Raw genomic sequence first — 55,836 nt, 5'->3', positions numbered from 1 at the left:
CGAACCCGTGGTGGAGGCCCTGGCCGATGCCGAGTTCGAGGCGCGCCTGGCCGAGGCCCAGGCCGGCGAGGAGGATGCGCTGCGCATCGAGGGGGTCGTCGACCAGGCCCTGGGGCTGATCCCGCCGGGCACCGACCTGGCCGAGGTCGCCGGCGCGGCGGCGGCGGCGGTGCTGGGCTTCTACCTCCCCGAGACCGGTGAGCTGCTGGTGCGGGGCGATGCGGTCACGCCGTTCGTGCAGACCGTGATCGTCCACGAGCTCACCCACGCCCTCGACGACCAGTACGTCGATCTCGGCCGCCTCGACGCCCTCTCCGAGCAGCCCGACGAGGAGGCGTTCGGCTTCCTCGCCCTGGTCGAGGGCACGGCCCGGTGGGTCGAGACCTCGTTCCGGATGCAGCTGACCGCCGAGGAGCAGGCCGCGGTCGATCTCGAGGAGCTCCAGTTCGGCCTCGACTCGGTCATGGACACCCTCGCCGTGCCCCCGGCCTACATCGTCGCCGCCCAGATCCCCTACGTCGCCGGGCTCGCGCTGGTCTCCGACATCGTCGCCGAGGACGGGTGGCGGTCGATCGACGCCGCCTACCGGGCCCCCCCGACCACCAGCGAGCAGGTCCTCGATCCCGACCTCTACGAGGCCGCCGAACCGGCCGTCGCCGTCAACGCGCCCGAGGCCGACGGCGCGGTCGTCGCCGAGGGAGCGATCGGGGCGGTCGACCTGCGCCTGCTGGAGGTGGCGACCGATCCCACGGGCGCCCTCGTGGGCGGAGGCCAGGTGGAACCCCTCGACGGCTTCGGCGGCGGCCGCTTCGTGAGCTGGGAGGACGGCGAGGAGGCCTGCATCCGCTTTCGGGTCGTCGGCGACGACGCCGCCGGTACCGCGGCCATCGGTGAGGTGCTCGACACGTGGTCGGCCAGCGAGGCCGGCTCCGGGGCCCAGGTCGACGGCGGGACGGCCACCGAGGCCTTCACCGTCACCCGCTGCGCCTGACCGGCCGGTCCGGACCACGGCGCGGCCAGAACGGCGGGAGTGGTGGACGGGGAGCGTCGCTTCTGGGGCCCCGTTCTGCGTGGGGCGTGGATCTGGCCCCCAGAACGGGGCGGGGCCGCTTCTGGGGGCCACGTTCTGCGTGGGGCGTGGATCTGGCCCCCAGAACGGGAGTCTCGAGCGCCGCGATCGGCTCGGACCGGGCCTGCCTAGGGTGCCGCCATGGAGAACGCCCCGACCTCCGCCCGGCCCTCGACCGCACCGCGGGGCGACCCCTTGGCGGCCTTCCGCCTCGACGGTCGCCTCGCCGTGGTCACCGGCGCCTCGGCCGGCCTCGGCGACCACTTCGCTCGCGTGCTGCACGCCGCGGGGGCCACCGTGGTGGTCGCCGCCCGTCGCCTCGCGCGCGTCGACGCCCTGGCCGCGGACCTGGGCGATCGGGTGGTGGCGGTGGCCTGTGACGTGACCTCCGACGCGGACCTGGTGCGCCTGGCCGGCACCGCCGCCGAGGTGGGCGGCGGGGCCGTCGACGTGCTGGTCAACAACGCCGGCATCGGCGCGCCGCAGGCGGCCGAGCGCGAGCCCATCGATGAGTTCCGGGCCGTGGTCGACGTGAACCTCAACGCCCTGTTCCGCCTCACCCAGCTGGTCGCGGTCCCGATGATCGAGGCCGGTCGGGGGACCGTGGTGAACGTGGCGTCGATGCTCGGCCTGGTTGCCGCGGCGCCCGTCAAGCAGGCGTCGTACTGTGCGTCGAAGGGGGCGGTGGTGAACCTCACCCGCGAGCTGGGCTGCCAGTGGGCCCGCAAGGGGGTGCGGGTGAACGCCCTGGCCCCGGGCTGGTTCCCGAGCGAGATGACGGCGCAGATGTGGGACGACGAGGCGTCGTCGCGCTACGTCCGCGATCAGTGCCCGATGGGGCGCCGGGGCGAGCTCGCCGAGCTCGACGGGGCCCTGCTCTTCCTGGCCTCCGACGCGTCGAGCTACGTGACCGGCCAGATCCTCACCGTCGACGGTGGCTGGACCGCCCGCTGAGGGCGGACCGGCGCGACGAAGCTCGTTCTGGCCACCCTCGTGGGACCCAGGGGCACACCAGGGTGGCAGTTTCGGCGTGTCCTCTTCAGTAGCCGGGGGCGGGCTGCAAGAGGTCGAAGCGGAAGCCCTGGTCGTCGACGCACTCGGCGTTGCCGCCCGAGGGGTACTGGTTGCGACTGAGGACCTGGCCCCCGAGCTCGGTGACGCGCGCCGCGTAGGGCTCGATGTCGTCGACCCGGAAGTAGAGCCTCACCGGCCCGGCGCCGCCGTCGCCGTCGCCGTCGGACTCCATGAAGCCCATGGGGAAGTGAGTGTTGGCGATGTGGCCTCCGCCCTCCTGGGAGCCGGGCTCCACGTCCCAGGCGAACAGCTCGCCGAAGAAGGCCCGAGCCCGGGTCAGGTCCCCGGTCCGCATGGTGAGGTAGCCGGGCTCGACCGGTCGGCGGCCTCTGATGGTGAAGCCCCTGGTGGCACCGCCGTCCTCGCGGCCCGACGCCTCTTCGGCCCGAGAAGCGTCGATGGCCTGCGACAGCATCCACCGGTGGCCGAACGGATCCCGGATGGTGGCGTTGCGGTTGCCGTGGCCCTGGTCGGCCGGCGGTCGCTCGCCCTCTGCCCCCGCCCCCAGGGCCCGGTCGAAGGTGTGGTCGACATCGACCCCCTCGAGGTGGAGGGTGACCGGCGTGCCGCCGTAGTGGACCGGGCCGTGGTGGCCGGCGTCGGGGTACTCGTCGGCCAGCAGCAGCCGGGCCCCGCCGATGTTCACCTCGGCGTGGCCGACGCGCCCGTCGTCGCCGACGAAGCGGGTGGTCTCGATGGCGCCCAGCACGTCGCGGTACCAGTCGAGGGCGGCCGCTGCGTCGCGCACCGCCAGGTAGGGGCTGAGGGTGGCGGTGGTGTCGGGTTCGGTGGTGCTCACGGTGTCTCCTCCTCGGAGGCTGATGGTGGGGACGGCGTCGGGATCGGGCGGCTCGGGGACCAGGGCCTCGACGAGGCGGGCGCGGAGCGACGCCGCGAAGCCGGGGTCGGGGGCGACCGGCCGAGGCGGCAGGTGCAGGGCGTCGAACGGGTCAGCCATGGTCGCCGCCTCCTTCGGAGCGGTCATCGGCACCCACGGCCCGCCGGAAGGCGCCCCGGGCCCGCACCAGCAGGGCCTCGGTGGCGTGCACGGTGCGGTCGAGGTGGCGGGCCACCTCGGGCACGCTCAGCCCGTCGAGGTAGCGGAGGGTCAGCGCCGAGCGGTGGTGCGGACCCAGGTCGGCGAGCACGGCGTGGGCGGTGACGGCGTCGAGGTGGGCGTCCCACGGGTCGTCGTCCTGCGGGGGCTCCGCCGCCACCCGGTGGAGGCGGCGCTCCTCGCGCTCGGTGCGGCGCCAGTGGTCGACCAGCTTGTGGCGGGCGACCCCGATCAGCCAGGCGACGGTGAGGTCGGCCACCGCATCTCGTCGCACCGCGTCGACCGCGGCGAGGAAGGTCTCGGAGGTGACGTCCTCGGCCGTCGTGGCGCTGCCGCAGCGGGCCACGAGGTAGCCGTAGACCTCGGGCAGGGCGCGGTCGTAGAGCGCGAGCAGGGCGTCACCCTGATCCTCTGCGCTCGCCGGTGCGGGGTCCACGTCTCCTCCATCGCCGCCGGGGCGCCTCCTCCGACGGCCTGGTGCCAGGAGGAGGCGAGCGAACGGTACCGGCCCGCCCGAGGCGTCGCCTCGCTACGGTGCGGCCCATGAAGGTGCCCCTCACGTTGCGCGACTTCCTCGACCGGGGTGCGACGGTCTACCCCGATCGCATCGCGGTGGTCGACGAGCCCGATCAGCCCGCCGGGTCCCTGGGGTCGGTCACCTTCTCCCAGCTCGCGGCGCGCGCCCGGGCCCAGGCTGCCGGCCTCGACCGCCTCGGCGTCGGCCCCGGCGAGCGGGTGGCGATCCTGTCGCAGAACTCGGCCCGGCTGCTCGCGGGCTTCTGGGGCGTGGCCGGCTGGGGACGCATCTACGTGCCGATCAACTTCCGCTTGGCCGCCGAGGAGATCTCCTACATCGTCGCCCACTGCAGCGCGTCGGTGCTGCTCTACGACCCCGAGCTGACGAACAGCGTGGCCGGCGTCGATGGCATCCCCACGATCGAGCTGGGCTCCGAGGCCGCCGCCGACCTCGTGGCCGACGACACCGAGCCCATCCCGTGGGAGCCCGACGAGGATGTCACCGCCACCATCAACTACACGTCGGGGACCACGGCGCGACCCAAGGGCGTGCAGCAGACCCATCGGAGCCTCTGGCTCAACGCCACGACCTTCGGCTGGCAGGCCGGCATCACCGACCGCGACACCTACCTGCACACCCTGCCCATGTTCCACTGCAACGGGTGGGGCCTGCCGTTCGCCACCGCGGGCATGGGTGCCACCCAGGTGGTGCTGCGCAAGGTCGACGGGGCCGAGATCCTGCGCCGCGTCGACGAGCACGGTGTCACGGTCATGTGCGGGGCGCCGGCGGTCGTCAACGCCATCCTCGACGCCGCCGGCCACCTCGACGAGGTGCCCGGGCGGGGCCGCACCCGCATCGTCGTGGCCGGGGCCCCGCCGCCCACGCGCACCATCGAACGGGTGGAGGCCGAGCTGGGGTGGGAGTTCATCCAGATCTACGGCCTCACCGAAACCGCGCCGCTGCTCACCATGAACCGCACCCGGGCCGAGTGGGACGGCCTCGACCCGGCCGAGCGGGCCCGTCGGCTGGGCCGCCAAGGTGCCCCGGCGCTGGGCGTGAGGATGGGCCTCACCGACCAGGGTGAGCTCACGACGCGCACCAACCACGTCATGGACGGATACTGGGAGCAGCCCGAGGCCACCGGCGAGGCGATCGTCGACGGGTGGTTCCACACCGGCGACGGCGGCACCATCGACGACGACGGGTACACCGTGATCTCCGACCGCCGCAAGGACGTCATCATCTCCGGCGGCGAGAACGTGTCGTCGATCGAGGTCGAAGACGCCCTGTTCAGCCACCCGGCGGTCGCCGAGGCCGCGGTCATCGGCGTCCCCGACGAGAGGTGGGGCGAGCTGGTGCTCGGGCTGATCGTGTTGGCCGACGGTGCCTCGGCCACCGAGGACGAGCTGCGCGAGCACTGCCGCTCCAAACTGGCCGGCTACAAGGTCCCCAAGCGCATCGAGCTGCGAACCGAGCTGGCCCGCACCGCCACCGGGAAGCTGCAGAAGTTCAAGCTGCGCTCGCCCTACTGGGAGGGCCGGGAACGCCAGGTCAACTAGCCGGCGCCGGCCGTCAGGCGCCGGAGGCGGTCGCCACCCGCACGTCGAGGACGGTCGCCCCACAGCTGGCCCGGGCCCTCGGGCTCCTCGCGCACGCGCGTCTGCTCGATGAGGCGGCCCTCGGCGGCGGGCAGATCCTCGGGCGCGGAGCGCACGATGACGATCGTCTCGCCCTCGGTGCGGGGCCGGGCTCGGTGTTCGCCGTAGCCATCGGCGTGCTCGGCGTCGGCGGCGGGGCGGCGATGGCCCGGCCCGCTCCCCGTAGCCCGAAGTCGGGTCCGAGACGGCGCCTCGACCTGGCCTAGGTCGGGTCGACCCTGCGGGGTTCCTCGGTGTCGTCCTCGGCGGCGGTGATGGGTGTCACCGCCGCGGTCGTGTCGGCCGGGGATGCCGCTGCGGGGGAGGCCGTGTCACCTCCGCTGTCGGCGGAGCGCCGGGCCACGAGGGCGCCGAGGAGCTGGGGCACGTCGAAGCCGGTGAGGTCACCGGCGACCTGCATCCCCTGGGCCACGGTGGAGGTCACCTGGCGGGTGACGTCGGAGGCCCCCTCGGTGCTGATCACGGTGAGCTTGTCGATGTTGCCCATCGGCTCGGCCGCGGCGCTGACGATGTCGGGCAGGGCCCGGGCCATGAGGTCGAGGATGGCGGCATCGCCGTAGGCGGCGTAGGCGTCGGCCTTGCGGGTCATGGCGGTGGCCTCGGCCTCGCCGGCGGCCCGGGTGGCATCGGCGTTGGCCTGGCCCTCGGCCCGGACCGCCTCGGCCAGCTGCTCGCGCTGGGTGCGGACAGCGTCGCCCTGGAGGCGGACCTCCTGGGCTGCGGCCTCGGCCCGGGCGATGGCCGCGCTGCGCTCAGCCTCGGCGTCTTGTTCCACCCCGTAGCGGCGGGCGTCGGCCGGCTTGCGGATCTCGGTGTCGAGCTCGCGGTCCTTCAGCGCAGCCCGCCGGGTGGCCACCTGCTCCTGGGAGGCGAGGACCTCCTGGTCCTTGGACGCCTGGGCCAGCGGCCCGGAGGCGGCCGCCTCGGCGGCGGCTGCGTCGGTCTGGGCCTGGATCTCGGCCCGGCGCAGCTCGAGGGTGCGGTTGGCCACCGCGATCTCCTCCTCGGCCAGGATGCGGGCCTGCTCAGCCTCGCGACGGTTGATGGCCTCGGCCACGGTCGCTTCCTTGGCGGCGCGGGCGGCCTCGGGGCGTCCGAGGTCGGCGAGGTACTCGCCGTCGGCCTGGATGTCCTGGAGCTGGAAGGTGTCGAGCACCAGGCCCTGGTTGGTGAGGCTGGTCTCGGCCTCCTCGGTCACGGCGCCGGCGAAGGTGGCCCGGTCGCGGATGATCTCCTCGACGGTGAGGCGCCCGACGATGGCGCGCAGCGCGCCGGCCAGCACCTCCTTGGTGAAGTGGTCGATCTCCTGCTGCTGGCCGAGGAAGCGTTGGGCCGCGGCGCGCACCGAGTCCTCCTGGCCGCCGACCTTCACCACCGCCACGGCCTCGAGCGAGCAGCGGATGCCGTTCTTGGCGATGGCGGCCGGCACCGTGACGGCCAGCTGGCGGCTGGTCAGGTCCAGGATGGCGAGGCGCTGCACGACGGGCAACACGAACACGCTGGCGCCCATGACCACCTTCTGGCCCGACAGGTCGTGGGTGAGCTCGCCCGTCTCGGGGTTGGTCACCTCCTTGCCCTTGCGGCCGGTGACGACGAAGGCCTCGTTGGGTCCGGCGACCTTGATCCGGGTGACGACGAACAGGACGAGGAAGAGGATGAGGGCGAGCAAGCCGCCGAGGGCGATCAGGGCGGTCATGGGGGAGGGCCTCCGTCAGGCTGGGGGGTGTCGGGGTGGGTGGGGGCGGTGGGTGACCAGAAGCGGTCGTGGGACTCGACGCGGACGAGGGTGGGCGAGACGATCTCGACCACGACGACCGGCTGGCCGACGGTGATGGTCTCGTCGGACCGGGCGGCCATCTTGAGCTGCTGGCCGGCCTGGGAGACGAGGACCTCGCCGGTGCGCTCGGCGGTGAGCGCGGTGACCACCCGTCCGGGGCGGCCCACCAGGTCCGCGGAGCGTAGGGGGGCATCGGTCGCCATGTGCATCAGGCCGCGCGCCAGGCGGAAGGTGGCCGCCGCCAGGGCCAGGCCGGCCGCACCACCGGCCCCGACGGCGAGGACGGTCGGGGCACCCAGGGAGAGCGCAGCGGCCCCGACGAACCCGAAGGCGCCGACGAGGGCGGCCAGCACCGGGAGCGACAGCCAGTCGGGGCCGAGATCGACGTCGACCTCGCCCACGAGGAGCCCCACCACCAGGCTGACGAGCCCGACGACGCCGAGGATGAGGAACAGGGTCACCGGCGAACGTCCGACCTCGTCATCGGAGGGTCATCACGGTGCATCGGGTCACCCTCCCTCACCCGAGGGCCCGTCGCAACTGGGACGAACCCGGAGAGCGGACCGCTCAGACGGTCGGAAAGAGGTCAGCGACGGCGAGGAGTCGGTCGTTCAGGGTGTCGATGTCGTCGGCGGCCGTCTTGCCCTGGCGGAACAGAACGAGGTCGCGCGCCGGGGCCATCATGAGGCGCTGGCCCTCGAACCCGTGGGCCATGAACATGCCGTCGTCGCGCGTCGGTCGGGCCCACCAGTGGGCGCCGTGGTGCAGGGGCGGGTCCTCCGACCGGGGTGTGCGCCCGTGGTCGATCCAGGCGGCGGGCACGACCGGCGTGGCGTCCCACGTCCCGCCCCTTAGGACCAGGAACCCGAGGCGGAGCCAGTCCCGCGCCACCATGTCGACATACGACGAGGCGACCCACGTGCCGGCCTCGTCGTCGCCGAAGGTGGCGGTGGTGACGCCGATCGGATCGAGGATCGCCTCACGCACCCAGTCGCCCATGGCCCCGGGCGCCACTCCGAGCGTCCGCTGGAGGCAGGCAGAGACGATGTTGGACGTGCCCGAGGAGTAGCAGTACGCGGCGGGCGACCCCGGCTCGGCAACGAGGGGGTGATCGGCGGCGTAGGCGGCCATGTCCGCCGCGCCCGATCCGTAGAGCATGGCGACCACGTCGGGCAGTGAGTCGGCGTCGAAGCCGTCGTAGACCTCGGTCCACCGCAGGCCGGGGCGCATGGTGAGCAGATCGTCCCAGGTGATGGCGGCGCGCCGGTCGTCACCGGCCTGCCACTCCGGCACCGGTGCCGGTCGGTCGAGCTCGAGGTGCCCCTGGGCCCCGGCGACGCCGACGGCGAGGTGCAGCAGGCTCTTGGCCATCGACCAGGAACCGAGGCGGTCGTCGGGTCCCAGCGGGCCGGGCGCCACGCCGGCCAGCTCGGCGAGGGGGCCCATCTCCCGGTCGCCGTAGCGCTCGACCACCAGGCGACCGCGGTGGACGACGGCGATGGCGTTGGTGTGGCCGACGGCCACATCTGCGTCCGGGCCGACCAGCGCGTCGAGCATGGCGTCGAGGCCACCGTCGACCACCTCGGGGGGCGGGTCGACCTCCTCCCACTCATGGGTCGGCCACGGCCCCCCGGCGGGCGGGGTTGGGAGGGGCAGCAGGCTCGGCACGGCCGGGAGAGTACCTATCGCCGGATCCGCCCCCGAGCAGCCCCCGAACTGGCGCGCGCCCGGCCCGCAGGGGCGACCGGTTCGCGGCCCGGTTCGGGAGGGTGATCGAAGTGGCGCGCGTCCGAGTCGTGGGGGCGACGGATGCGCGCACCGGTTCGAGGATCGCAGTTGGAGGTGGGGGGCGGGCCTGGCAGCATCGACGGGTGCTGACCGTGACCAACCTCCGCGTCGAGGTCGGCGGCGTCATCCTCCTCGACGATGTCGGGTTCACCGTTCGCGGCGGCGACAAGGTCGGGCTCGTCGGCCGCAACGGCGCCGGCAAGACCACCATGCTCAAGCTGATCGGCGGCGAGACCGAGCCCGCCCGGGGCACCGTGCGCCACGACGGCGGCGTCGGCTACCTGCCTCAGGACCCTCGCCTCGACGACCGGGCCGCGGCCCGCACCGGGCTCGAGCACGTGCTGTCGGGTCGGGGGCTCGACGAGGCCGTCGTCCGCATGGAGAAGCTCCGGGTGGCCATGGAGGAGGATCCCTCGGACCGGGCCGTCTCGCGCTTCTCACGGGCCGAGGAGCGCTACCGCCTCGACGGGGGCTACCAGGCGAACAGCGAGGTCCGCCGCCTGGCCTCGGGCCTGGGCCTGGCCGACGACCGCCTCGACCTGCCGGTGGCGGCGCTCTCCGGCGGTGAGCGGCGCCGGGTCGAGCTGGCCCGCATCCTCTTCGCCGGCAGCGACCTGCTGCTGCTCGACGAGCCGACCAACCACCTCGACTCCGACGCCAAGGAGTGGCTGCTCGAGTACATGCGCCGCTACCGGGGCGGGCTGCTGGTCATCAGCCACGACCTCGACCTCCTCGACGAGGCCATCACCCGGGTGATCCACCTCGACCGGGGCGGTCACGACGAGACCGGCACCATGGACGAGTACAAGGGCACCTACTCCCAGTACCACCGGCAGCGGGCCGCGGACGAGGAACGGCTCCGCAAGGAGGCCGCCGGTCGGGCCAAGGAGGTCGATCGCCTCCAGGGCATCGTCGACCGCTTCGGCGCCAAGGCCACCAAGGCGGCCATGGCCCACAGCCTCGAGAAGCGCATCGCCCGCATCGAGGCCGACGGCACCGAGGGCCCGCGCCGCAAGCAGGTGACGAGGGTGAGGTTCCCGCCTCCGCCCCATGCCGGGCGGACGGTCCTCGAGGTCAGCGGCCTGTCGGTCGCCTACGGCGTCAACGCCGTGTTCGACGACGTCGAGTTCTCCATGGGCCGGGGCGAGCGCATGTTGGTCATGGGCTTCAACGGGGCCGGCAAGACCAGCCTGCTGCGGACCGTGGCCGGCGTCCAGACCCCGACCACGGGCGATGTCCGCCCTGGCCTGCACGTCGAGATCGGCTACTACGCCCAAGAGCACGAGGGCCTCGACCCCCACCGCACCCTCATCGACCAGCTCCGGGACGCGTCGACCGGCCAGGTCGAGTCCGAGCTGCGGTCGCTGCTCGGCATGTTCGGGCTCACCGGTGACAAGGTGTACCAGGCGGCCGGCACCCTCTCGGGTGGCGAGAAGACCAAGCTCGCCCTCACCCAGCTCGTGGCCGGCCGCCACAACCTCCTACTGCTCGACGAGCCGACCAACAACCTCGACCCCGCATCGCGCGACGCGGTGGCCGAGTCACTCGCGGGCTGGCCCGGCAGCATCATCCTCGTCAGCCACGATCCTGACTTCGTGCGCTCGCTGCGCCCCGATCGGGTGCTGCTCATGCCCGACGGCAACGTCGACCACTGGTCGGACGACATGCTCGACATGGTCGCCCTGGCGTAGTCGACTCCGCCCGCCCTCCACCGTTCTGGGTGCCAGGATTCACGCTGTACGGGCACTCCTGCACCCAGAACCGCTCGGCCTCTGACGCGACGGCGCTCGACGCGCCCTGCACGTAGCGGGTGAGCGTCGGCGGGCCGACCCCAACGTCCGCCCGTCGGAGGCGGCGGCGAGCGACGCCCCTCGTCGCGCGCGAGGCCCGTTCCCGCTGAGCCAAGCTCCGACCCAACGTCCGGGGCGCGGTGCCCGTTGCGCACGGGCCCTTGGGTCAGGTGAGCGCGGCGACGAGGCCCACCGTGACGCCGTTGAGGGCGATCATCGCGGTGATCATCGTGAACATGATCCGGGTGGACTCGCCGTGGATCTCGTCCTTGAGCTCGGTGCGGAGGTCGGCCATCTCGCCCTTCAGCTCGGCACGGGTGGTGGACATCTCGAGTCGTGTCAGGGTGGATTCGGCGCGGACGAACTCCTTGGTCGCCGGTTCCTCCACGTCGCGGGCCGGGAAGTACGACAGCATCTCGTCCACGGCGTCCTCCTGTTCGATGATGGTGGTGAGACCTTGGTAGATCGCGGCTCGACTGCGTTCGCTCAGGGACATGAGAGTCCTCCATGACGTGGGTGTCAATGGGGGAAGTCGGCGTCATCGTAGCGATGGGGCGCGACAGTGGGGTCGGCGGGCTCGCGTGACCAGGGCGGCCGCGGGTAGACCGGAGGCCATGGCTGATGACGAGGGTTTCCGGATCGAGCACGACACGATGGGCGAGGTGCGGGTGCCGGCGACGGCCCGGTGGGCGGCCCAGACCCAGCGGGCGGTGGAGAACTTCCCGATCTCGGGGCTGCGGGTGGCCCCGGAGCTGATCCGTGCCCTGGGCGCGATCAAGGCCGCCGCGGCCGAGGTCAACGGCGACATGGGCGTGATCGACACCGACGCGGCCCGCGCCATCTCCGCGGCGGCGACCGAGGTCGCCGAGGGAACCTGGGACGCCGAGTTCCCCGTCGACGTGTTCCAGACCGGGTCGGGCACCTCGACCAACATGAACGCCAACGAGGTCATCACCTCGCTCGCCTCGGAGAAGTTGGGCCGCCCGGTGCACCCCAACGACGAGGTCAACGCCTCGCAGTCGTCCAACGACGTGTTCCCCTCGGCGATCCACGTCGCCGCCGCGGTGGGGGTGCGCCACGAGCTGCTGCCCGCCCTCGACCACCTCGCCGCCGCCCTCGGGCAGAAGGCCGATGACACCGCGTCTCTGGTGAAGGCCGGCCGCACCCACCTGATGGACGCCACGCCGGTGACCCTCGGCCAGGAGCTCGCCGGCTACGCCGCCCAGGTGGCCTCGGCCCGCCGGCGCCTGGCGGCCACGTTGCCCCGCGTGGGCGAGCTGCCTCTCGGCGGCACCGCCACCGGCACGGGGCTGAACGCCCCGGTGGGCTTCGCCACCGCGGCGGTCGCCCTGCTCTCGGCCCGCCTCGACGTGGAGCTGGTCGAGGCCCCCGACCACTTCGCGGCCCAGGGGGCGCGCGACGAGCTCGTCAGCCTGTCGGGTGAGCTGCGGGCCCTCGGCGCCGCACTGTTGAAGATCGCCAACGACCTGCGGTGGATGGCGTCGGGGCCCCGCACCGGCCTGGCCGAGATCCGCCTGCCCGATCTGCAGCCCGGGTCGTCGATCATGCCCGGCAAGGTCAACCCGGTGATCCCCGAGGCGGTCAGCCAGGTGGTCGCCCAGGTCTACGGCAACGATGCGGCGGTGGCCTTCGCCGGTAGCCAGGGCAACTTCGAGCTCAACGTCTACCTCCCGGTGATCGCCCGCAACCTGCTCGAGTCGATCGGCCTCCTGGCCGCGGTGAGCCGTCTCTTCGCCGATCGCACGATCGTCGGCATCGAGCCCGACATCCCGCGGATGCAGGCCTACGCCGAGGCCACCCCGCAGGCGGCCACCGCCCTCAACCCGGTCCTCGGCTACGAGAAGGTGGCCGGGCTGGTGAAGGAGAGCGCCCGGACCGGCAAGACCATCCGCGAGGTCGTGCTCGACGCCGGGCTGCTGGACGAGGCCGAGCTCGACCGGGCCCTGGACCTGCTCTCGCTCACCCGGGGCGGCCGCCCCGACTGACCGGGACCGGCCCTCGCTGCCAGTGGGTGACGCCGTCGCAACGGCGACCGACCATCGACGGGCGTCAGAGCGCGGGGCTGCCGGCGAAGGCGGCGGGCGAGCCGGGGGGAGGCACGTCGACCTTCGACCACGACATCATCCGCGTGAGCCCGGCGATGGCGACGTCCCACTCGGCCGGGTCCCAGCCCTCGGCCGTGCTCACCACGACGCGATCCTGGCGCACGTGCACGAACGCCGGGAGGTGCGACAGGCCGACGGCGCGCACGAAGGAGCGGTCCCCGTCGCAGAACGTCAGCAGCTCGTCAGCCCAGGGACCGAGGAACGTGCGGGCGTCGGCCGCATCGGAGGTGACGACCCACGCCACCCGGCAATCCGCGCCGCGGAACTCGGTGAGCAGCCGGCCCGCGGTGTCGAGCAGCCAGGCGCTCTCGGAGGTGAAGGGGTCGATGACCACCAACGCGAGCTGGAAGGTGGTGAGCCAGTCGTCGAGGGTCGCGACATCGCCGGTGAGGGCGGTGAGGGAGACGTTCTCGGGAACCTGCTCGGCCACGGGCACGGGGAGAAGGTAGCAATGCGCCCCTGTGGGCCCGAAACCCTGCCCACCGGCTCCGGGCGACGCTCCAACCCGGGGGCCTGGGTAGATTGCGGTCCTCTCCCCGGCGCCCTCGGAGGCCCCCTGTGCTCGCTGATGTCGGCTCGTTCCCCTACAACGTGGTGCTGTTGCTCCACCTCTTCTCCGTCTTCGTCGCCTTCGCCCCGGCGTTCGTGTGGCCGATCCTCCGGGTCACCATGCGCAAGCAGGGCGGGGCTGTCCTCCCTGAGCAGGTGGCCCGCCACATCGCCCCCAACAACCTCGTCGTCCACGGTCCGGCCCTGGTCTTGACAGGCCTCTTCGGCGTGCTGATGGTGCTGCTCTCGGGTGAGGCGTTCGCGTTCTCCCAGACCTGGATATCCACCGCCTTCCTCCTGTGGTTCCTCATGCTGGGGGTTCTCCTCCTCGGCGTGGTGCCGGCCGAGCGCAAGGCCGCGGCCGAGGGCGAGACCCCGGGCCCCGATGCTCGCGTCAACATGTTCGGCGGCATGCTCCACCTCCTGCTGGTGCTCATGTTGATCGTGATGATCTGGAAGCCGGGGCTGTAGGTCGGGTGCACCCGATTGAGCGGCTGCGCTACGTGGCCCGCGCCGGCGGTGCCGACCCCGTCCCGCTGGTGACCGAGGCGGCCCAGGCCCTGGGGGCCTTCGACGGTGACCCCGCCGGTCTGGTGGCCGCCGCCCGTCGCCTCGTGGCCCTCCACCCGACGGTCGGGCCGATGTGGTGGATGTGCAGCCGGGTGCTGGTCGCGTCCCACCCTCGCACCGAGGCCCGTGCCGCCTCTGGCGAGCTGGAGGGCGATCCGACGGCACCACTGCTCGCCGAGGCCCTGCCCGACGAGGCCCGGGTGCTCGTCGTGGGGTGGCCGTCCACGGTGGTGCCGGCCCTGGCCCGCCGGGGCGACGTTCTGGTGCTCGCCGCCGATGACGGCACCGGCGTCGATGTGGGCCGGCTGCTCAGCCGGGTCGACGTGACGGTGCTCGACGTGCCCGCCGAGGGCGTGGGCGAGGCGGCGGCGACGGCCGACGTGGTGCTGCTCGAGGCCGTCGCGCTGGGCCCCGACGCCGCCCTGGCGGCGCCCGGCAGTCGCGCCGCGGCGGCGGTGGCGAGGGCGGCTGGTCGCACCGTGTGGCTCGTCGCGCCGGTCGGCACCGTGCTCCCCGCCCCCGTGTTCGCGACGTGCACCGAGGCTGCGATCGACCCCGACGAGCCGTGGGGGTCCGGCCACGATCTGGTGCCGCTCGCCCTGGTCGACCGGGTGGTCGGGCCCTCCGGCGTCGTCGAGGTCGCCGTCGGCACCACGACCGCCGTGGCCCCCGTCGCCCCCGAGCTGCTGCGGGCGGCCCGGACGCCCGGATCTCATCACGGGGGCTGATCTCGGGTCCCCACTCCCCGTCCCCTCATCCCGCGAACCCCAGGAGCGCCCGTGTACCGACGTGAGATGATCCGCATGACCACCGACGAGGTCGACGGGTTCCTGGCGGGCCGCCACACCATGAACCTGGGCACCCAGAACCACGATGGGACGATCCACCTGGTGGCCATGTGGTACGGCTTCACGCCCGACGGCGCCATCGGCTTCGAGACCTTCGCCAAGTCCCAGAAGGTGCTCAACCTGCGCCGCGACGACCGGGTCACGGCGCTGGTCGAGGCGGGCGACAGCTACCCGACGCTCCGGGGCGTCGAGCTGGTCGGGCGGATGGAGCTCACCGACGACCACGAGACCCTCATGGGCATCGCCGAGAGCGTCCTCGCCCGGTACCACCCCGAGATCGCCGAGGCCGATCGGCGGCCGGCGGCGGAGCTGATGGTGCAGAAGCGCATCGCCATGGTCCTCCGCGTTGAGCGCACCGTGAGCTGGGACCACCGCAAGCTCGACGGCGGCTACTGACGCGGGCTCTGAACGCCGGCGCCCCACTGGGCCGAGGGGGTCGATAGGGTCATCGTCCATGGGTGAGATGGTCGATTTCGCGAACGGTGACGAGCGGGCCTGGGGCTACCTGGCGGTGCCCGATGGGGGTTCGGGGCCCGGGCTCCTGGTGATCCAGGAGTACTGGGGCCTCGTCGACCACATCCGCGACGTGTGCGACCGCTTCGCGGCCGAGGGCTTCGTCGCCCTGGCCCCGGACCTCTTCCACGGCGAGACGACCACCGAGCCCGACGAGGCCGGCAAGCTGATGATGGCGCTCAACCTCGACGTCGCGGTGGCCGACCTGTCCGGCGCCATCGCGCACCTGCAGGAGTCCGAGGCCACCACCTCCACCCACCTGGGGGTCACCGGGTTCTGCATGGGCGGGGGCCTGGCGCTGGTCGTGGCGGCCGAGCGACCGGCGGCGTTCAGCGCGTGCGTCCCCTGGTACGGCCTCATCCCCTGGGAGCACAGCGCACCGGACTGGTCGAACGTGCAGGCCAAGGTCCTGGGCCACTTCGCCGAGGACGACGAGTTCTTCGGGCCCGACAAGGCCGAGCGGCTGCGCAGCTCGCTGGCCGAGGAGGGTGTCGAGGTCGAGCTGATCATCTGGCCCGGCGTCGGCCACGCCTTCTTCAACGACACCCGCCCGGAGGTGCACGACGCCGAGGTGTCGGCCGAGGCGTGGGCGAGGACCATCACGTTCCTCCACGCCGAGCTGGGCTGACCGTCGCCGCCGTGGCGCCCGCCGACCCGGTGCCCGATGGGGGCGTGGTCGAGCGTTACCTGCGCCTCGGCCTGGCCCTCGGCCGTCACCTCGACGGCCTGGTCGACGCGTACTACGGCCCTCCGAGCTGGAAGGACGAGGCCGTTGCCGGTGTCCCGGTCGCGCTACCGGCGCTCGTGGCCGCCGCCGCCCGCCTCGTGGCCGACATCGATGGCGGGGCCGAACCCAACCTCGAGGGTCGCCGTCGAAGGTGGATCCGCGCCCAGGTCGTCGGCCTCCACACCGTCGGGCGCAGCCTGGCGGGTGAGCCGCTGGGGTACCTCGACGAGGTCGAGGCGAGCTACGGCGTGCGCCCGTCGCCGGTGCCCACCGACGCCCTCGACGCTGCGCACCGGCGCCTCGACGCGGTGCTGCCCGGCTCGGGGCCCGTGCGGGAGCGGATGATCGCCTGGCGCGAGGGCCAGGTGGTGCCGCCGGACCGCCTCGAGGGCCTGGTGCGCGACCTGGCCGACGACCTCCGCGAGCGCACCGATCGGGCCTTCGGGCTGCCCGCCGGCGAGCAGGTCGAGTGGGTGCTCGAGGCCAACAAGCCGTGGTCGGGCTTCAACTACTACCTGGGCGACCTGCGCAGCCGGGTGGCGATCAACGTGGACCTGCCGGTGCCGTCGCTCGTGGTGCCCCACCTCGTTGCCCACGAGGCCTACCCGGGCCACCACACCGAGCACGTCCGCAAGGAGGTGGGCCTGGTCCGGAGCCGGGGCCACCTCGAGGAGGCCATCTTCCTCGTCGGCACCCCCCAGTGCCTGCTGGCCGAGGGCCTCGCCGACCTGGCCCTCGAGAGCCTCGTCGGCCCTGACCCCGAGGCGGCCATGGCGCCGCACTTCGCCGCGGCCCGCATCCCGTTCGACGCCGAGGTCGCGGCCGAGGTGCGCGATGCGCTGGGCACCGTCCAAGCCGCTCGGGGCAACCTGGCCCTGATGCTCCACGACGAGGGCCGGACCGCCACCGACGTGGTGGCCTGGGCCGAGCGCTGGCTGCTGTTGCCCACACCCCGAGCCGAGAAGCAGGTCGCCTTCGTCTCCGACCCCACCTGGCGGGCCTACATCTTCTGCTACACCGAGGGCGTCGAGCTCTGCCGCCGCTTTGTCGCCGGCGACCCCGCCCGCTTCGAGCGCCTGCTCACCGAGCAGCTCGTCCCCGCCGACCTCGTCGCCCCTGCGGCCTGACCGCCGGGCCCCGCCGGCCGGGCGCGCCTAGCGTTCGGCCCACGGCCGAGAACGATCCCGACGCCGCCTCCGAGGGTCCACGAGCGCATCGGCCGGGCTCGAGCCCCGACGCGGCGGGCGTCGGGTCAGGCGGTGGCGTCGGCGACGAGCTTGCGGGCGATGACCTTGATGCAGAGCGTCTCGTCCGCGCCTTCGAAGATCGACAGCACGCGGGCGTCGACGAAGTAGCGGCTGACGTCGTACTCCTCGGCGTAGCCCATGCCGCCGTGGATCTGCATGGCCTCGCGGGTGACCCACTCGGCCGCTTTGCAGACGTACGCCTTGATGAGGGTGGCCTCCATGGCCCCCTCACCCTTGGCCATGAGCTTGGCCACGACGTAGGAGAACTGTCGGCTGGCCTGGATGACCGTGGCCATGCGCCCGAGCTTGGCCTGGGTGAGCTGGAACTCGCCGATCGGCTGGCCGAACACCTTGCGGTCCGCGGCGTACTGGCGGGCCGCCTCGTAGGCCGCCTGCATGAGGCCGATGGCCCGGGCCGCGGTCTGGATGCGGCCGTTCTCGAACCCGGCCATCTGGTAGTAGAAGCCGCGGCCCTCGCCGCCCTCGAGGCCGATCAGGTTCTCGGCCGGCACGAACCAGCTGTCGAGGGCGATCTCATAGGAGTGCATGCCCCGGTACCCGATGGTGTCGATGGGGCGGCCCTCCATCGTGCCGCCGCCGGGGGCGCCATCGCCGGCCTCCTGGACGATCTCGAAGCCATGGCCCTCACCCCGCGGCTTGGGCGCGATGAACATCGAGAGCCCACGGTGGCCCTTGCTGCGGTCGGGGTCGGTGCGGGCCAGCAGCAACAGCACGTCGGCCCGGGCGCCGAAGGTGCACCAGGTCTTGACGCCGGTGATCAGCCAGCCCCCGTCGGTGGGAGTGGCGGTGACCTTCACGCCGGCCACGTCCGAGCCGTAGTCGGGCTCGGTGACGGCCACCGCGTTCATGACCTCGGCCGACGCCAGGCGGGGCAACCACTCCTGCTTCTGCTCCTCGGTGCCGCCGGCCAGCAGGGCCCGGGCCAGGATCTCGGGGCGGGTGATGAGCGAGCCGCCGGCGCCGAGCGAGCCCCGCGAGAGCTCCTCGGTGGCCACCACCATGCCGATGTACTCCCCCTCGCCGCCCTCGCCGTAGCCGCCGTACTCAACGGGGATCGAGAGCCCGAAGGCGCCCAGCTCGGCCAGCCCGGAGATGATCTCCTCGGGGATGTCGCCGTTCTCGCGGTGGATGTGCTCGGCGATGGGCGCCAGCTCCTTGTCCGCGAAGCGCCGGAAGGTGTCGGCCACCAGCTCGAAGTCGCCGTTCAGGTGGCGGGGGCCGTCGGTGGTGATCGAGGCGAGGAACTCCGGGGCCCGGAACGCCGCCAGGAAGGGGCGCGTGGCGTCGAGGGCATCGGGGGCAACGCCCCACTCGGCCTCCCGGCCGAACAGCTTCCCGGCCAGCTCTCCCACCGCGTCGGCGATGAAGGCGCAGGTGATGGCGCCCTCGACGTCGCCCTTGCCGCCGTAGTCGAGCAGGCCCCGCCCCGTGGCGATGGCGGCCGCAACGTGGGCGACCTCGTAGGCCAGCACCTGGCGGACGTCGATCCCGTCCCGGGCGAGCACCGCCACCGCGGCGTCGACGGTGGCCTGGGCGTCGTCGAGGGCCGAGGCGGCAGCGGCGAGATCAGGGGCGGCGGTCATGGCGACAAGGTACCGATCGCAGGAGAGGGTGCCCATATCGCACGTGCCGGCGCCTGCTCAGCAGCGGGGCACCTCGGGCCCCGGGGGAGCCCCACCCTGACTGGCGGTCGGGGGTGGGCGGCGGGTGCCGGAGCGGGTAGACGTGGGGCTGGCGCGGTCGCCGGCCGCGCCGATGTCCCCGAGGTGACACCCGTGCCCCAACGCAGCTGCCCATCGTGCGGACTGGAGGTGGCGGCGCACCAGACGCTGTGCCCGACCTGTCGCACCCCGGTGCCATCGGAGGCCGGCCCCGTCGCCGCGTCGGCCGAGAGCAGCGCGTTCACCTTCTCGGACCCGCCGCCCCGCCAGGCTCCTCGGCCCCCGACGACCGTGCCTCCGACGACCGTGCCTCCGACGACCGTGCCGTCGGAGCCCGAGCCGGAACAGGACCTTGGCCCGGATCCTGATGCCGAAGCGACCGATGTCGTGGCCGCCGTCGAGCCCGAGCCGACCGCACTGGTCGAGCCCGACGAGCCCACTGCGGTGGTGAGCTCTGACCGAGCGGCCGACGCGGCCGACCGGCCGGGACCCGTTCCCGTGGCCGCGCCAGCACCGGAGAGCGATCCGACCGCGGTCGTGGGCGCCCGGGGCCCGGCACCCGGCGGCGCGCCGCCACCCTGGACGTCGGCTGGGCCGGCATGGCCGCCGGACTCGGCGCCACGACCGGCCTGGGGTGGTCACCAACCCCCCGTTCACCAGCCCTCTGGTCACCACCCCTCCGGTCCCTGGTCGTCCGGCGCCATGGAGCCGGCCGCCACCGCCCCCGCCGGGTCGCGATCGGCCGGCACCCTGGGCGTGCCCGGGGCGGCTGCCCTCGATGAGCGCGGGAACCTTCCCGGTGGCCTGCTGGGGCTGCTAGCCGCCGCCCTCGTCGTCATCGGCGTGTTCCTGCCCTGGGTGGAGGTGGGGGGTGAGACCGTGTCGGGGTGGAGCGCCAGCGCCGATGCCAAGATCCTCCTCGGGGTCGCCGGCGTGGCCACCGTGGCCGCCGCTCTGCTCATCGGGGGGGCCCGCTCGCTCGTGCTGCGCCTGCTGCTCGTGGTCCTCGGCGTCGCTGCCGTCGGCCTCGGCGGCTTCGAGGTCACCAGCGTCAACGGTGTCGAGGGCCTCGAACCGACCGTCGGCACCGGGATCTTCATCGGGATCGGCGGAGGGGTCGCCCTGGCCCTCGCCGGGGCCCTCACCCGCCACCGTCGCTTCCGGTAGCGGTTCCCGACGTCAGAGAGCCACGCGACCGTCGTCAGAGCGAGGCCACCGCCGTCAGCGCGGCGTCGACCTCGGCGGTGGTGTTCCAGGCGTGCGGTGAGAACCGGACGCCCGGCCCCCGGGCCGCGACCACGACCCCGAGGCGCTCCAGCCGGGCCTCCGCGTCGAGGGGGTCGAGGCCGGGCAGCACGGCGGTGACGATGCCGGAGCGCTCCTCGTCGCCGCGCGCCGAGACGACCTCGAGACCCTGGGCACCGAGGCCGTCGGTCAGGCGGGTCGCCAGGTGGTCGACCCATGCCCACACCGCATCGGGCCCGGCGTCGGCCAACAGGTCGAGCCCGGCGCCGAGGCCGGCGATGCCCGTGTGGTTGTGGGTGCCGCTCTCGAAGCGTCGGGCCGAGGTGCGATAGGTGAGCTCGGACCCGATCGCCCCGATGACCGACGACGCCCCCGGGGCGAGCACCCGCAGCCGGTCGCGCAGGTGCGGGGCCACGTAGGCAACTCCGATGCCGTGAGGGCCGAGCATCCACTTCTGGGCTCCGGCGGCCGTTGCGTCGACCCCCCAGGCCGCCAAGGCGCACGGCACCACACCCAGGCCCTGGATGGCGTCGACGCAGAGCAGGGCGCCGTGGGCGTGGGCCAGCCGGGCGAGGGCGGCCAGGTCAGCGCGCCACCCCGTGTCGGCCTGCACCCACGACACGGCCACGACCCGGACCCGGCCGCGCCCCGCGTCGAGGGCGGCGGCGAAGGCGTCGAGGGGCAGAGCCCCGGTCGGACCGAGCCGGTCGACGGCGATCACCTGGACGCCGGCATCGGACCGGGCGCGCCAGGGCAGGACGGTGTTCGGGTGGTCCCGAGACGCGACCACGACGGCGTCATCCGTGCGCCAGTCGAGGCCGGCGGCGACGAGGCCGAGGCCCTCGGTCGTGTTGCGCACGAAGGCCACGTCGTCGACCCCGACGCCCATGAGGGTGGCCGCCGCGTCGCGCACCACCTCGACCTCACCCATGCGGGAGTCGTAGGCGGCCGAGGCCTGCGCTGCGGCCCGGCGGGCATCGGCGACCATGGCGGTGACGGCGCGCTGGGGCAGCGGGCTCATCACCGCACTGTTGAGATAGACGACACCGTCGGCCAGGGAGAACTCGTCGCGAGGGAGGGGAGGGCCGACCGGCCCCGGGGCGAGCGTCACGTGGTTACCATGCCACCCGTCCTGGGCGGACCCCCACAGCAAAGGTCCGGTCGGAGGCATGGCCCTCGGATGCCTCTGCTCACGTCCCGAATGGCAAGGTTGAGGCTGTGGAACACCTCGACGTGCTCGTGGTCGGCGCCGGGATATCCGGCATCGGCGCCGGCTACCACCTCCAGACGCTCAGCTCGGACCGCTCCTACGCCATCCTCGAGGGGCGGAACGACCTCGGTGGCACGTGGGACCTGTTCCGCTACCCCGGTGTCCGCTCCGACAGCGACATGCACACCCTCGGCTACGCCTTCCAGCCGTGGACCGAGGCCAAGTCCATCGCCGACGGCCCGTCGATCCTGGCCTACCTCCGCGCCACCGCCGCCGAGCACGGCATCGATCGCCGCATCCGGTTCGGGCACCAGGTGACCCAGGCCGAGTGGTCGAGCGAGGACGCGACCTGGACCGTCACCGCCGAACGGACCGACCTCGGCGAGACCGTCACCCTCACCTGCAGCTACCTGTTCATGTGCTCGGGGTACTACAGCTACAAGGGCGGCTACACGCCCGAGCTCCCCGGCCGGGACCGCTTCGCGGGAGAGGTCGTCCACCCCCAGGGGTGGCCCGAGGACCTCGACCACGAAGACGCGCGCGTGGTCGTCATCGGATCGGGCGCCACCGCGATGACCCTCGTTCCGGCCCTGGCCGAGACGGCTCGGCACGTGACCATGCTCCAGCGCTCACCGACGTACGTGGCCTCCCGTCCTGACCACGACGCCGTCGCCAACCGGCTCCGCAGGGTGCTGCCGGACCGGTGGGCCTACGCCATCACCCGCTGGAAGAACGTCCGGCTCCAGGAGCTCATCTACCGCAAGACGCGCACCGAGCCGGGGAAGGTGAAGGAGAAGCTGCTGGGCATGGTGCGGACCGAGCTCGGCGACGACTACGACGTCGACACCCACTTCACGCCGACCTACGACCCTTGGGACCAGCGGCTCTGCCTCGTGCCCAACAGCGACCTGTTCGCCGCGATCCGGTCCGGGCGGGCCTCGGTGGTCACCGACCAGATCGAGACCTTCACCGAGGATGGCATCGCGCTGCGCTCGGGCGAGGAGCTGGAGGCCGACATCATCGTCACCGCCACCGGCCTGCAGCTCGTCACCCTGGGCGAGATGGACTTCGTGCTCGACGGCGAACCCGTCGACTTCTCCCGGACCTGGACCTACAAGGGCCTGGCCTACTCCGACGTGCCCAACCTGGCCTCGTCGTTCGGCTACGTGAACGCCTCGTGGACCCTGCGTGCCGATCTCACCTGCACCTACGTGTGCCGGCTGCTCAACCACATGGCGGCGACGGGCACCGACCAGTGCACCCCGCGCCTGCGCCCGGCCGACCGGTCCATGCCCGAGCGGCCCTGGATCGACGACTTCTCCGCCGGCTACATGCAGCGCATGATGCCCCTGCTACCGAAGCAGGGCGATCGCGTCCCCTGGGTCAGCACCCAGAGCTACACGCAGGACAAGAAGCTGCTGCGCCGGTCACCGGTCGACGACGGCGTCATGCAGTTCACCTCGTCCCGGGTGTCGGCCACGGCCTCGTAGGTCGACGGGCGGACGGTGGTGCTCCGAGGCGCCAGCCGAGGCAATCCTGCCATCGACCCCGATCTTCGACCCCGATCCATTCTGAGGTGTCAGACGGACACCGGTGTCCGCTGGAGGTCTCAGAACTGAGGCGCCGCCATTCTGAGGTGCGAGGCGGACATGGGTGTCCGCTGGAGGTCTCAGAAGCCGGCGGCCGGGCGGATCGGACGCTCGCCGGTGCCGGCCGCGGGCAAGGCGGCGGCCACCGTCGTCGTGACCCACGTCGGGTCTCGGACGGAGATGGAGCGCTCGCCGAGCTGCTCGACGAGGGGAAGGACCTACTGGTGGCCGAGCTGCTCGACGAGGGGCAGGACGCGGAAGGGGATCTGCTCGGTGAGCGCGATGTGGGTGGCGGTGCGCTCGATGCCCGTCACCTCGAGCACGAGGTTCAGCACCTCCTGGAGGTGCTGGTTGGTGCGGGCCACGATCCGGCAGTGCAGGTCGCCGGGGCCGCTCATGGTGTGGGCCTCGATCACCTCGGGCACGTCGCGCAGGTGGGAGATCACGTCGCTCAGGCGCCCCTGGGCGATGTCGAGGGTGACGAAGGCCAGCACCTCGTAGCCGAGGGAGGGGAGGTCGAGGTCGGGGTCGAAGCCGGTGACGACGCCTCGGGCCTGCAGCTTGTCGAGCCGAGCCTGTACCGTCCCCCGGGCCACCGCGAGCTGCCGGGCCAGCTCCATCACCCCGGCGCGGGGCGTGGCGGCGAGGGCGGCGATGAGCTTGGCGTCGAGAGGGTCGATGCTCATGGGCAGATCGTACAACTACAAGCGGTGTTTGACGGCAATCCGTCCATCATCGGCGATGACCATTGACGGGTTCGTAGGTCTCCGGCCCACCATGGCGGTCAGGCCGCCTCGCCCCTGGAGTCACCCACCACCATGGTCGCACCCTCGCCCGCCCCCACCGTCGCCCCGCCCTGTCTGAGCGGCGTCGATCACCTCGAGTGGTGGGTCGGCAACGCCCGCACCTTCGCCGGGTTCCTGAGCGCGGCGGTCGGCTTCACGCCGGTGGCCTACGCGGGGCCCGAGACCGGTCGGCGCGACAGGGTGTCGTACCTGCTGCGCCAGGGGGAGGTGCGACTCCTGATCTCCGGCGCCCTCGACCCCGAGTCGCCCATTGCCGAGCACGTGCGGCTCCACGGCGACGGCGTGCGCGACGTCGCCTTCGGTGTCGACGACGTCGACGCCGCCCATGCCGCCGCCCTCGCCCGCGGGGCCCGATCGCTCCGCGACCCGGCCGACGACACCGACGAGCACGGCACGATCCGCCACGCCGCGGTCACCACCTACGGCGACACGGTGCACACCCTGCTCGACCGCCGTCGCTACGCCGGCCCCTTCGCGCCCGGGTTCGTCCCCACCGACCTGCACGCCGCGCCCGGCCCGGAGGTCGGCCTCCGCCGCATCGACCACGTCGTCGGCAACGTCGAGAAGGGCACGCTCGGCCAGTGGGTCGCGTTCTACGAGGATGTGTTCGGCTTCGAGCAGATGACCCACTTCGACGACGACCAGATCTCGACGGAGTTCTCGGCCCTGATGTCGACCGTGGTCTGGGACGGCCACCGCGTGGTCATGCCGCTCAACGAGCCCGCCGACGGGCGCCGCAAGAGCCAGATCGAGGAGTACCTCGACTTCTACCGCAGCCCCGGCGTGCAGCACATCGCGCTGTCGACCGCCGACATCGTGGACACCGTCCGCGCCCTGCGCGAGCGCGGGGTGCGCTGCATGACGGTGCCCCCCGACTACTACCTCGGGGCGCGAGAGCGGATGGCGGACCTCGACCTGCCGTGGGCCGAGCTCGAGCGCCTCGGCATCCTGGTCGACCGCGACGAGCACGGCCACCTGCTGCAGATCTTCACCGAGACCGTCACCGACCGCCCCACGGTGTTCTTCGAGATCATCCAGCGCGAGGGCGCCCGTGGCTTCGGCGAGGGCAACTTCAAGGCCCTCTTCGAGGCCATCGAACGGGCCCAGGCCGAGCGCGGGAACCTGTAGGCCGTGACCGACGTGCCGCCGCAGTGGGCCCGGGGGACCGCCAGCCGCCAGGCCCACGTCGCGCTCCCACCAGGTGCCGTCGAGGAGGAGCACGGGCGCGACGGGTTCTACGGCCCGGCGTCGCACCTGTACCGGCTCCACGCCCCGACGGCCTGGACGGCGGTCGACGGCTCCGCCGCGCACCGCGCCTATGACACCAACGGCCTGGAGCCGGCCGACGACCTGTGGCCCACGCCACTGGTCGGCAACCACCAGGTGTCGGTCGGGGTGCACCGCATGGTCGAGGGGCGCTCCGAGCTCCTCCGCGACGCGGACGGCGACCAGTGCGTGTTCGTGCACGCGGGCTCCGGGCGGCTCCGCACCGAGTACGGGCCGCTCGCCTACGCACCGGGTGACTACCTGATCGTGCCGCGGGGGACGACCTACCGCTTCGAGCCCTCCGTCCCCACCTCGCTGCTGGTGGTCGAAGCCAACCGGTCACGGTACCGGTTGCCCGATCGGGGCCTGCTCGGCCGTCACGCCCTCTTCGACCCGGCGGTGATCGAGGTGCCCGAGGCCGAGGCCGTCGACGAGGTCGGTGAGTTCACCGTGGTGGTCAAGCGGAACGGCCGCGACACGCGGGTCACCTACCCGTTCCACCCCTGCGACGTGATCGGGTGGAAGGGCGATCTGGCACCGATGCGGTTGCCGGTCGATGCCATCCGCCCGGTCGTCTCGCCCCGGTACCACCTGCCGCCGTCGGCCCACACCACCTGGGTCGCCGACGGCTTCGTGATCGCCACGTTCGCCCCCCGCCCGATGGAGACCGACCCCGAGGCCCTTCGCCTCCCGTTCTTCCACCGCAACGTCGACTACGACGAGGTGATCTTCTACCACCGGGGGGAGTTCTCCTCCCGGGCCGGCATCGGTGAGGGGTTCGTGACGTTCCACCCGACGGGCCTGCACCACGGCCCGCAGCCCGCCGCCCGGGCCCGGGACGCAGCGGCGGTGGCGGATGCCGATGCGGGCACCGGGTCGGCCCCGCGGTTCGCGGACGAGGTGGCGGTGATGATCGACGCCCGAGAGCCGCTGCACCCCGGGCCGGCGGCCGAGGGCATCGAGGTCGCGGGCTACGTCGACTCGTGGACCGAGACGTGAGGGCCCGAGGCGTGAGGGCCCGAGCCCGGGGTCGTCGATGAGGCTGGTGCGGGCCCGCCACCAGGGGTCGGTCGCCGCCGGGTGGCTGGCCGGCGACCTCGTCCACCCGTTCGCGATCGAGGGCGTCGACGGCGTGGCGGCGGGTGGAGCCCAGGCGGCATTGCTGGCCGCGGCCATGTCCCGCCGACCGCCGGCCGTGACCGCTCCGCCCTTTGCGCTCGTCGAGGCCGACCTGCTCGCCCCGGTGGCGGAGCCTCCGTCGGTGCGCGACTTCTACGCGTTCGAGGCCCACGTCGCCACCGCCCGTGGGGGCCGGGGCCTGGAGGTCGACCCTGATTGGTACGAGCTGCCCGTCTTCTACTTCACCAACCCTGCGGCGGTCATCGGTCCCGGAGCACCCGTCGCCGCGCCGGTCGGGTGCGTGGAGCTCGACTTCGAGCTCGAGGTGGCCGCCGTGATCGGGGTCGACGCCGGGGACGTGGCCGGGGAGCGGTGGCTCGACGTGGTGGCCGGGTTCTGCGTGATGAACGACTGGTCGGCCCGCGACCTCCAGCGCCGGGAGGTGCGCCAGGGCCTCGGGCCGGCCAAGGGGAAGGACTTCGCCCTCTCGCTCGGGCCGTGGCTCGTCACCCCCGACGAGCTGCCCGGGGTGGTCTCCGGCCGTCCGACCGGCGCCATGGTGGCTCGCGTGAACGGCGTCGAGCGCAGCCGGGGCCAGCTCGGGGAGATCCACCACCCGTGGGGCGCGCTGGTCGCCCACGCCTCGCGATCGACGGTGCTACGCCCGGGTGATGTGCTCGGCTCGGGCACCGTCGGCACCGGGTGCATCCTCGAGCTCTCGCTGACCCACGGCACCGAGTTCGAGCCGTGGCTGCGCGCCGGCGACTGCGTCGAGCTCGAGGTCGAGGGCCTCGGGGTGCTGGTCAACCCGATCGTGAGCAGAGGACTACGCTGAGCGTTCCTCCACGGTGGGGGTGGAGAGGCCAGGAGGCCACGATGAGCCCCGACGATGCGCAGCCCGCCGTCGGCGGCGAGGTCGTGGTCCAGGTGATCCGTCGACCCGGCCGCGGCGGGCATGGGCATCACCGAGCTGCTCTACCGCTCGGTCTACTGCTTCGCCCGCCGCCACGGGTCCGCCAGCCTGGTGACCTCCCTCGACGCCGTGACCGTCGAGCTCTTCCGGGAGGACTACGGGGTGAGCTTCCGGCCGCTGGGCCCCGTCTCGACCCGGTTCGGCTACGAGCTGATGCCGGTGGGCGAAGAGCTCGTCGTGCTCGAGGCTGAGGTGCGGCGCCGTCGGCCCGAGTTCCTCGAGTTCCTCATCGAGCCCTTCACCCCCGGCGAACGCTCCCGCTTCGGCCTCTGAGGCCTGTCACCGGCCGCCGGGCTCGGGCGGGCCGAGGGGTGCGAGGCGGACCTCGTCGAGGACGAAGAACGTCTGGGCCGAGCGCACCTCGGGGATCTCGTGCAGCTTCACCAACACGACATCGCGGAGGGTCTCGAGGTCAGGGCAGCGCACCAGCAGCACCGCGTCGTGGGTCCCGCTGGTGAGGGTCAGGTGCACCAGGCCGGGCAGCTGGACGAGGGCGGCCTTGGCGTGGGTCCACCGTTGCTGCTCGACATCGACGAACACGTAGGCGGCCAGCGGGTTGCCGGCCGCCGCGGGGTCGACCTCGGCCCGGAACCCGGTGATGACGCCGCGCTGCTGCAGACCCTCGATGCGGGTGTAGGCCGTCGCCCGGCCGATGCCGGCCCGGCGGGCGAGGTCGTTGACCGACATGCGGGCATCGTCCAACAGGAGGCGCACGATCCGCCGGTCGACGTCGTCGAGGGGCGCATGGTGTCCGGGCACGGCGGTCCTCCAGGCGTGAGGTCAAGACGATCGTACTCAGGTCCGTCGTTGTCGCGCCTGATCGTCTCCGGAAGCGGGACCTGGGTGGACGGATCGCAGGGAACCGTCCACACTGGATGCCGGACCCCGGAGGCCCCCGATGGACACCCGCACCGTGACCACCCCGCTCGACCTGCCCGCCGATCACCCCGGCACCTCGGACGCCGCCTACCGCGCCCGCCGCGCCGCCATCGCCGCGGTGGGCGAGGCGCACCGCCCCGGCGACCCGATCCCCGAGGTCGCCTACGCCCCCGAGGAGGACGCGGTCTGGGGCACGGTGGCCCGGGAGCTCGCCGCCCTCCACGAAGACCTCGCCATCGACGCCTACCGCCAGGGTGTCGCCCGCCTCGCGCTGCCGACCGACCGGGTGCCGCAGCTCGCCGCGGTGTCGGCCCGGCTCACCGACCTCACCGGGTGGGCCATCACCCCCGTTCCGGGCCTGGTGCCGACCCGCACGTTCTACGGCTCGCTGGCCGACCGGCGCTTCATGTCCACCCAGTACATCCGCCACCACTCGGTGCCCTTCTACACCCCTGAGCCCGACGTGGTGCACGAGCTCGTCGGCCACGCCAACGCCCTGGCCGAGCCGCGCCTCGCGGCGCTCTACGAGCAGTCGGGCCGGGCGGCCCGGCGCTGCGGCTCCGATGCGGCCCTCGCCGCCTTCAGCCGTGTCTTCTGGTTCAGCCTGGAGTTCGGCGTGCTGCGCGAGGCCGGCGTGCTGCGGGCCTACGGCGCCGGGTTGCTCTCGTCCTACGGTGAGATCCAGGTCTTCCGTCGGGCGCAGGTGCGGCCCCTCGACGTTCGGGCCATGGCGACCACCGACTACGACATCACGCAGTACCAGCCGGTGCTGTTCGCGGCCGACTCCTTCGCCCACGCCGAGGACGTCCTGGCCACGTTCTTCACCGGGTGGGACGACGACGCCCACGCCCGGCTGATGGCATTTCCGCCCGGTAGGTCATCCCACCCGGCGGAGGGCGGCGCGCCTAGAGCCCGATGACCGGCGGGTTCGGGACCCCGGCCGCCTCGGCGAGCAGCAGGTAGCCGTCGCGCACGAGGGTGGCGTCGAGCACCGAGGTGACGTTGCCGTCGGGGTCGAGGTTGAGGTTGGCGCCGCGGATGGCGAACCACACGTCGGTGACCTCGGTGTTGTCCTCCGGCACGACCAGGGTGTGGATCGACCCCGCCGGTTCGTAGAGGTACGACCCGGCCCGGTTGACCTCGGGGTACTCGGCGTACTTCCAGGAGCCCGAGAGGGTGAAGGCGAAGACCTCGCCGGTGTGCTTGTGGGTCTGGACCTGGTACCCGGGGCTGAAGCGGGTGCGGATCACCCAGAGGCCGGTGTCGATGTCGACCTGGAGGAGCTGGATCCGCGACCCGTCCCCGATGTCGACGAAGGGCAGCTCGTCGGAACCGCGGTGCATCGCCAGGGGGATGTCCGTCATCGTCATGCGGCCGGTCTACCAGCCTCTCGGTCGGGCCGCAGCCCGAGCCCGGCCTCGTCGGGGTGTCAGCGGAAGAGGTCCTCGGCGGGGGGGCGGACCAGCTCGTCGTGCACGTTGCCGCGCCGGAACCACCAGTCGGGGCCGCCCCGCACCACCGCGACGGGCACCCGGTCGGCCTTGCCCATGACCAGCTCGGCGGCGCCGGCCAGCTCGTCGACGATGGCCACCTCGGTGGCGTGCAGCTCGCGGCCGAGCGAGTCGACCGAACCGCGCAGGTCGACGAGGGCGGCGATGCCGGCGCAACCGATGGCCACGTCGGTGAGGCCCCGGCGCCACGCCCGGCCGAAGGTGTCCGAGACGATGACCCCGACATCGACGCCCGCCCGCGCCCGCAGGCCGTCGCGGATGCGCCGGGCCGAGCGGTCGGAGTCATCGGGCAGCAGCGCGGCCCAGCCGGCCTCCACGTTGGAGAGGTCGACGCCGGCGTTGGCGCAGACGAAGCCGTGCTTGGTCTCGGTGATGGTGAGGTCGTCGCGGCGGCGCAGCACCCGCACCGACTCGGCCTCGACCACCTCGCGGTGGCTGCGGGGGTCGGTCGGGTCGACCGGCACCATCTTCCCCTCGGCCTTGGAGACGATCTTCTGGGTCACCACCACCACGTCGCGATCGGCCAGGGCGTCGCCCTGGGTGGCGATGGCCTCGGCGATGAGCCCGGCGACGTCGTCGGCCCTCCCGATCTCGCCGATGCCGGTCACGCCCCACACCAGAAGCCGGGGTGGCGAGGCCCGCTCGTCGGGCTCGCCGCGACGCGGCTGCGGCGTGGGCACGGCGCCCGGATCGGTCACGACGCCGTCTCGATGCCGACCGAGGCCAGCGCCGTACGGGACAGCTCGGCGGCGACATAGGGGTCCGTCATCACGGTGCGGGTGACCACTGCGGCCATGCCCTCGGCCTCGACCGTGCCGGCGAGGGTGGCGTCGGCCTCATCGATGACGAGCGTGGCGGCCAGCTCGCGGTAGAGGCGGGCAACGCCGGTGACCGAGGGGTCGTGGCCCAGGTCGGCCATGAGCCGGTCGGCTGGGCCCTTCAGGGCGGCACCGGCGACGAGGGGCGAGACGGCCACGGTCCGGTCCCGACCCGCTCGTACCGCATCGGCCACCTCGGTGACCGCCAGCAGCGGGCCGATCGAGACCAGGGGGTTCGACGGGGCGATCAGCACCGCCTCGGCCTCCGCCAGGGCATCGAGGACACCCGGAGCCGGGCTGGCTTCGGCGGCGCCGACGACGCGGATCGCGGTGACGGGCACCGCGTGACGGCGCTGCACGAACCACTCCTGGAACCCGACCTCGCGCTCGGCGTCGGGGTCGACCACCGTGACCCGGGTGCGCAACGGGTCGTCCGTCACCGGCAGCAGGGTGAGGCCGAGATCCCACGCTCGTGCGATCTCGGCGGTGACCACCGAGAGGGGAGCCCCCTCGGTCAGGCGCTGGGTGCGGTAGAGGTGGGTGCCGAGGTCACGGTCGCCCAGGTTGAACCAGTCGATGCCGCCGTAGCGGGCCACCATGTCCATCGCCCGCCAGGTCTCGTCGCGCAGGCCCCAGCCCCGCTCGGGGTCGACCTGGTCGGCCAGGGTGTAGGTGATGGTGTCGAGGTCGGGGGAGATGTGGAGCCCGTGGATCACGATGTCGTCGCCCACGTTGACGATCACGGTGATGTCGCCGGGAGCGACGATGCGCACCAGCCCGGTGAGGAGGCGAGCCGCGCCGACGCCTCCGGCCAGGACGCAGATCATCACCGGCGACCCTAGTGGCGCGACCGTGGGGTCCGACCCGGCGGGGCGTCGGTAGGCTCCGGCGGATGGCCAGCACCGAAGCCGACCTGCTCGGAGAGATCAACGCGGACCTGCCCGAGGGCGTTGACTGGAAGCAGGGCGCCGTCACCTACCTGCGCGAGCTGGTCGAAGAGGGCGGCGAGACCCAGGAGTGGTTCCACCTGGTCAAGCCGTTCCTCGGCGGTCCCGACTACGGCCCGTTCTGGGTCGACGTGTTCCAGTTCCTCGACGTGGTCCACGCCGCGAAGCTGGCGCCCGGAGACCTGGTGATCGACGTGGGCTGCGGGCCGGGCTGGACCATCCAGTGGCTGGCCAAGCTGGGCCACGAGGTGGTCGGCCTCGACATCTCCGCCGAGCTGCTCGAGGTGGCCGAGCGGCGCATGCAGACCGACCCCTACCCGCCGTACGTCGGCAAGCCCTTCCGCTACGACCTGCGGGTCCACGACATCGAGGCCGAGCCGCTGGCGCTGAAGCGCAAGGCCCGCCTCGCCCTCTTCGAGTCGACCCTGCACCACTTCTACAACCCGGTCGCGGCCCTGCGGAACACCGTGGCCGACCTGGCCGACGATGGCATCGTCGCCGTCATCGAGGCCGCGGCCCCGCCCAAGGGCTCGGAGTGGGACGTCCAGAACGTCGAGATCATGGCCCGCTACCACACGATCGAGCGGCCCTACACCCGCAGCCAGCTCGTCGACATGCTGGAGCTGGCCGGGCTGCGCTACGTGTCGTTCCTGCGTCCGGTGAACGGCCTGTTCCCCCAGCACGTCGACGGCGTCAGCCCGCTTGTCTGGGAGCTCACCCGGGCCGACAACATCAACATCTTCGTGGCCTCGCCCACCGCCGCGGGCATCGAGCGCCTCGGCCTGCCGGCCCGCACCGTCGACGACGTGCGCTCGGGCTGGACGGCGCTCGAGGGCGCCCTGTTCGTCGAGGACCGCCCCGATGCCAGTCGCTTCCGCTGGTGCGGGCCCCGGGTGCTGGTGCGCCTCGACGGCCCCGGCCCGCACGCCCTGGAGCTGGCCACCATCGGCCTCGCCCCCGAGCAGGCCCAGACGGTGCGCGTCGTCGCCGGCGGCACCGTCGGGGGCTCGGTGACCCTCACCGGCGCCCAGCCCACCGCCACCCTCGAGCTCTCCGGGCGCCCCGGCCAGCTCGTCGAGCTGCACTCGGACCGCGTGTTCTCCCCGTGCTGGGACGGCGGCGAGGACCCCCGCGTGCTGAGCTTCACCCTCGACGAGCCGCGCTGATGTGATCGTCGACCGTCAGGCCTGGCCTGGTGAGAGCGGGGTGAGTCCCGCGACCGCGACGGCGTCGGCCATCCGCCGGTCGTAGGTGAGGACCGTGTCGACCTCGGGCGCAAGCTTGAGGGCCGTCGCGACGTGGATGGCATCGAGGGTGCGCAGGACCAGCGGGTCGAGCTCACTGGCGGCGTCACAGATGGCCTGGGACACCAGCAGACACCGGACGATCTCCAGTCGCGTGAGGATGTCGGTGCGGATGGACCGGTCGCGCCGACGGACGGCGCGGACGGCCTCGACCCTCAGGAGGTACGAGGAGACGAACGACGCGTCGTGCTCCAGGGCCCAACGGCCCAGGTCGTGCGAGTGCTCCTCGGCCATCGCCAGCTTGAGGAACGCGGAGGTGTCGATGTAGACGGCGTGGCCGTCGGTCACCTCTCGTGCTCTCGCATCTCGGCCAGCTCTTCGCCCAGGGGTCGACCGTCGGGCGGCAGCGGAGGGGGCAGATCCCGGAAGGACAGGGTGGCGGGGGTGGCGAGCCCGGCGTCGATCAGGGCCTCGATGCGGGATCGGGTGGGGGGGCCGATCTGGGCGACGGGCCGTCCCCGCTCGGTGATCTCGATGACCTCGCCGTCCTTCACCCGTTGGATCACGGCCGAGGCGTGCTGCTGGAGCTTGCGGATGCCGACCGACCCGGACATGTGCGTCAGAGTAGCACTTTTCGGCTCGGCGCGTCTCTCAGCTGATGACGTCGAGCTTGCCGGTGAGCAGCGCCATGTCACCGTCGACCATCATCCGCACCAGCTCGGGGAACGGGGTCGACGGCTCCCAGTCGAGCACCTTGCGGGCCTTGGCCGGGGTGCCGACGAGCAGGTCGACCTCGGCGGGGCGGAAGAAGCGCTCGTCGATCTTGACGTACTGCTCGTAGTCGAGGTCGAGGTGCCCGAAGGCCAGCTCGCAGAACTCGCGCACCGGGTGGGTCTCGCCGGTGGCCACGACGTAGTCGCCGGGCTCGTCCTGCTGGAGCATGAGCCACATGGCCTCGACGTAGTCGCCGGCGAAGCCCCAGTCACGCTGGGCGTCGAGGTTGCCGAGGCGCAGCTCGTCCTGCTGGCCGAGCTTGATGCGGGCCGCGGCGTGGCTGATCTTCCGCGTCACGAACTCCAGTCCCCGCCGCGGGCTGTTGTGGGTGACCACGAGACCGACTCCGGCCGCGAACCGCTCGGAGTCGGTGGCCAGGTCACACATCCAACCCTGGTGCTCCCGACGTTCGACCTTGCGGACCTCGTCTTGGGGGCGGCGCAGGTGGGCGCCCTTCGCTCCCGGGGTGAGGCCCGAGCTCAGGTTCAGCAGCCAGCTGTCGCCCCCGCCGAGCGCGCCGGGCTGGCGGTACACGCTGACGCGGCGTCCAAGAGCCGTGCGGGCCAGCCAGACGAGGCCGCAGGCCAGGGTGTCGGAGGTGGTGCGGAAGCTCTTGAACGGGTCGATGCCGTGGCCGGCCTTGAGTCCGTCGCCCTGGTTGTAGGCATCGAGGAACGCGAGCTGGAGGTGGGGAGCGGCGTTGAGGATCCGCTTCGGCACTCGCTTGTGGCCGTCGGCAAGGTACAGCTCGTGGCGGAGCATGCGGGCGTAGGACGGGTTGCCCGTCAGATCGACCGCCGGTGTGCGGCGGTCGCTGAAGGCGGAAGAAACCCCCGCGTGCTTGCGCGAGGTGCCCCCGCTGACGCGCTCCCAGCAGGACGCGCCCTCGGCCAGGAAGCCGTCGTCGTGGCAGGTGAGGCGGGCCTTGCCGCCGGGGCTCACATAGCCCTCGGCGCACAGGGCGCCGAGCAGCCAGGCCTCCTCCTCGGTCATCGTGGTCAGCAACGTCGCATCGGGTTGGGAGGCAGCGACGAACCGATCGCCGGCGCGGAACGACCTCGCCTCGCGCTCCCCGTCGGGAGTGATGTGGACGTGGTCCGGTGTCGACTCGACCACTCCGGCCCGGCCGTGGAGGACCACGGACTCGCCCTCGTGCCAGTACGCGGTCCGGGCCCGTACGGCAACGAATCGCTCTCCGTCCCACACCTCAAGGGGGCCGCCGGGGTAGCTGACCCGGGCGCCGGGCTCGCCGTCGGAGGGGTGCGGAGCGAGGGAGCCGATCGGGACGATGTCGATGAGCCCCCGGTCACGGACCACGACGGGTGTGATCTCTGTCACACTTTCGTGGTTGAACAATATGCCACTGGATGCATGGAGATCATACGATTCCCGGTAGTTCACCGTGATCCAGTGGCCGTAGAGCTTGGCCACCCCGTAGGGCGAGCGCGGGTAGAACGGCGTGTCCTCGGACTGCGGCACCTCGACCACCTTGCCGAACATCTCCGACGACGACGCCTGGTAGAAGCGGATCGACGGATCGGCGATGCGGATGGCGTCGAGGATGCGGGTCACGCCCAGCCCGGTGATCTCCCCGGTGAGCACGGGCTGGCCGAAGCTGGTCTGCACGAAGGACTGGGCGGCCAGGTTGAAGACCTCCTGGGGCCGGTGCTCCTGGAGGATGTGGATCATCGACACCTCGTCGAGCAGGTCGCCGGGGACGAAGGTGATGCGGTCCTGGAGGTGGGCGATGCGCTCGAAGTTCACCGTCGAGCTGCGGCGCACCATGCCGATGACCTCGTAGCCCTTGGCGAGCAGGAGCTCAGCGAGGTAGGAGCCGTCCTGGCCGGTGATGCCGGTGATGAGCGCACGCTTGGTCATGGCGACGAGTCTGGTCGATGGCCCCCCGCCCGGTCTGCCAACTGGGTTGGCACGATCGCGGTCCCCCGGGTGCGATCCTGGGGGGATGAGCACCTGGGAGCCGACGTGGCCGGGGCGCCCGTCGGGCCCCGCCTCGCTGGCGGCGCGCCTGGGCCTGCTGCGCACCCACCGGGGCTGGACCCAGCAGCAGCTCGCCGAGCGCCTCGGGGTCTCCCGGGTGGCGGTGTCGCACCTCGAGGCGGGCATCAACTCCCCCGACGCCCGCTCGGTCGCCCTGCTCGCCGGGGTGTTCGGCCTCGAGCCCCACGAGCTGGTCGACGGCACCGACTACCCGACGGCCAAGCGCGACCGCCTTCCCCTGGTCGTCGCCCGCCACACCGAGGTCGGCCACCAGCTGGCCCTCATGGAGCTCGACCTGGCCTGGATCGAGGGCCCTGCTGCCGTCGTCGCCGATCCCACCGTCGCCGAGGACGTGCGCACGCGCTGGCGCGTCACCCTGGGCAAGCTGGCCGCGTCGGTCGTCGACCCCGAGGAGGCCCGACGCCTGGCCCACGCCCGTCGCCGCCTCGACGGGTCGGGCGCCTGATGGCGGGGCGCCCGTCGGGCCCGAGGCGCACCGCAGCCCTCAGCGTCGGCGTCGACGAGCTGCGCTCTCTGGTGGTGCGCACCCGTGAGCTGGTGCTCTTCACCGCTCTCATCGGGGCGGCCACGGGCCTCGGGGTCGCCGTGCTCGACCGCGTCACCGTCGAGATCCTGCTCGACTCGGCGCGCCGGGCGCCGGTGGCCCTGCGGGTGCTGCTGCCGGGGGCCGGGCTGGTCGTGACGACCCTGGCCCTGCGCCACCTCGGGCGTGGGGCCAGCCCGTCGACCGCCGATGAGTACGTGAAGGCCATCCCCCACCCCGAGGTGCCCTTCGACCTGCGTTCGGTGCCGGCGCGCCTCGTCGGCGCGCTGGCCACGCTCGGGACCGGGGGCGCCGGAGGTCTCGAGGGTCCGGCGATCTTCATCGGCTCCGCGACGGGCGCCGGAGTCTTCGAGCGGGTGCGGCATCGCCTCCGCGGCGTCGATCGCCGGGCGGCGTTGGTCGCGGGGGCGGCCGCCGGTGTCGCCGCCATCTTCAAGGCCCCGGCCACCGGTGCGGTGTTCGCCCTCGAGGTCCCGTTCCAGGAGGACCTGGCGCCGCGGGCCATCCTCCCCGCCCTCGTCGGCGCCGCATCGGGCTACACCTCCTTCGTCGTGCTCAACGGCACCGAGCCGCTGTTCCCGGTCGAGGGCCACGCCTCGCTGGCCCTGATTGACCTCGGTGTCGCCGCCGTGCTCGGGCTGGCGTGCGGCGTCGGCGCCCGGGTGTTCACTGCCTTGATGACCGCCGCCAAGGTCGCGGTGACGCGGATCCCGGCGGTGCCCCGGGTGCTGGCGGCGTCGGTCGTGCTGGGGGCCCTGGTGGCGGGCTCGGAGGCCGGGTTCGACGGTCGCTCGCTGTCGATGGGGCCGGGCTATGAGACCGTCCGCTTCGCCCTGGACCCCGGCCGGGGGCTCTGGATCATCGCCGCGCTGGCCACGGTGCGGGTCCTGGCCACCGCCTCGACGGTGGGCGGGGGCGGGGTGGCGGGCATGTTCGTTCCCCTCGTGGTGCAGGGGGCGCTCACCGGTCGGCTGCTCGCCGGGTTCTTCGACGCCGACGACCAGTCCCTCTGGGTGGTGGTGGGCGTGGCGGCGTTCCTCGGCGCGGGCTATAGGGTGCCCCTTGCGGCGGTGATGTTCACCGCCGAGGCGACGGGACGCCCGGGCTTCGTGGTGCCGGGACTGATCGCCGCGACGATCGCCCAGCTGGTGATGGGGACGGCTTCGATGTCGGCCTACCAGCGCCGCCGGCGCGACGGGCACATGGAGCAACGCGCCGACCTGCCCATCGCCACCGTGCTCTCGACCGACCCGGCCGTCGCCCACGGCTCGGACACGGTCGCCCAGTTCTTCACCGAGCACGTGGCCCTCGCTCGTCGCCAGGCCGTGCCCCTGGTCGACGCCGAGGGCCACCATCGCGGGATGGTTGTGCTCGACGACATCCTGGCGATCGAGCCCGAGTCCTGGCCCGGCGTGACCCTCGCCGACGTGGCCCGCTACGACGTGCCCGTCGGCCGCCCCGACTGGACCCTCGGCCGGGCACTGCGAGCGATGATCGACGGCGACGTGGATCACCTGCCGGTCGTCGATGCCGCCGGGCGACTCCGGGGGATGGTCACCAGCGCCGCCATCATCGACCGGACCGCACTGATGGACCGTCTCGACGGTGGCGGCGACCGGTGACCGTGACCTTCCGCGTCGTCGACCGGGCCGAGGCCCGTGACCCCCACCTGCGAGACGAGCTGCTGGGGACCTGGGTGGCGGTCACCGATGCTGGTGGAAGCGTGGGGTTCGTGGCCCCGGCCCCGATCGCCGAGATCGCCGCCGCCATCGACCTCGCTCTGGCTCGGGTCGCCGATGGCCGGGACCGGTTGGGGGTGCTCGTCGCCGACGACGGTGCGGTCGTCGGCCTCGGTCTCCTGGTGGGCCGGGGCCCGGCGATCTTCGATCACTGGCGCACCGTGCTGCGGGTGATGGTCCACCCCGATCACCAGGGCCGCGGCGCGGGCCGCACCCTGGTGGAGGGCCTCCACGATGCGGGTCGGTCCCTCGGCCTAGAGCACCTCCAGCTGACCGTACGCGGCGGCGAGGGCCTCGAGGCGTTCTGCGCCCGGTTCGGCTACGAGGTGGTCGGCCTCCACCCCGGCGCGGTCCGGGTGGCACCCGGCGACGACCGTGACGAGCTCATGCTCGTCGCCCGCCTCGCCTGATCCGGGTCGGGCGCTGCCCGCGCATCGCCCTGACCGCACCTGGGCGCGCGGCGGGGGATCAGGCGGGTCCGCAATGTGGGTTGAGGGGCGCCAGGGCGGTGCTGGCATCCTGGGACCCGGTCGTCGGATGAGGTCGCGAGCGCTGTGGGAGACGAGGACGAACACGGCGAGGAGGCCATGGCCCTCGACGAACCCGGCGTGGCGCCCCCCGCTGATGCCGGGCCTTCGGCCGCGGACGGTCGTTCCGACCCCGACGGCGTGCCCGCGGGTGCCCCGGAGGGCGGGCTCGCGAGCGTGGAGACGGTGGCGGATCGACTGCGAGCGGCCACCGTGCTGTTGGAGGCCGTGGCCGCAGAGCGGTCGCACCTGCGGGCGTTGCCCACCGATGAGCGGATCCGGTTCCTCAACGCGGCGGGTGACGTGTTCTCGCCCGACGTCGAGGCGCGCCGCCGCCAGTCCAAGGCCCGCCGCCGCCAGGAGAAGGCCGAGAAGTTGCGGCGCGACGAGGCGGCGCTCGACCGCACCGGCATCCGGGCGTTGCGGGCCCGACCGGTGTTCACCACGCCCAACGTGTTCGCCCCCGAGGGCTTCACCCCCGGTGAGCTCACCGCCGGCGAGCTCACCGCCGAGACCGCGAGCGAGCCCACCCTCGAGGCCCCGAGCGACCCCTGCGCCGAGACCCCGAGCGAGCCCGACGGTGATAGCGGTCCCGGCCCTCGGCGCGGCACCCGTCGGCGAGACGACGGAGCGTCGGGGGAGGAGCATCACTGTTACGTCTGCAAGCGGCACTACGCCGAGATCCACCACTTCTACGACCAGCTCTGTCCCCCGTGCGCCGAGCTGAACCACCGCAAGCGCACCGAGACGGCCGACCTGCGCGGCCGGGTCGCCCTGCTCACCGGCGGCCGGGTGAAGATCGGCTACCAGGCCGGCATCAAGCTGCTGCGCGCCGGGGCCGAGCTGATCGTCACCACCCGGTTCCCCCGCGACGCCGCGCTGCGCTACGCGGTTGAGCCCGACTTCGCCGACTGGGGCGACCGCCTGGAGGTGTTCGGCCTCGACCTGCGCCACACGCCGAGCGTCGAGGAGCTGTGTCGTCACCTGTCGGCCACCCGCAGCCGGCTCGACTTCGTCGTGAACAACGCGTGTCAGACCGTCCGTCGCCCGCCCGAGTTCTACGCCCACATGATGGAGGCGGAGATTGCGGCGTTGCGGTCGATGCCGGCCGATGTGCGCGCCGTGCTCGGCGACCACGACGGCCTGGCCGGCTACCACCTGCTGGCCGACGCCCCCGCCGAGCTGGGCGAGGGGGGCGACGTCGCCGCCTCGGCCCGCTCTGCTCTGCTCTCCCAGGCCCGCCTGTTGGCCGAGGACCACGAGCCCCGCGGTCACCTGTTTCCCGAAGGTCACCTCGACCAGGACCTCCAGCAGGTCGACCAGCGCGACCGGAACTCGTGGCGACTCACGCTGCACGAGGTCTCCACCGTCGAGCTGCTCGAGACCCAGCTGGTCAACGCGGTGGCGCCCTACGTCCTCAACGCTCGGCTCAAGGCGTTGATGCTGCACACCCCCGAGCGCGACAAGCACATCGTCAACGTCTCGGCGGTCGAGGGCCAGTTCTACCGGCGGTTCAAGACCACCAAGCACCCGCACACGAACATGGCCAAGGCGGCGCTCAACATGATGACCCGCACCTCGGCCACCGACTACCACGCGGATGGCATCCACATGAACAGCGTGGACACCGGCTGGGTCAGCGACGAGGACCCGTTGCCCATCGCCGCCCAGAAGCGGGCTGAGCACCGCTTCCACCCGCCGCTCGACATCGTCGACGGCGCGGCCCGCATCGTCGACCCGATCATCGACGGGGCCAACACCGGCACCCACGTGTGGGGCCAGTTCCTCAAGGACTACAGCCCGACCGACTGGTAGGCCGTGGGTGGGTCCCGGCGCGTTCTGGCCACCCTGGTGGGGCCCACCGAGGCACGAGGGTGGCAGTTTCGGATCTGTCGCGGTGGCAGTCGGGTCAGATGTCAGGTGCCGAGGATGACCGGGTCGCCGAGCTCGATCGGACCGGGTTCGACCACCGCGGCGTAGACGCGGCTCACGGGGCCCTTGCGGTGGTGCATCCGGTTGAAGCGACCGTCGGCGAACCACCGGGCATTCTTGGGGCACGGCAGGGCGTAGGCCCACACCTCGCAGGTGACCTCGCCGATCTGCAGGAGGGCTCCGGGGCGGACCCGTTCCCAGGGCAGGGCGGTGACCGTGATGTTCTCGCCGGCGCGGCCGGGGGCGAGGGTGTCACCGGTGGCGACGAAGGCGTCGATGACCTGGGTGCTCCACAGGCACAGGGCCTGCCACGGACGGCCGTGGTGGTCGCGGCTGGCCTGGCGGTCGCCGACCACCCCGCCCCAGCCGACCTCGATGCGGGGGGTCGAGACCTTGGGCACGCCGCCGTCGGAGGTGGCCAGGTGGACCACGGTGCCCACCGCGGCCGGGCCGAGAGCACCCGATGCCCGCACCGCAGCCGCTGCGGCCCGCCACTCGTCCCACACGGTGGTGAGTCGGCGCTCCAGCGGGGTGTCGGTCGCGTCGACGGCGATGGCGATGCGTGCTCGGTGCTCGGCGATGGTGGCGACCGTTCCCTCGTCAACGGGTAGACCGTCGGTGAGCTGGTCGACGAAGAGCAGGGCGTTGCGCAGCGTCGCCTCGGCGTCGTCGGCGGTGAAGGCGTGGGGCCCGACGCGAGCGACGACCTCCCCGTCCCCGGAGTCGCCGTCGGACCCGCCCGATGGCGGGGGCTCCTCGGCCGATGTCAGGGGCACGCTCAGCCGATGTCGGCGCGACCGAACACGCCGCTCTTGACCACGGCCCGGCTGAAGGGCTGGGCCAGCTCGAGCAGGCGCGCGCAGCCCTCGTCGCCCAGCCCCTGCCACGGTGGGAGGGCCGCCGCGTCGGTGCGGTCCTCGATGCGCTGGCGCAGCTCCTTGCCCTCGGCGGTGAGGGCGCCGTCGGCGTCGAGCAGGCCCCGTTCGCGGAGGCGGTCCTTGGCCGCGGCCCACATCTCGTCGGTGAACCCACGGGTGAGCTGGAGGATCGACTCGGGCAGGCCCATCGACTCGCTGGCGGCGTGGGTGACGAGCACGTCGCCGTTGTCGAGGTTCTCGAGCGTCAGGGCCGCGATGTGGCCGTCGCCGCGATGCTCTCGCAGCAGGGTGATGGCGTGGAACAGCTCCATGTGGGGCTCATCGGGCCAGGGCAGGGCGGCGTGGGCGGCGTACAGCGGTCGGCCCTCGGGTGAGCAGCACGACGCCGCGGTGCGCGCCAGGCGGGCCGCCTCGGGCAGGTCCGGGTGGTCGATGAGGTCGCCGAGCATGCGGCGCAGGGACTTGTCGGCCCCGTCGTTGCGGGCGTCGATCACCTGCTGGGGCGAGGCCAGCTCCCAGGCCGCCGGCAAAGCGCTCCGCACCAGCTCGGGCTGGAAGTTGAAGAACGTGGCCACCACGACCTCCGAGCCCACCGCACCCATGGCCGCGGCCCGCGACGCGAAGTACCCGGCGTGGCCCTCGATGCCGAGCGCCGCGTAGTTGAGGTTCGCCTCGGGCGAGAAGTAGATGAAGGCGTGGAGCGGCTCGAGGCGCTGGTAGAGGTTTCGGGCGGTGGCGGAGTCGACCATGGCCGTGCACCCTACGGCCTCCTCCCGCAGGCCCCGGTCTGTCGAGAAACACGGCCCCTGTGTCACGATCCGTTCTGGAGGCAGGGTTCACGCTGCAGGCCGAATCCTGCCCTCAGAAGCGCGGGTGTCAGGATGGGGTTCAGCGGACCTCGGCGACCTCGTAGGTGAGGCGGGTCCCGTCGAGGCTGCCCTTGCCCACGGCCTGGACCAGGTTGAGCCAGGCGTACTGGGGGGCGCCGGTCTCGAAGCGGGGGGCGATGTAGATCGGGGCCGCGCCAGGCCCGCCGCTCAGGTCCATCCGCCCGCCGTAGGTGACGTAGACGATGGCCCCGTCGTCGGTCTCGATCGTCGAGCGCACGTCGACGGTGCCGACCGGGCCGGCGACGGTGAGCCAGTCGGCCGAGGCGCGACCCTTCAGCCGCCCCGACAGCCGCTCGCCGGTGACGGTCAGCGACTCGACCTCGGCCACGATCCGCATCCCCGCCGGGCCCTCGCCCACGAAGATCTGCTCGTCGGCCAGGGCGATGTCGATGCGACACAGCGGGACCAGCTCGATGCTCATGGCCGGACCGTACCGCCGCCCGCCAAGGGGCGCTCGGTCTGTCTACGGGTCGGGGCCGGGCGTTGGCGGCGTTCCAGGGTCCGGACCGGAGGATCCCCCACGGGAAGCCCGGCACCGTGCCGCGAGATCTCGGAGCTCGGGGAGCGCCGCGTGGTCCTTGGGCCGGTTGGCCGGGGCCGCGCCGGGGGTCATGTCCCCGATCTCGACGAGCCAGGCGACGTACTTCTCGGGGCTGTCGAGCCGACGCCCGTCCCAGAGGAGGCTCTGGTCGTCGGGGGTGGGAGGCGGTGCGTTCCGCAGGACGCGGTCGACCTCGTCGATGTCGACCTCGATGATCCGGTCGCCGGCGCCAGCCATGCCCCCGAGTGTACGGCTTGTCTCGGGCTCCATGTCGGGGCTGACATCGAACGACCGGCCCTCCCCGTGACTCGGCGCCGACCCGGGAAGATCGACTCCGATCCGATCGGTAGCCTGCGCCGGTCGTCGGAGCTGGAGGGTGAGGGCACTCGGTGGAGCGGTTCGGTGAGAAGGTCAGCTTCATCTGGTCGGTGGCGGACCTGTTGCGGGGCGACTACAAGGCCTCCGAGTACGGGCGGGTGATCCTCCCGCTGGTCACCCTGCGTCGCCTCGACTCCGTGCTCGCCCCGACGAAGGACGCGGTGGTGAAGACCCACCGGGCGCACACCGGCGGCCCCGACTCGCTCGACGCCAAGCTGTCGAACATCACCGGCCACAAGGGCGTGTGGAACCACAGCCCGTTCACGATCCACCGCCTGCTCGACGCGCCCGACGAGCTCGAGCTCAACCTTCAGCGCTACATCGCCTCGTTCTCGCCGACGGTGCGCGACACCTTCGACCAGTTCGGCTTCCGGACCCACGTGGAGCGCCTGGCCCGCACCGGACTGCTCTACCAGGTGCTGTCACGCTTCGCGGCGATCGACCTCCACCCCGACGCCGTGGCCAACGAGGCGATGGGCTACCTCTACGAGGAGCTGATCCGGCGCTTCTCGGAGCAGTCGAACGAGACGGCGGGCGAGCACTTCACGCCCCGCGAGGTGATCCGGCTCATGGTCGAGCTGCTGTTCTCGGCCGACGCCGAGGCGCTCTCGAGCCGGGGCGCGGTGGTGAAGAGCCTCTATGACCCGGCGTGCGGCACCGGCGGGATGCTGACCGTCGCCGGTGACTGGCTCGGCGAGCACAACCCGCACGCCCGGCTGCGCACCTTCGGCCAGGAGCTCAACCCCGAGTCCTACGCCACGTGCCGCTCCGACATGCTGCTGAAGGGCGAGAACGCCGGCAACATCCACCTGGGCAACTCCTTCACCGACGACGCCCTGGCGGGGGAGACCTTCGACTACATGTTGGCCAACCCGCCCTTCGGGGTGGAGTGGAAGAAGGTCGAGGACCAGATCAAGGGCCAGCACCAGTCGCTCGGCTTCCGGGGTCGCTTCGGCGCCGGGTTGCCCCGCATCAACGACGGGTCGCTGCTGTTCCTCCAGCACATGGTCTCGAAGATGAGGCCCGACGCCGAGGGTGGCAGCCGCCTGGCCATCGTGTTCAACGGGAGCCCGCTGTTCACCGGGGCGGCCGGGTCCGGCGAGTCCGAGATCCGCCGCTGGATCATCGAGAACGACTGGCTCGAGGCCGTCGTGGCCCTGCCCGACCAGCTCTTCTACAACACCGGCATCTCCACCTACTTCTGGGTGGTGACCAATCGCAAGGCGCCGGGACGGCAGGGCAAGGTGATGCTGGTCGACGCCCGGGCGAGCTGGGTGAAGATGCGCAAGAGCCTGGGCGACAAGCGCAAGGCGATCAGCGACGAGCAGATCGCCGAGATCACCCGCCTCTACGTCGACGGCGCGTCGGACGAGCAGCGCGACGACGAGCGGGTCAAGGTGTTCGCCAACGAGGCGTTCGGCTTCCAGCGCATCACCGTCGAGCGGCCGCTGCGCCTGCGGTGGGAGGTGACCGGCGAGACGATCGCCGCGGTCCTGGAGGCGAGGGCCGTGACCAAGGTGGACGACGAGGCGCGGTCGGTGTTGGACGCCGCGCTGGCCGAGCGCACCGGTGCGCGCCTCGCCGACAGGGCCGAGGCCGCAGCCCTCGTCGCCGATGTCCTCGCCGCCGCTGGGGTGAAGGGCAAGCCGCTGGCGAAGGCGGTGCTCGACGCCCTGGCCGTTGCCGACCCCGACGCCGACCCGGTGACCGACGCCCAGGGCCGCCCGGTGCCCGACCCCGACCGGCGCGATGCCGAGAACGTGCCCCTGCCCGAGGTGCCCGTGCGCTTCGAGCCCGACGTCGGTGACCGTCTGGCGTCACCGGAGTACCGCCAGGCCGTCGACGCCTACGTCACCGCCGAGGTGCTGCCCTTCGTGCCCGATGCCTGGGTCGACCACAGCCGCACCAAGATCGGCTACGAGGTCCCCCTCACCCGCCACTTCTACCGGTACGTCCCGCCGAGGCCCCTGGCCGAGATCGACGCCGAGCTCAAGTCCCTCGAAGCCGAGATCCAAGCCCTGCTGGGCGAGGTCACGGAGTGAGCGGGTCGACACTCCGAGCGTTCGCAGAAGTAAGGCTCGGCCGGCAGCGTTCACCGCAGCATGCCGAGGGTCATCATATGGTTCCCTACTTGCGCGCCGCTAACGTCAAGCCCGGAGCGCTGGACCTGTCGGACGTGAAGACGATGAACTTCACGCCGAGCGAGCAGCAGGTGTTCTCCCTTCAACCCGGTGATGTGCTGGTGACGGAGGGGGCAGGCAGCCTCCGCGCGGTGGGGGCCGCTGCGGTCTGGCACGGAGGGCAAGACGGAGTGGTGTGCTTCCAGAACACGCTGGTGCGGCTCCGACCGAGAAAGGGAGTCGCAGATGCTCGCTTTCTCGCCTGGTGGGCGCAGTTTGCCCATGGCGATGGGGTGTTCGCGGCGGTCGCAGGAGGCGTCAATATCTTCCACCTCGGCGCACAGCGCGTCAGTGGCCTTCGGACATCGTTTCCTCCCCTCGACGAGCAGCGGCGGATCGCCGATCACCTCGCCGCCGAGACCGCCCGCATCGACGCCCTCATCGCCAAGCGCCAACGCCAGATCGAACTGCTTGACGAGCGTGATCTCGCTCGTGTCTGGAGCGCGATCACCGGGCGGGAACAGACCGGTCCCCGAACCGCTTTGGGCCCGTCGTGGTTGGGGGCGACGCCTGACGGCTGGCCGGTCGCTTCGCTCGGCACACAGTTCGAGGTGACTCTCGGCAGGATGCTCAACGCTGAGCGTGAAGCCGGTGAAGACCAGCGGCCGTACATCAGGAACGTGAACGTTCGCTGGGACGTGGTGGACCTATCCGATGTGGCGACGATGAACTTCCCTGCGGCTGAGCGTCTTCGTCTGCGCCTACGGGGAGGCGACGTCGTAGTGAACGAGGGTGGAGCTGGGATCGGGCGGACCGCTATCTGGCGGGACGAACTCGATGAGTGCTACTTCCAGAAGTCGGTACTGCGTCTCAGGCCCCTGGCCCATACCCACCCAGCGTGGATCGTTGAGTGCATGCGTGTTGCCGTCGCGCTCAAGGTGTTCCTCGTGGAGGGCAACACCGCCACAATCCCCCACGTCCCAGCTGAAGCGCTGCGTGCCCACCGGTTCCCGTTTCCTCCGGCGGAGGTGCAGGCAGCACTGCTCGATGAGCTTCATTCGGCGCGTACGGATGACCGTGCCCTGACCACTCTCCTGAACCGCCAGATCGGCCTGCTTCGGGAGCGGCGGCAGGCGATGATCACGGCGGCGGTGACGGGGGAGCTGGTCGTGTCCTGAGGGACGCCTTGTGTTCGCCATCGAGACTCGGAAATCCCTGAAGAAATAGGGCGAAAACGGGTGTAGGACGAACGTGAGTTCGGTAAACTCCTGGGCATGGGAGACACCATCGGGACGAGCTGGCCGCCAGCCGAGGATCACAGCGCCGAGGTCATTGATCTCGCCGCGCTGCTCGACGGTGACGTGGCGTCGTTGCCCGAGGCAGCCCTGGTCGAGCAGCTGCTCGCGTTGCACCGGGTCAAGGCCCGCATCGACGGGGCGTTGTCGCGGGTGGTGAGCGTGTTCGACGCCAAGAAGACCTGGGCCGCCGACGGGGCCCGCTCCGGCCCCGGGTGGCTCGCGGCGCGCGTCGACCAGTCGACCACCGTCGCCAAGGCCGAGGTCGCCTTGGCCCGCGACCTGCGCGCCATGCCCGTCGTGGATGCCGCGGCGCGGACCGGGCGCCTGGGGCGGGCCAAGGTGGAGTTGTTGGCCAAGGTGCGCACCCCGGAGGTCGCCGGGTACTTCGCGGAGCACGAGACCTATCTCGTGGGTGAGGTGGCCAAGCTGCGCGTCGATGGGGCCCGCCGGTTCCTCGCCGCCTGGCAGCAGCAGGCCCGGATGATGGTCGGGTGGACCGACCCTGAGGGCCCTGAGCCCGAGGCCGAACCCCGGGTGGCGGTGAACCTGACCCCGACCTTCGACGGGCGGTTCGTGCTCGACGGGGAGATGGACGCCGAGCACGGCGCCATCGTGCGCAACGTCATCGCCGCGGAGGTCGACGAGATGTTCCGCGTCGGGGTGTTCAGCTCCACCGATGGGCTCACCCCCGCCCAACACCGCGGTCAGGCGTTCATCGAGATCGTTCTGCGCAACGGGCGGGCCGGGATGAAGCACGGCGAGATCCGCCCGTCGGTCGAGGTCATCGTCGATGAGCGCACCCTGGCCGGCCAACCCATCACCGACCTCGCCGATCTGGCGTCGCGGGTCTGTGAGATCGTCGACGGCGGGCCCATCGCGCCGGCCACGGTGCGCCGGTTCCTCTGCGAGGGCACCGCCCATCGCCTCGTCCTTTCCGCTGAGGGCGAGGTCCTCGACTGCGGCTTCGACATCCGTCTCGCCAACAGGGCCCAACGCCGGGCTCTGCGCCACCGCGACGGAGGCTGTGGGTTCCCCGGTTGCGCCGCCCCCGCCGCCTGGTGCGACGCTCATCACGTCGAGCCGTTCGATCCGGTCAACGAGACCGGCCCGACGAACATGGCCAACCTCGTCCTGCTCTGCAAGTTCCATCACCACTTGGTCCACGAGGGCGGCTACCAGATGACCCTCGCACCTGACGGCGCGGTCGAGGTCCGAAGACCGGACGGAACTCCCCTCACCCCCTGCCGGCCCCGCCGCAAGACCGCCGAGCCCGACGAGATCGTCGCCCTCACCCGACGACGAGCCGACGAGCTCCGACGAGCAGCAGAGCTCCGACAAGCTGCGTAGGTCAGGCGCGCGGTCATCTTGCCCGTGTTGAGTCTGGCGAGGGCACCGGGATCCTCCGCATGCCGGCGGTCGCCCCGGGCTGTGAGGGCTGTGACCACCCCGCCCACACCCGCCGCCGCGCGAGAGAGCCGGCGCGCTGAGCGGAGGGGGGGCCAAGTCACGCGTGCCCGGTGGAGGCCGTGGCGCCGCCGGGGAGTGGGGCCTACCGCAACGGCAGCCGTCTGACCCTGACGCGTTCGTCCTCGAGCACGGCGACGGCGCCAGCTTCGAGGTCATCGGCGATGTCGACAAGGTTCGCGAGGAGCAGGGCCGCGAGCGGCCCAGCGAGTCGTGGCGAGCGAAATCGGAGGAGGATGACGGAGGGACGAAGGCTGGCGCTCTCGACCAGGAGGAAGCCGAAGTCGGTGTCAGCCGAGATGAGGAACCGGTCTTCGTCGAGTGTTCGCTTGAGGATGACGGCGTCCGAAGCGGTGGCCAGGCCGATGTCGCGGGTGTGGACGACGTCATGACCCGCGCTGCGAAGCTGGTCGGCGAAGAGCGGGGAGAGGTTCTGGTCAATCAGAAACCTCATGCCGGCTGACGGAGGGGGAGCTGTCGCTCCCGGACGGCTTCAGCTGCGTAGCGCAGGGCCTCGGCGACGTCTTCGGCTTCAAGGTCAGGGAGCTGAATGACGATCTGATCGGTCGACATGGCGTCGGCGACCATGGCCACGACGGTGGCCACCGGGATGCGCACGTCGCGGATGCAGGGCTGACCGCCCATCTTCCCGGCCTCGATGGTTATCCGATCGAACGTCATGAGTGGAGCGTATGCCGTCGACGGGTGACCGGTCTCGGAGGACTGCCCCCGATCGTCGGACCCGAATCCACGTCAGATCTCGTTCCACCGTCGGGCGGGGACGAAGCGGGTCAGGTGCTTCGGGTTCGTCGTGGCCCCCACCACCACCACCTCGTCATGGAGGACGGCGAGGCCGGTGGCTTGAGCGGCGAGGGTGACATCGCCATCGAGAGCGAGGTGGGGCGCCCGCACCAGCTCTCGTCGGACACCTGGCGTACCATCGGCTCGACCGAGAGGGGAGGCGGCCTTGCCGGGAGTGCACTCGGAGGACGTGTTCGAGGCGGCCATTCAGGCCTGGCTGCTCGACCACGGGGGCTACACGTCCGGGGTGGCCAGCAACGTCGACCGGGCCCTCGGCCTCGACACCGCTGAGCTCTTCGCCTTCATCGGCGAGACCCAGGCCGACGCGTGGCACCGGCTGGTCGCCCTGCACGGCGGCGACCCCGACGACGCCCAGCGCCGCTTCGTCGCCCGCCTGGCCGCCCAGCTCGACGCCCGGGGCACCGTCGACGTGCTGCGCCACGGCGTCGACGACCTGAACGTCACCATCCGCCTCGCCTACTTCCGGCCCGCGTCGGGCCTGAACCCCGACCTCGCCGCTCGCTACGCCGCCAACCGCCTCACCGTCATCCGCCAGCTCCACCACTCCGCCGCCCGGCCCGACCAGTCGATCGACCTGGCCCTCTTCGTCAACGGCCTGCCGGTCGCGACCGCCGAGCTCAAGAACCCGCTCACCGGCCAACGGGTCGACGACGCCGTGCGCCAGTACCTCGACGAGCGCGACGGCACCGACGCGGTGCTGCGGCGCAGCGTGGTGCACTTCGCCGTCGACCCCGACCAGGTGATGATGACCACCCGGCTCGAAGGGCGAGCGACCCGCTTCCTGCCGTTCAACCAGGGCACCGCCGGGGCCGGCCAGCCCGGCGGCGCCGGCAACCCCGCCCCGGCCGGCGGTCACCACGCGACGGCGTACCTGTGGCGCGAGGTGTGGGCTCGCGAGCCCTGGCTCGACCTGCTGGCGCGCTTCGTGCACCTCGAGCAACCCGAACCGGGCCAGCGGTCGCGGGCCGCACGAGCCCAGGGCCAGCCGATCTTCCCGCGGTTCCACCAGTGGCACGCGGTGCGCACCCTCGCCGCCCACGCCCGCGAGCACGGCGCCGGGCACCGCTACCTCGTCCAGCACTCCGCCGGGTCGGGCAAGTCCAACACCATCGCCTGGCTCGCCCACCGCCTGTCGTCGCTGCACGACGCCGATGATCGCAAGGTGTTCGACAAGGTCATCGTCATCACCGACCGGCGGGTGCTCGACCGCCAGCTGCAGGACACCATCTTCCAGTTCGAGCACGCCCACGGCGTCGTGGCCAAGATCGACACCGACTCGGCCCAGCTGGCCGACGCCCTCGCCGGGGCCGAGGCCAAGGTGGTCATCACCACGCTGCAGAAGTTCCCCTTCGTCGTCGACCAGGTCGGCGACCTGGCCGGGTCGCGCTTCGCGGTGCTGATCGACGAGGCCCACTCCTCCCAGGGCGGTGAGAGCGCGACGACGATGACTGCCGTGCTGCGGGGCCCGGCCGCCGCGTCGGTACCCGACACGCCGGTGCCCGATGCGCCGGACATGGACGGCGAGGCCAGGAGCGACGGTCGCGAGACCCCGGCCGACGGGCAGGACGAGGTCGCCGCCGCCCTCGCCGCTGCCGTGGCCGCCCGCGGGCCGCAGGACAACCTCTCGTTGATCGCCTTCACCGCCACCCCCAAGGCCCGCACCCTCGAGATCTTCGGGCACCGGGGCCGCGATGCCGACGGCGAGCCCACGCACCGGGCGACCCACGTGTACTCGATGCGCCAGGCCATCGAGGAGCGGTTCATCCTCGACGTGCTCCGCAGCTACACCACCTACACCACCTACTTCCGGCTCGAGAACGCCGGCCTCGACGACCCCGAGGTCGACAAGCGCGAGGCGGCAGCCAAGATCGCCGCCTACGTGTCGCTCCACGGTGAGGTGGCGGCCCAGAAGGCCCGGGTGGTCGTCGACCACTTCCGGGCCCACACCGCCGCCCAGATCGGAGGCCGGGCGAAGGCCATGGTCGTGTGCCGCTCCCGGCTCCACGCCCTGCACATGCACCGGGCCATCAGCGCGCACGTCGGGTCCCACGGCATCAGCGGCGTGTCCGCCCTGGTGGCCTTCAGCGGGTCGCTCACCGACCCCGACACCGGCCGGAGTCACACCGAGGGAGGCGTGAACGGCTTCCCCGAGTCCGAGACCGCGGCGCGCTTCGCCACTGCGGAGCACCAGATCCTCGTCGTGGCGGAGAAGTTCCAGACCGGCTTCGACCAGCCCCTGCTGCACACGATGTTCGTCGACAAGCCCCTGACCGGGGTCAACGCGGTGCAGACCCTGTCGCGCCTCAACCGCATCGCACCGGGCAAGGACAGCACGTTCGTCCTCGACTTCGTGAACGACGCCGAGGCGATCCAGTCCGCCTTCGAGCCGTTCTACGACGCGTCGCTCGCCATCCCCACCGACCCCAACGCCCTCTTCGATGCCCGGGCCGAGCTCGACCACTACGACGTGATCCGTCCCGTCGATGTCGACGCCCTGGCCGCGGCCTGGTTCGCCCTCGCCGGCACCGATCGGGCCCGCAGCGACACCCACGGCCGGCTGTATGCGCACCTCGAGCCCGCGGTCCGCCGCTTCGGCGAGCTGGAGGGCGACGACCCCGACGCGTTCCGCACCGCCCTCGACCGCTTCGTCTCGCTCTACACCTTCGTCACCCAGATCCTGCCGCTGGCCGACACTGCGCTGGAGAAGCGTTACCTCTACTGCCGGCTCCTGGCCCTGCGCCTGCCGGTGCGCCCGTCGGTCACCCTCGACCTCGACGTCGCCCTGACCCACCTGCGCGTGGCCGAGACCGGCCGCCATGCCATCGAGCTCGAGGGAGACGGCGAGCCGCTCGTCGCCTTCCCCGCCGACGGCGGCGGTTCGCCGTACCTGCCGGGGATGGAGCCGCTGTCGGAGGTCCTGGCCCGGTTCAACGAGGCCTACGGCGGCACCATGTCCGACGCGGATCGGCTCAACATCGACGGCCTCGGCGCCCGCATGGTCGACGACGCCCTGCTCCAGGCCCAGGCCGTGGCCAACACCGATGCCAGCTTCGCCCAGGTGTTCGAGGACCGCTTCGGGGAGTTCGTGGCCGGCCACCTCAAGGGCAACGAGGGGCTGCTGATCCGCCTGCTCGACGAGCCCGACTTCTCCGAGCTGGTGAAGGACCACCTGCGGCCGTGGGTCCAGGCCCGGGCCCGGGTGCGTCACGACGCCACCGCGCCCATCGGCGACCTGTTGGGCCGGGAGGAGGGCCAGACCCTCGAGCTGAAGTCGACCCTGCGTTGGGACCTGGCCGCGAGCGCCACGAACAAGGGCCTGGAGCAGGCGGTGGTGAAGACGGTGGCCGCGTTCCTCAACGGCCGCTTCGGTGGCGTGCTGCTCGTCGGCGTCGACGACGTGGGTGGCGTCGTGGGCCTCGACCACGACTTCGCCAGCCTCGCCAAGGAGGGCCACGCCGATCGCGACCGGTTCCGGCTCCACCTCACCCAGCTGCTGGTCAACGCCGTGGGGGAGGCGGCCACCAGCCAGGTCATCGTCGCCATCGAGTCCATCGACGGCCATGACATCGCCCGCCTCCACGTCGAGCCCTCGGCCTTCCCGGTCATCCAGGAGGTGAAGGGCGTGCCCACCCTGTGGGTGCGCCTCGACGCCGGCACCCGGGCCGTGACCGACCCCGCCGAGATCGACCGCTACATCGCCACCCGCTGGCCGAGCGGGTAGCAGCCCGCAGCGGTTGCAGCCTGCAACCAGCTGCTAGCATCCTGCGACATGAGGACGCTGTACTTGCGCAACGTGCCCGACGAGGTCGTCGAGCGGCTGGAGCGCCTCGCCGCCCTCGACGCCACCTCGGTGGGGGCGGTAGCGGTGAGGGAGCTGGCGGAGGTGTCGCGCCGAGCGGACAACCCGGCGCTGCTCGGTGCCCTGCCCGACCTGGACGTTGACGTCGCCACGATCGTCGACGACGTGGAGGCGGGGCGCGCCGAGCGGTGATGGTGGTCGACGCCTCCGCCGCGCTGTCCGCCCTGCTCCATGCGGGTCCGGCACGCGACGCCCTCGGTCGCGAGCAGCTGCACGCCCCGCACCTCATCGACTCCGAGGTGGCCAGCGGGTTGCGTCGCCGGGTGGCGGCGCGGCAGATGGAACCCGACGCCGGGTGGGCGACCCTCGACACCTGGCGACGCCTCGGGATGACCCGGTACCCGGCGTTCTCGATGCTGGGGCGGGCCTGGGAGCTGCGCGACAACCTCTCGGCGTACGACGCGTCGTACGTGGCGCTGGCCGAGCTGCTCGGCTGCAGCCTGCTCACTGCGGACGCTCGGCTGAGCCGCGCGCCCGGTGTGCGCTGCCCGATCACCGTCGTGCCTCGATAGCCGCGGTACCGACACCAGCTCGGTTGGCGCACCGCACTCCGGCGCCAGCGGTCTCTCAGCCTCGGCCGGGGTCGAACCAGTCCAAGCCCTCGAACCGGGCGAAGTCCCGGTCGGCCGATGCCAGTTGGCACCCGTGGGCGAGGGCCAAGGCAGCCAGCCACGCATCGGGAACGAGGTTCGCTCGGATCCGGGCATCGGAACCGGCCAGGAGGCCGAAGCGGTCCCAGGCCGCCTTGGTCGGGGACAGGGCCCGGGCTCGGGGCGCGGTGCGGAGGGCGCCGACGAAGGCGAGCGCTTCGGCCATCGGCGCGGGGTCGGCGAAGATCCGGCGGTTGGTGACCACCCGGAGAAAGCCGGTGAGCGACAGGTCGGCCAGAGCCAGCTCCTCCTCTCCGACCACCAGGGCCGCTAGCCAGCGCTCGTAGACATCGTGGGCCGGCGCGTCCCGGTGGAACGCATAGACGAGGACGTTGACGTCGGGAAGGATCAGCGCCACCCGTCGGCGTCCAGCTCGCCCCAGACCGCGTCCCGGTCGAGCAGGTCGACCCTGAGGTGGCCCTTGCCCGTGCCATAGGTGGGCAGGGCCGGGATGGTGGCGGGCGCCTGGGGCTCCCCCGACGACAGCATCGTCCGCAGGCCGTCCTCGACCAGGCTGGTGAAGGTCCGCCCCTCGGCCGCGGCCTTGGCCTTGACCGCCTCTGCCAGGCCGTCAGGCAGATTGATGGTCGTGCGCATGCAGATGAGCATATCGCTCTGCTCTGCTGCCGTTTCGACGGGCAACCCTCCAAGACGCATCGTGCCCGGGTAACCCTGTTTCCTGGACCTGACGGGGCGTCAGATACTCTCGGCGGCGCCATGGACCTGCACTTCAGCGCCGCCGACGAGGCCTTCCGGGCCGAGGCGCGGGCGTGGCTCACCGACGCCCTGGACGGTGAGTTCGCGGTGGTGCGGGGGCGCGGCGGGCCCGGCGACGAGCACTCGCTGTTCGAGGCGCGCTGGGCCTGGGAGCAGCACCTCGGTGCCCACAGCTGGACGGGTGTGGCGTGGCCGACCGAGCACGGCGGGCGGAGCCTCACCCTGCACCAGCAGGTGATCTGGTTCGAGGAGTACGCCCGGGCCCGGGGCCCCGGGCGCCTCGGCCACATCGGCGAGGGCCTCGTCGGCCCGACGGTGCTGCACTTCGGCGACGACGAACAGAAGGCCCGGTTCCTGCCCGGCATCCGGGCCGGCACGGATCTCTGGTGCCAGGGTTACTCGGAGCCGAACGCCGGCAGCGACCTGGCCAACATCGCGACCCGCGCCGAGCCCGACGGCGACGACTGGGTGCTCACGGGTCAGAAGGTGTGGACGTCGCTGGCCCAGTGGTCGCAGTGGTGCTTCGTGCTGGCGCGCACGAATCCCGGTTTCCGCGAGGGCAGTTCCTCCAAGCACCAGGGCATCACGTTCTTCATGGTGCCCATGGACCAGGACGGCATCGAGATCCGGCCCATCCGCCAGGTGACCGGGACGGCGGAGTTCAACGAGGTCTTCTTCGACGGCGCCCGGGCCAGGGGCGCCGACGTCATCGGCGGTGTGGGCAACGGGTGGAAGGTGGCCATGGGCCTCCTCGCCTTCGAGCGTGGCGCCTCGACCCTCGGCCAGCAGCTCGCCTTCCGCAACGAGCTCGACACGGTGGTGGAGGCCCTGCGCGCCAGCGGCCGGATCGACGACCCCGTCATCCGCCAACGGGTGGCCCGCCTCCACGGAGAGCTGGAGATCATGCGGTGGAACACGCTCCGCGTGCTCTCGACCTCGGCCACTGACGTGCGCCCCGAGGCCCTCGTCACCAAGCTCTACTGGGCCACCTGGCACCGCGCCCTGGGCGAGCTGGCCGTCGACGCCGCCGGCGCGGGCTCGCTGCTCGGCCGGGAGCTCGAGGACCCCGAGCCCGGCGACGAGCTCACCGACGCCCAGCGCCTGTTCCTCTTCACCCGGGCTGACACGATCTACGGCGGGTCGAACCAGATCCAGCGCACCATCATCGGTGAGCGGGGCCTCGGCCTGCCCCGCGAGCCCGCCCCCGCCCCGGCGGCGGCCATTGCGAAGGGACCCTGAATGCCGTCGCTCTCCACCCCGCCGTCCTACGTGCCCGGCCACGGGTTGCTGGCCGACAAGGGCGTCGTGGTCACCGCCGCGGCCGGCACCGGCATCGGCTCCGCCGTCGCCCGTCGCGCCCTCGACGAGGGGGCCCGGGTGCTCATCAGCGACCTCCACGAGCGCCGCCTGGGCGAGACCGCCGAGCGCCTGGCGGACGAGACGGGTACCCGCCCGGCCACGGCGGTGTGCAACGTCACCGTCGAGGACGACATCGCCGGGTTGTTCACAGCGGCCACCGATGCGTTGGGCGGCGTCGACGTGCTGGTGAACAACGCCGGGCTCGGGGGGACGACGCCGATCGTCGACATGACCGACGAGCAGTGGTCGGTGGTGCTCGACGTCACCCTCACGGGCACGTTCCGGGTGACCCGGGCCGCGCTGCGCCACATGCGGGACCGGGGCGAGGGCGGCGTGATCGTCAACAACGGGTCGGTGCTGGGCTGGCGGGCCCAGGCCGGCCAGGCCCACTACGCCGCGGCCAAGGCCGGGGTCATGGCCCTCACCCGGTGCAGCGCGGTGGAGGCGGCCGAGCTCGGCGTGCGGGTCAACGCCGTCGCGCCCAGCCTGGCGATGCACCCGTTCCTGGCCAAGGTCACGAGCGACGAGCTGCTGTCCGAGCTCACCGAGCGCGAGGTCAGCGGCCGGGCGGCCGAGCCCTGGGAGGTGGCCAACGTGGTGGTGTTCCTGGCCAGCCCGTACTCGAGCTTCATGACCGGCGAGGTCGTCGCCGTGTCGTCCCAGCACCCGTGAGGGCAGAGCGGTGACCGCCGCGCCGACCGTCCTCGACGGGCTGGACGACGTCCG

The 55,836-nt window shown here is 72.3% G+C and carries 56 protein-coding genes and 2 pseudogenes (1 of these 58 only partly in view); 30 read left to right on the top strand and 28 right to left on the bottom strand.

Translation table 11 applies throughout. The annotated features are described in order from the left end of the window. Positions 1-991 carry part of the coding region annotated (locus tag VNL12_RS09235) for a hypothetical protein (RefSeq protein ID WP_325593801.1) on the top strand (this coding region is incomplete at its 5' end). 269 nt of the annotated region lie to the left of the window's left edge, so 991 of the 1,260 annotated nt are shown. A gap of 219 nt (positions 992-1,210) precedes the next feature. Next, complete coding sequence (locus tag VNL12_RS09230) at positions 1,211-2,023, top strand: SDR family oxidoreductase (RefSeq protein WP_325593799.1); 813 nt, start codon at positions 1,211-1,213, stop codon at positions 2,021-2,023. 85 nt (positions 2,024-2,108) lie between these two features. On the opposite strand, the gene VNL12_RS09225 is transcribed toward VNL12_RS09230, so the two are convergent. Beyond that, entirely contained in the window at positions 2,109-3,101 is a 993-nt protein-coding gene (locus tag VNL12_RS09225; protein WP_325593797.1) for a VOC family protein, read from the bottom strand. Continuing rightward, positions 3,094-3,636, bottom strand: coding sequence for a sigma-70 family RNA polymerase sigma factor (locus VNL12_RS09220; protein WP_325593795.1), 543 nt, complete (start codon positions 3,634-3,636; stop codon positions 3,094-3,096). The genes VNL12_RS09225 and VNL12_RS09220 overlap by 8 nt, the downstream gene beginning before the upstream one ends. A gap of 107 nt (positions 3,637-3,743) precedes the next feature. On the opposite strand from VNL12_RS09220, the gene VNL12_RS09215 reads away from it, so the two are divergent. Further along, positions 3,744-5,276, top strand: coding sequence for an AMP-binding protein (locus VNL12_RS09215; protein WP_325593793.1), 1,533 nt, complete (start codon positions 3,744-3,746; stop codon positions 5,274-5,276). Here the strand turns inward: VNL12_RS09215 and VNL12_RS09210 are convergent. The 4 genes from VNL12_RS09210 to VNL12_RS09195 all read right to left on the bottom strand — a co-directional run bounded on the left by VNL12_RS09210 (position 5,273) and on the right by VNL12_RS09195 (position 8,820). Beyond that, entirely contained in the window at positions 5,273-5,431 is a 159-nt protein-coding gene (locus tag VNL12_RS09210) for a hypothetical protein (RefSeq protein WP_325593791.1), read from the bottom strand. The genes VNL12_RS09215 and VNL12_RS09210 overlap by 4 nt on opposite strands. Positions 5,432-5,577: 146 nt before the next feature. After that, on the bottom strand, positions 5,578-7,071 hold the full coding sequence (locus VNL12_RS09205) for a flotillin family protein (protein WP_325593789.1): 1,494 nt from the start codon (positions 7,069-7,071) through the stop codon (positions 5,578-5,580). Continuing rightward, entirely contained in the window at positions 7,068-7,613 is a 546-nt protein-coding gene (locus VNL12_RS09200) for an NfeD family protein (RefSeq protein WP_325593787.1), read from the bottom strand. Before VNL12_RS09200 ends, VNL12_RS09205 begins: the two co-directional genes overlap by 4 nt. 106 nt (positions 7,614-7,719) lie before the next feature. Next, on the bottom strand, positions 7,720-8,820 hold the full coding sequence (locus VNL12_RS09195; RefSeq protein WP_325593785.1) for a serine hydrolase domain-containing protein: 1,101 nt from the start codon (positions 8,818-8,820) through the stop codon (positions 7,720-7,722). A gap of 203 nt (positions 8,821-9,023) precedes the next feature. On the opposite strand from VNL12_RS09195, the gene VNL12_RS09190 reads away from it, so the two are divergent. Beyond that, positions 9,024-10,631: an ABC-F family ATP-binding cassette domain-containing protein gene (locus VNL12_RS09190; protein ID WP_325593783.1), complete on the top strand. Its 1,608-nt coding sequence runs from the start codon at positions 9,024-9,026 to the stop codon at positions 10,629-10,631. 265 nt (positions 10,632-10,896) lie between these two features. Here the strand turns inward: VNL12_RS09190 and VNL12_RS09185 are convergent, their stop codons facing one another. Continuing rightward, positions 10,897-11,226 (bottom strand): hypothetical protein, encoded by a 330-nt coding sequence (locus VNL12_RS09185; RefSeq protein ID WP_325593782.1) that lies wholly within the window; start codon positions 11,224-11,226, stop codon positions 10,897-10,899. Between the two features lie 118 nt (positions 11,227-11,344). Here VNL12_RS09185 and VNL12_RS09180 point away from each other — a divergent pair, with 118 nt between their 5' ends. Continuing rightward, positions 11,345-12,736, top strand: a complete 1,392-nt coding sequence (locus tag VNL12_RS09180) for a class II fumarate hydratase (RefSeq protein WP_325593780.1) — start codon at positions 11,345-11,347, stop codon at positions 12,734-12,736. A 64-nt stretch (positions 12,737-12,800) separates the two neighbouring features. Here the strand turns inward: VNL12_RS09180 and VNL12_RS09175 are convergent, their stop codons facing one another. Beyond that, positions 12,801-13,292: a hypothetical protein gene (locus VNL12_RS09175; RefSeq protein WP_325593778.1), complete on the bottom strand. Its 492-nt coding sequence runs from the start codon at positions 13,290-13,292 to the stop codon at positions 12,801-12,803. A 122-nt stretch (positions 13,293-13,414) separates the two neighbouring features. Here VNL12_RS09175 and VNL12_RS09170 point away from each other — a divergent pair, with 122 nt between their 5' ends. The 5 genes from VNL12_RS09170 to VNL12_RS09150 all read left to right on the top strand — a co-directional run bounded on the left by VNL12_RS09170 (position 13,415) and on the right by VNL12_RS09150 (position 17,190). Beyond that, on the top strand, positions 13,415-13,876 hold the full coding sequence (locus tag VNL12_RS09170; protein WP_325593776.1) for a CopD family protein: 462 nt from the start codon (positions 13,415-13,417) through the stop codon (positions 13,874-13,876). Positions 13,877-13,881: 5 nt separating this feature from the next. Next, positions 13,882-14,703 (top strand): hypothetical protein, encoded by an 822-nt coding sequence (locus tag VNL12_RS09165; RefSeq protein WP_325593774.1) that lies wholly within the window; start codon positions 13,882-13,884, stop codon positions 14,701-14,703. Positions 14,704-14,754: 51 nt separating this feature from the next. Further along, on the top strand, positions 14,755-15,219 hold the full coding sequence (locus tag VNL12_RS09160; protein WP_325593772.1) for a pyridoxamine 5'-phosphate oxidase family protein: 465 nt from the start codon (positions 14,755-14,757) through the stop codon (positions 15,217-15,219). A gap of 67 nt (positions 15,220-15,286) precedes the next feature. Further along, entirely contained in the window at positions 15,287-15,964 is a 678-nt protein-coding gene (locus tag VNL12_RS09155; protein WP_325593770.1) for a dienelactone hydrolase family protein, read from the top strand. Between the two features lie 11 nt (positions 15,965-15,975). Next, positions 15,976-17,190 carry a hypothetical protein gene (locus VNL12_RS09150; RefSeq protein WP_325593768.1) on the top strand — a complete coding sequence of 405 codons (1,215 nt, stop codon included), beginning with the start codon at positions 15,976-15,978 and terminating at the stop codon, positions 17,188-17,190. A 125-nt stretch (positions 17,191-17,315) separates the two neighbouring features. Here VNL12_RS09150 and VNL12_RS09145 read toward each other — a convergent pair whose 3' ends face one another. Further along, complete coding sequence (locus tag VNL12_RS09145) at positions 17,316-18,914, bottom strand: acyl-CoA dehydrogenase family protein (RefSeq protein ID WP_325593766.1); 1,599 nt, start codon at positions 18,912-18,914, stop codon at positions 17,316-17,318. A gap of 780 nt (positions 18,915-19,694) precedes the next feature. On the opposite strand from VNL12_RS09145, the gene VNL12_RS09140 reads away from it, so the two are divergent. After that, positions 19,695-20,159, top strand: a complete 465-nt coding sequence (locus VNL12_RS09140; RefSeq protein WP_325593764.1) for a hypothetical protein — start codon at positions 19,695-19,697, stop codon at positions 20,157-20,159. A 34-nt stretch (positions 20,160-20,193) separates the two neighbouring features. Here VNL12_RS09140 and VNL12_RS09135 read toward each other — a convergent pair whose 3' ends face one another. Next, entirely contained in the window at positions 20,194-21,348 is a 1,155-nt protein-coding gene (locus VNL12_RS09135) for an aminotransferase class V-fold PLP-dependent enzyme (protein ID WP_325593762.1), read from the bottom strand. A 107-nt stretch (positions 21,349-21,455) separates the two neighbouring features. Between VNL12_RS09135 and VNL12_RS09130 the strand changes: the two genes are divergently transcribed. Further along, positions 21,456-22,937, top strand: a complete 1,482-nt coding sequence (locus VNL12_RS09130; protein ID WP_325593760.1) for an NAD(P)/FAD-dependent oxidoreductase — start codon at positions 21,456-21,458, stop codon at positions 22,935-22,937. 317 nt (positions 22,938-23,254) lie between these two features. On the opposite strand, the gene VNL12_RS09125 is transcribed toward VNL12_RS09130, so the two are convergent. Then, the gene (locus VNL12_RS09125) at positions 23,255-23,722 is read right to left on the bottom strand and encodes an Lrp/AsnC family transcriptional regulator (protein ID WP_325593758.1); all 468 of its coding nucleotides are present in this window, start codon (positions 23,720-23,722) and stop codon (positions 23,255-23,257) included. A gap of 132 nt (positions 23,723-23,854) precedes the next feature. Between VNL12_RS09125 and hppD the strand changes: the two genes are divergently transcribed. The 4 genes from hppD to VNL12_RS09105 all read left to right on the top strand — a co-directional run bounded on the left by hppD (position 23,855) and on the right by VNL12_RS09105 (position 27,473). Beyond that, positions 23,855-24,970 carry a 4-hydroxyphenylpyruvate dioxygenase gene (gene hppD, locus VNL12_RS09120; protein WP_325593756.1) on the top strand — a complete coding sequence of 372 codons (1,116 nt, stop codon included), beginning with the start codon at positions 23,855-23,857 and terminating at the stop codon, positions 24,968-24,970. Between the two features lie 3 nt (positions 24,971-24,973). After that, positions 24,974-26,107 (top strand): homogentisate 1,2-dioxygenase, encoded by a 1,134-nt coding sequence (locus VNL12_RS09115; RefSeq protein WP_325593754.1) that lies wholly within the window; start codon positions 24,974-24,976, stop codon positions 26,105-26,107. A 37-nt stretch (positions 26,108-26,144) separates the two neighbouring features. Continuing rightward, entirely contained in the window at positions 26,145-27,062 is a 918-nt protein-coding gene (locus tag VNL12_RS09110) for a fumarylacetoacetate hydrolase family protein (RefSeq protein WP_325593752.1), read from the top strand. A gap of 120 nt (positions 27,063-27,182) precedes the next feature. Then, positions 27,183-27,473, top strand: coding sequence for a hypothetical protein (locus tag VNL12_RS09105; RefSeq protein WP_325593750.1), 291 nt, complete (start codon positions 27,183-27,185; stop codon positions 27,471-27,473). Between the two features lie 6 nt (positions 27,474-27,479). On the opposite strand, the gene VNL12_RS09100 is transcribed toward VNL12_RS09105, so the two are convergent. Continuing rightward, positions 27,480-27,959, bottom strand: a complete 480-nt coding sequence (locus VNL12_RS09100) for an Lrp/AsnC family transcriptional regulator (protein WP_325593748.1) — start codon at positions 27,957-27,959, stop codon at positions 27,480-27,482. 139 nt (positions 27,960-28,098) lie between these two features. Between VNL12_RS09100 and VNL12_RS09095 the strand changes: the two genes are divergently transcribed. After that, positions 28,099-28,998 carry a phenylalanine 4-monooxygenase gene (locus VNL12_RS09095; protein WP_325593746.1) on the top strand — a complete coding sequence of 300 codons (900 nt, stop codon included), beginning with the start codon at positions 28,099-28,101 and terminating at the stop codon, positions 28,996-28,998. Here VNL12_RS09095 and VNL12_RS09090 read toward each other — a convergent pair. From VNL12_RS09090 to cofD, 3 genes are read right to left on the bottom strand one after another with little or no spacing between them, the layout of a single operon-like run. Then, on the bottom strand, positions 28,985-29,449 hold the full coding sequence (locus VNL12_RS09090) for a 2,4'-dihydroxyacetophenone dioxygenase family protein (protein WP_325593744.1): 465 nt from the start codon (positions 29,447-29,449) through the stop codon (positions 28,985-28,987). The genes VNL12_RS09095 and VNL12_RS09090 overlap by 14 nt on opposite strands. 59 nt (positions 29,450-29,508) lie before the next feature. Further along, on the bottom strand, positions 29,509-30,288 hold the full coding sequence (gene cofE / locus VNL12_RS09085; RefSeq protein WP_325593742.1) for a coenzyme F420-0:L-glutamate ligase: 780 nt from the start codon (positions 30,286-30,288) through the stop codon (positions 29,509-29,511). Next, positions 30,285-31,235 (bottom strand): 2-phospho-L-lactate transferase, encoded by a 951-nt coding sequence (gene cofD / locus VNL12_RS09080; protein WP_325593805.1) that lies wholly within the window; start codon positions 31,233-31,235, stop codon positions 30,285-30,287. Before cofD ends, cofE begins: the two co-directional genes overlap by 4 nt. A 65-nt stretch (positions 31,236-31,300) precedes the next feature. Here cofD and VNL12_RS09075 point away from each other — a divergent pair, with 65 nt between their 5' ends. Next, a complete protein-coding gene (locus VNL12_RS09075; protein WP_325593740.1) occupies positions 31,301-32,521 on the top strand; it encodes a methyltransferase domain-containing protein in 1,221 nt (406 codons plus the stop codon). 15 nt (positions 32,522-32,536) lie between these two features. Here VNL12_RS09075 and VNL12_RS09070 read toward each other — a convergent pair whose 3' ends face one another. The 4 genes and pseudogenes from VNL12_RS09070 to VNL12_RS20900 form a co-directional block, all read right to left on the bottom strand. Beyond that, complete coding sequence (locus tag VNL12_RS09070; RefSeq protein WP_325593738.1) at positions 32,537-32,947, bottom strand: type II toxin-antitoxin system VapC family toxin; 411 nt, start codon at positions 32,945-32,947, stop codon at positions 32,537-32,539. Next, positions 32,944-33,213 (bottom strand): type II toxin-antitoxin system prevent-host-death family antitoxin, encoded by a 270-nt coding sequence (locus tag VNL12_RS09065; RefSeq protein ID WP_325593736.1) that lies wholly within the window; start codon positions 33,211-33,213, stop codon positions 32,944-32,946. Before VNL12_RS09065 ends, VNL12_RS09070 begins: the two co-directional genes overlap by 4 nt. Positions 33,214-33,250: 37 nt before the next feature. Beyond that, positions 33,251-33,763 (bottom strand): annotated as a pseudogene (locus tag VNL12_RS20905) (GDP-mannose 4,6-dehydratase); the annotation flags it as partial. Between the two features lie 948 nt (positions 33,764-34,711). After that, a pseudogene (locus tag VNL12_RS20900) lies at positions 34,712-35,251 on the bottom strand (GDP-mannose 4,6-dehydratase); the annotation flags it as partial. 85 nt (positions 35,252-35,336) lie between these two features. Here VNL12_RS20900 and VNL12_RS09055 point away from each other — a divergent pair. From VNL12_RS09055 to VNL12_RS09040, 4 genes are all read left to right on the top strand, one after another. Continuing rightward, the gene (locus VNL12_RS09055) at positions 35,337-35,837 is read left to right on the top strand and encodes a helix-turn-helix transcriptional regulator (RefSeq protein WP_325593732.1); all 501 of its coding nucleotides are present in this window, start codon (positions 35,337-35,339) and stop codon (positions 35,835-35,837) included. After that, complete coding sequence (locus tag VNL12_RS09050; protein ID WP_325593730.1) at positions 35,837-37,558, top strand: chloride channel protein; 1,722 nt, start codon at positions 35,837-35,839, stop codon at positions 37,556-37,558. The genes VNL12_RS09055 and VNL12_RS09050 overlap by 1 nt, the downstream gene beginning before the upstream one ends. Then, entirely contained in the window at positions 37,555-38,085 is a 531-nt protein-coding gene (locus tag VNL12_RS09045; protein ID WP_325593728.1) for a GNAT family N-acetyltransferase, read from the top strand. Before VNL12_RS09050 ends, VNL12_RS09045 begins: the two co-directional genes overlap by 4 nt. Positions 38,086-38,229: 144 nt before the next feature. After that, positions 38,230-40,017 (top strand): SDR family oxidoreductase, encoded by a 1,788-nt coding sequence (locus VNL12_RS09040; protein WP_325593726.1) that lies wholly within the window; start codon positions 38,230-38,232, stop codon positions 40,015-40,017. A 101-nt stretch (positions 40,018-40,118) separates the two neighbouring features. Here the strand turns inward: VNL12_RS09040 and VNL12_RS09035 are convergent, their stop codons facing one another. From VNL12_RS09035 to VNL12_RS09020, 4 genes are all read right to left on the bottom strand, one after another. Continuing rightward, on the bottom strand, positions 40,119-40,910 hold the full coding sequence (locus tag VNL12_RS09035) for an MOSC domain-containing protein (protein ID WP_325593724.1): 792 nt from the start codon (positions 40,908-40,910) through the stop codon (positions 40,119-40,121). A gap of 2 nt (positions 40,911-40,912) precedes the next feature. Next, positions 40,913-41,761 carry an SCO6745 family protein gene (locus tag VNL12_RS09030; RefSeq protein WP_325593722.1) on the bottom strand — a complete coding sequence of 283 codons (849 nt, stop codon included), beginning with the start codon at positions 41,759-41,761 and terminating at the stop codon, positions 40,913-40,915. Positions 41,762-41,900: 139 nt separating this feature from the next. Next, entirely contained in the window at positions 41,901-42,323 is a 423-nt protein-coding gene (locus tag VNL12_RS09025; protein ID WP_325593720.1) for a DUF3237 domain-containing protein, read from the bottom strand. A 42-nt stretch (positions 42,324-42,365) separates the two neighbouring features. Continuing rightward, positions 42,366-42,680 carry a hypothetical protein gene (locus tag VNL12_RS09020; protein WP_325593718.1) on the bottom strand — a complete coding sequence of 105 codons (315 nt, stop codon included), beginning with the start codon at positions 42,678-42,680 and terminating at the stop codon, positions 42,366-42,368. Positions 42,681-42,832: 152 nt separating this feature from the next. On the opposite strand from VNL12_RS09020, the gene VNL12_RS09015 reads away from it, so the two are divergent. The 3 genes from VNL12_RS09015 (at position 42,833) to VNL12_RS09005 (ending at position 47,586) form a co-directional block, all read left to right on the top strand. Further along, a complete protein-coding gene (locus tag VNL12_RS09015) occupies positions 42,833-44,863 on the top strand; it encodes a class I SAM-dependent DNA methyltransferase (RefSeq protein ID WP_325593716.1) in 2,031 nt (676 codons plus the stop codon). Between the two features lie 77 nt (positions 44,864-44,940). Next, complete coding sequence (locus tag VNL12_RS09010) at positions 44,941-46,119, top strand: hypothetical protein (protein WP_325593715.1); 1,179 nt, start codon at positions 44,941-44,943, stop codon at positions 46,117-46,119. A gap of 96 nt (positions 46,120-46,215) precedes the next feature. Continuing rightward, a complete protein-coding gene (locus tag VNL12_RS09005; protein ID WP_325593713.1) occupies positions 46,216-47,586 on the top strand; it encodes an HNH endonuclease signature motif containing protein in 1,371 nt (456 codons plus the stop codon). Positions 47,587-47,788: 202 nt separating this feature from the next. Here the strand turns inward: VNL12_RS09005 and VNL12_RS09000 are convergent, their stop codons facing one another. The 3 genes from VNL12_RS09000 to VNL12_RS08990 form a co-directional block, all read right to left on the bottom strand. After that, the gene (locus VNL12_RS09000) at positions 47,789-48,157 is read right to left on the bottom strand and encodes a DUF5615 family PIN-like protein (RefSeq protein WP_325593711.1); all 369 of its coding nucleotides are present in this window, start codon (positions 48,155-48,157) and stop codon (positions 47,789-47,791) included. After that, positions 48,154-48,384 (bottom strand): DUF433 domain-containing protein, encoded by a 231-nt coding sequence (locus tag VNL12_RS08995; RefSeq protein ID WP_325593709.1) that lies wholly within the window; start codon positions 48,382-48,384, stop codon positions 48,154-48,156. Before VNL12_RS08995 ends, VNL12_RS09000 begins: the two co-directional genes overlap by 4 nt. Positions 48,385-48,456: 72 nt before the next feature. After that, entirely contained in the window at positions 48,457-48,615 is a 159-nt protein-coding gene (locus VNL12_RS08990) for a hypothetical protein (RefSeq protein WP_325593707.1), read from the bottom strand. 64 nt (positions 48,616-48,679) lie between these two features. Between VNL12_RS08990 and VNL12_RS08985 the strand changes: the two genes are divergently transcribed. The 3 genes from VNL12_RS08985 to VNL12_RS08975 are packed head-to-tail and all read left to right on the top strand — an operon-like array spanning position 48,680 to position 52,896. Next, entirely contained in the window at positions 48,680-52,246 is a 3,567-nt protein-coding gene (locus VNL12_RS08985) for a DEAD/DEAH box helicase family protein (RefSeq protein ID WP_325593803.1), read from the top strand. 48 nt (positions 52,247-52,294) lie between these two features. Then, a complete protein-coding gene (locus tag VNL12_RS08980) occupies positions 52,295-52,516 on the top strand; it encodes a hypothetical protein (protein WP_325593705.1) in 222 nt (73 codons plus the stop codon). Next, positions 52,513-52,896, top strand: coding sequence for a type II toxin-antitoxin system VapC family toxin (locus tag VNL12_RS08975; protein WP_349257825.1), 384 nt, complete (start codon positions 52,513-52,515; stop codon positions 52,894-52,896). The genes VNL12_RS08980 and VNL12_RS08975 overlap by 4 nt, the downstream gene beginning before the upstream one ends. 55 nt (positions 52,897-52,951) lie before the next feature. Here VNL12_RS08975 and VNL12_RS08970 read toward each other — a convergent pair whose 3' ends face one another. Together VNL12_RS08970 and VNL12_RS08965 are read right to left on the bottom strand one after the other, a co-directional pair. Next, positions 52,952-53,392, bottom strand: coding sequence for a TA system VapC family ribonuclease toxin (locus VNL12_RS08970; RefSeq protein WP_325593701.1), 441 nt, complete (start codon positions 53,390-53,392; stop codon positions 52,952-52,954). Beyond that, the gene (locus VNL12_RS08965) at positions 53,383-53,631 is read right to left on the bottom strand and encodes a hypothetical protein (RefSeq protein WP_325593699.1); all 249 of its coding nucleotides are present in this window, start codon (positions 53,629-53,631) and stop codon (positions 53,383-53,385) included. The genes VNL12_RS08970 and VNL12_RS08965 overlap by 10 nt, the downstream gene beginning before the upstream one ends. 120 nt (positions 53,632-53,751) lie before the next feature. Here VNL12_RS08965 and VNL12_RS08960 point away from each other — a divergent pair, with 120 nt between their 5' ends. Beyond that, the gene (locus VNL12_RS08960; protein WP_325593697.1) at positions 53,752-54,990 is read left to right on the top strand and encodes an acyl-CoA dehydrogenase family protein; all 1,239 of its coding nucleotides are present in this window, start codon (positions 53,752-53,754) and stop codon (positions 54,988-54,990) included. Next, complete coding sequence (locus VNL12_RS08955; RefSeq protein ID WP_325593695.1) at positions 54,991-55,782, top strand: SDR family oxidoreductase; 792 nt, start codon at positions 54,991-54,993, stop codon at positions 55,780-55,782. It begins immediately after the preceding gene. Positions 55,783-55,836 lie beyond the last annotated feature (54 nt).

This window comes from Iamia sp. (assembly GCF_035575815.1).
GTDB lineage: Bacteria > Actinomycetota > Acidimicrobiia > Acidimicrobiales > Iamiaceae > Iamia.
Note: the sequence above shows the minus strand (reverse complement) of the source record. Positions and strands in the feature narration are given on the sequence as shown.

Excerpts from the sequence above, each read along its gene's own strand:
- VNL12_RS09090 (WP_325593744.1), bottom strand. The coding sequence starts at position 29,449 with ATGACGATGACGGACATCCCCCTGGCGATGCACCGCGGTTCCGACGAG.
- VNL12_RS08955 (WP_325593695.1), top strand. The coding sequence starts at position 54,991 with ATGCCGTCGCTCTCCACCCCGCCGTCCTACGTGCCCGGCCACGGGTTG.
- VNL12_RS09230 (WP_325593799.1), top strand. The coding sequence starts at position 1,211 with ATGGAGAACGCCCCGACCTCCGCCCGGCCCTCGACCGCACCGCGGGGC.
- VNL12_RS09075 (WP_325593740.1), top strand. The coding sequence starts at position 31,301 with ATGGCCAGCACCGAAGCCGACCTGCTCGGAGAGATCAACGCGGACCTG.
- VNL12_RS09105 (WP_325593750.1), top strand. The coding sequence starts at position 27,183 with ATGGGCATCACCGAGCTGCTCTACCGCTCGGTCTACTGCTTCGCCCGC.
- VNL12_RS09065 (WP_325593736.1), bottom strand. The coding sequence starts at position 33,213 with ATGTCCGGGTCGGTCGGCATCCGCAAGCTCCAGCAGCACGCCTCGGCC.
- VNL12_RS09030 (WP_325593722.1), bottom strand. The coding sequence starts at position 41,761 with ATGGTCGACTCCGCCACCGCCCGAAACCTCTACCAGCGCCTCGAGCCG.
- VNL12_RS09205 (WP_325593789.1), bottom strand. The coding sequence starts at position 7,071 with ATGACCGCCCTGATCGCCCTCGGCGGCTTGCTCGCCCTCATCCTCTTC.
- VNL12_RS09005 (WP_325593713.1), top strand. The coding sequence starts at position 46,216 with ATGGGAGACACCATCGGGACGAGCTGGCCGCCAGCCGAGGATCACAGC.
- VNL12_RS09025 (WP_325593720.1), bottom strand. The coding sequence starts at position 42,323 with ATGAGCATCGAGCTGGTCCCGCTGTGTCGCATCGACATCGCCCTGGCC.
- VNL12_RS09095 (WP_325593746.1), top strand. The coding sequence starts at position 28,099 with ATGGACACCCGCACCGTGACCACCCCGCTCGACCTGCCCGCCGATCAC.
- VNL12_RS08960 (WP_325593697.1), top strand. The coding sequence starts at position 53,752 with ATGGACCTGCACTTCAGCGCCGCCGACGAGGCCTTCCGGGCCGAGGCG.
- VNL12_RS08980 (WP_325593705.1), top strand. The coding sequence starts at position 52,295 with ATGAGGACGCTGTACTTGCGCAACGTGCCCGACGAGGTCGTCGAGCGG.
- VNL12_RS09125 (WP_325593758.1), bottom strand. The coding sequence starts at position 23,722 with ATGAGCATCGACCCTCTCGACGCCAAGCTCATCGCCGCCCTCGCCGCC.
- VNL12_RS09140 (WP_325593764.1), top strand. The coding sequence starts at position 19,695 with ATGGAGCCGGCCGCCACCGCCCCCGCCGGGTCGCGATCGGCCGGCACC.
- VNL12_RS09110 (WP_325593752.1), top strand. The coding sequence starts at position 26,145 with ATGAGGCTGGTGCGGGCCCGCCACCAGGGGTCGGTCGCCGCCGGGTGG.
- VNL12_RS08965 (WP_325593699.1), bottom strand. The coding sequence starts at position 53,631 with ATGCGCACGACCATCAATCTGCCTGACGGCCTGGCAGAGGCGGTCAAG.
- VNL12_RS09145 (WP_325593766.1), bottom strand. The coding sequence starts at position 18,914 with ATGACCGCCGCCCCTGATCTCGCCGCTGCCGCCTCGGCCCTCGACGAC.
- VNL12_RS08995 (WP_325593709.1), bottom strand. The coding sequence starts at position 48,384 with ATGACGTTCGATCGGATAACCATCGAGGCCGGGAAGATGGGCGGTCAG.
- cofD (WP_325593805.1), bottom strand. The coding sequence starts at position 31,235 with ATGATCTGCGTCCTGGCCGGAGGCGTCGGCGCGGCTCGCCTCCTCACC.
- VNL12_RS09020 (WP_325593718.1), bottom strand. The coding sequence starts at position 42,680 with ATGGCTGGCGCCGGCGACCGGATCATCGAGGTCGACATCGACGAGGTC.
- VNL12_RS09010 (WP_325593715.1), top strand. The coding sequence starts at position 44,941 with ATGGTTCCCTACTTGCGCGCCGCTAACGTCAAGCCCGGAGCGCTGGAC.
- VNL12_RS09055 (WP_325593732.1), top strand. The coding sequence starts at position 35,337 with ATGAGCACCTGGGAGCCGACGTGGCCGGGGCGCCCGTCGGGCCCCGCC.
- VNL12_RS09000 (WP_325593711.1), bottom strand. The coding sequence starts at position 48,157 with ATGAGGTTTCTGATTGACCAGAACCTCTCCCCGCTCTTCGCCGACCAG.
- VNL12_RS09050 (WP_325593730.1), top strand. The coding sequence starts at position 35,837 with ATGGCGGGGCGCCCGTCGGGCCCGAGGCGCACCGCAGCCCTCAGCGTC.
- hppD (WP_325593756.1), top strand. The coding sequence starts at position 23,855 with ATGGTCGCACCCTCGCCCGCCCCCACCGTCGCCCCGCCCTGTCTGAGC.
- VNL12_RS09215 (WP_325593793.1), top strand. The coding sequence starts at position 3,744 with ATGAAGGTGCCCCTCACGTTGCGCGACTTCCTCGACCGGGGTGCGACG.
- VNL12_RS09225 (WP_325593797.1), bottom strand. The coding sequence starts at position 3,101 with ATGGCTGACCCGTTCGACGCCCTGCACCTGCCGCCTCGGCCGGTCGCC.
- VNL12_RS09155 (WP_325593770.1), top strand. The coding sequence starts at position 15,287 with ATGGTCGATTTCGCGAACGGTGACGAGCGGGCCTGGGGCTACCTGGCG.
- VNL12_RS09180 (WP_325593780.1), top strand. The coding sequence starts at position 11,345 with ATGGCTGATGACGAGGGTTTCCGGATCGAGCACGACACGATGGGCGAG.
- VNL12_RS09185 (WP_325593782.1), bottom strand. The coding sequence starts at position 11,226 with ATGTCCCTGAGCGAACGCAGTCGAGCCGCGATCTACCAAGGTCTCACC.